50 protein-coding genes, 2 tRNA genes and 1 other annotated feature (2 of these 53 running past the window's edge) are annotated in these 57,671 nt (G+C 52.4%); of the genes, 37 read left to right on the top strand and 15 right to left on the bottom strand.

The window, feature by feature from the left end; genetic code table 11:
* The 12 genes from BLQ82_RS19150 to BLQ82_RS19095 all read left to right on the top strand — a co-directional run.
* Window positions 1-1,939, top strand: partial view of a glycosyl hydrolase family 18 protein gene (locus tag BLQ82_RS19150; RefSeq protein ID WP_074648411.1) — the 3' portion only. Its footprint begins 479 nt before the window's first position; only the last 1,939 of its 2,418 coding nucleotides appear in the window; the start codon falls outside the window, past its left edge; the stop codon is at window positions 1,937-1,939.
* Window positions 1,940-2,212: 273 nt separating this feature from the next.
* Entirely contained in the window at window positions 2,213-3,544 is a 1,332-nt protein-coding gene (locus tag BLQ82_RS19145) for an ABC transporter substrate-binding protein (RefSeq protein WP_244280868.1), read from the top strand.
* Entirely contained in the window at window positions 3,541-4,422 is an 882-nt protein-coding gene (locus BLQ82_RS19140) for a carbohydrate ABC transporter permease (RefSeq protein WP_062523363.1), read from the top strand. Before BLQ82_RS19145 ends, BLQ82_RS19140 begins: the two co-directional genes overlap by 4 nt.
* Entirely contained in the window at window positions 4,419-5,267 is an 849-nt protein-coding gene (locus BLQ82_RS19135) for a carbohydrate ABC transporter permease (protein ID WP_244280866.1), read from the top strand. Before BLQ82_RS19140 ends, BLQ82_RS19135 begins: the two co-directional genes overlap by 4 nt.
* Before the next feature lie 36 nt (window positions 5,268-5,303).
* Window positions 5,304-6,839 (top strand): DUF4127 family protein, encoded by a 1,536-nt coding sequence (locus BLQ82_RS19130; protein ID WP_062523361.1) that lies wholly within the window; start codon window positions 5,304-5,306, stop codon window positions 6,837-6,839.
* Window positions 6,840-6,875: 36 nt separating this feature from the next.
* Window positions 6,876-7,586, top strand: a complete 711-nt coding sequence (locus BLQ82_RS19125; protein ID WP_425281117.1) for an N-acetylmannosamine-6-phosphate 2-epimerase — start codon at window positions 6,876-6,878, stop codon at window positions 7,584-7,586.
* The gene (locus tag BLQ82_RS19120; protein ID WP_062523359.1) at window positions 7,564-8,391 is read left to right on the top strand and encodes a MurR/RpiR family transcriptional regulator; all 828 of its coding nucleotides are present in this window, start codon (window positions 7,564-7,566) and stop codon (window positions 8,389-8,391) included. Before BLQ82_RS19125 ends, BLQ82_RS19120 begins: the two co-directional genes overlap by 23 nt.
* Before the next feature lie 30 nt (window positions 8,392-8,421).
* Window positions 8,422-9,354 carry an ROK family protein gene (locus tag BLQ82_RS19115; RefSeq protein WP_062523358.1) on the top strand — a complete coding sequence of 311 codons (933 nt, stop codon included), beginning with the start codon at window positions 8,422-8,424 and terminating at the stop codon, window positions 9,352-9,354.
* The gene (locus BLQ82_RS31570) at window positions 9,351-9,500 is read left to right on the top strand and encodes an FAD-binding protein (RefSeq protein ID WP_143013496.1); all 150 of its coding nucleotides are present in this window, start codon (window positions 9,351-9,353) and stop codon (window positions 9,498-9,500) included. The genes BLQ82_RS19115 and BLQ82_RS31570 overlap by 4 nt, the downstream gene beginning before the upstream one ends.
* Window positions 9,501-9,647: 147 nt before the next feature.
* On the top strand, window positions 9,648-10,082 hold the full coding sequence (locus tag BLQ82_RS19105) for an NfeD family protein (protein ID WP_062523357.1): 435 nt from the start codon (window positions 9,648-9,650) through the stop codon (window positions 10,080-10,082).
* Window positions 10,082-11,017 carry an SPFH domain-containing protein gene (locus BLQ82_RS19100; RefSeq protein ID WP_062523356.1) on the top strand — a complete coding sequence of 312 codons (936 nt, stop codon included), beginning with the start codon at window positions 10,082-10,084 and terminating at the stop codon, window positions 11,015-11,017. Before BLQ82_RS19105 ends, BLQ82_RS19100 begins: the two co-directional genes overlap by 1 nt.
* Before the next feature lie 105 nt (window positions 11,018-11,122).
* Window positions 11,123-11,578, top strand: a complete 456-nt coding sequence (locus BLQ82_RS19095) for a cupin domain-containing protein (protein WP_062523355.1) — start codon at window positions 11,123-11,125, stop codon at window positions 11,576-11,578.
* A gap of 176 nt (window positions 11,579-11,754) precedes the next feature.
* On the opposite strand, the gene BLQ82_RS19090 is transcribed toward BLQ82_RS19095, so the two are convergent.
* From BLQ82_RS19090 to BLQ82_RS19070, 5 genes are read right to left on the bottom strand one after another with little or no spacing between them, the layout of a single operon-like run.
* Window positions 11,755-12,396 carry a hypothetical protein gene (locus BLQ82_RS19090; RefSeq protein ID WP_062523354.1) on the bottom strand — a complete coding sequence of 214 codons (642 nt, stop codon included), beginning with the start codon at window positions 12,394-12,396 and terminating at the stop codon, window positions 11,755-11,757.
* Window positions 12,326-13,582, bottom strand: coding sequence for an ABC transporter permease (locus tag BLQ82_RS19085; RefSeq protein WP_062523353.1), 1,257 nt, complete (start codon window positions 13,580-13,582; stop codon window positions 12,326-12,328). Before BLQ82_RS19085 ends, BLQ82_RS19090 begins: the two co-directional genes overlap by 71 nt.
* The gene (locus BLQ82_RS19080; RefSeq protein WP_143013495.1) at window positions 13,579-14,298 is read right to left on the bottom strand and encodes an ABC transporter ATP-binding protein; all 720 of its coding nucleotides are present in this window, start codon (window positions 14,296-14,298) and stop codon (window positions 13,579-13,581) included. The genes BLQ82_RS19085 and BLQ82_RS19080 overlap by 4 nt, the downstream gene beginning before the upstream one ends.
* A 13-nt stretch (window positions 14,299-14,311) precedes the next feature.
* The gene (locus BLQ82_RS19075; protein WP_062523352.1) at window positions 14,312-14,578 is read right to left on the bottom strand and encodes a hypothetical protein; all 267 of its coding nucleotides are present in this window, start codon (window positions 14,576-14,578) and stop codon (window positions 14,312-14,314) included.
* A gap of 6 nt (window positions 14,579-14,584) precedes the next feature.
* Window positions 14,585-15,118, bottom strand: a complete 534-nt coding sequence (locus BLQ82_RS19070) for an RNA polymerase sigma factor (RefSeq protein ID WP_062523351.1) — start codon at window positions 15,116-15,118, stop codon at window positions 14,585-14,587.
* Window positions 15,119-15,352: 234 nt separating this feature from the next.
* Here BLQ82_RS19070 and BLQ82_RS19065 point away from each other — a divergent pair, with 234 nt between their 5' ends.
* Window positions 15,353-16,189 (top strand): aldo/keto reductase, encoded by an 837-nt coding sequence (locus BLQ82_RS19065; protein ID WP_062523350.1) that lies wholly within the window; start codon window positions 15,353-15,355, stop codon window positions 16,187-16,189.
* Between the two features lie 127 nt (window positions 16,190-16,316).
* Here BLQ82_RS19065 and asnB read toward each other — a convergent pair whose 3' ends face one another.
* Window positions 16,317-18,161: an asparagine synthase (glutamine-hydrolyzing) gene (asnB, locus tag BLQ82_RS19060; RefSeq protein ID WP_062523349.1), complete on the bottom strand. Its 1,845-nt coding sequence runs from the start codon at window positions 18,159-18,161 to the stop codon at window positions 16,317-16,319.
* Between the two features lie 240 nt (window positions 18,162-18,401).
* On the opposite strand from asnB, the gene BLQ82_RS19055 reads away from it, so the two are divergent.
* The 3 genes from BLQ82_RS19055 to BLQ82_RS33230 all read left to right on the top strand — a co-directional run bounded on the left by BLQ82_RS19055 (window position 18,402) and on the right by BLQ82_RS33230 (window position 19,376).
* Window positions 18,402-18,758, top strand: a complete 357-nt coding sequence (locus BLQ82_RS19055; protein WP_062523348.1) for a hypothetical protein — start codon at window positions 18,402-18,404, stop codon at window positions 18,756-18,758.
* A gap of 225 nt (window positions 18,759-18,983) precedes the next feature.
* Window positions 18,984-19,057, top strand: a tRNA-Arg gene (locus tag BLQ82_RS19050).
* Window positions 19,058-19,286: 229 nt separating this feature from the next.
* Window positions 19,287-19,376: a putative holin-like toxin gene (locus BLQ82_RS33230; protein ID WP_222850467.1), complete on the top strand. Its 90-nt coding sequence runs from the start codon at window positions 19,287-19,289 to the stop codon at window positions 19,374-19,376.
* Window positions 19,377-19,658: 282 nt separating this feature from the next.
* Here the strand turns inward: BLQ82_RS33230 and BLQ82_RS19045 are convergent, their stop codons facing one another.
* Window positions 19,659-21,521, bottom strand: coding sequence for an arginine--tRNA ligase (locus tag BLQ82_RS19045; protein ID WP_062523347.1), 1,863 nt, complete (start codon window positions 21,519-21,521; stop codon window positions 19,659-19,661).
* A gap of 75 nt (window positions 21,522-21,596) precedes the next feature.
* Window positions 21,597-21,817 (bottom strand) — a binding site (T-box leader).
* A gap of 255 nt (window positions 21,818-22,072) precedes the next feature.
* Window positions 22,073-22,381, bottom strand: a complete 309-nt coding sequence (locus tag BLQ82_RS19040) for a hypothetical protein (protein WP_062523346.1) — start codon at window positions 22,379-22,381, stop codon at window positions 22,073-22,075.
* A gap of 200 nt (window positions 22,382-22,581) precedes the next feature.
* Here BLQ82_RS19040 and BLQ82_RS19035 point away from each other — a divergent pair, with 200 nt between their 5' ends.
* The 3 genes from BLQ82_RS19035 to BLQ82_RS32095 all read left to right on the top strand — a co-directional run bounded on the left by BLQ82_RS19035 (window position 22,582) and on the right by BLQ82_RS32095 (window position 24,927).
* On the top strand, window positions 22,582-22,941 hold the full coding sequence (locus tag BLQ82_RS19035; protein WP_062523345.1) for a hypothetical protein: 360 nt from the start codon (window positions 22,582-22,584) through the stop codon (window positions 22,939-22,941).
* 65 nt (window positions 22,942-23,006) lie between these two features.
* The gene (locus tag BLQ82_RS19030) at window positions 23,007-24,473 is read left to right on the top strand and encodes an exosporium glycoprotein BclB-related protein (protein WP_062523344.1); all 1,467 of its coding nucleotides are present in this window, start codon (window positions 23,007-23,009) and stop codon (window positions 24,471-24,473) included.
* 298 nt (window positions 24,474-24,771) lie between these two features.
* A complete protein-coding gene (locus BLQ82_RS32095; protein ID WP_157243799.1) occupies window positions 24,772-24,927 on the top strand; it encodes a hypothetical protein in 156 nt (51 codons plus the stop codon).
* Window positions 24,928-25,012: 85 nt separating this feature from the next.
* Here the strand turns inward: BLQ82_RS32095 and BLQ82_RS19025 are convergent, their stop codons facing one another.
* The 5 genes from BLQ82_RS19025 to BLQ82_RS18985 all read right to left on the bottom strand — a co-directional run bounded on the left by BLQ82_RS19025 (window position 25,013) and on the right by BLQ82_RS18985 (window position 35,263).
* Window positions 25,013-28,366, bottom strand: a complete 3,354-nt coding sequence (locus BLQ82_RS19025; protein WP_074648409.1) for a DEAD/DEAH box helicase — start codon at window positions 28,364-28,366, stop codon at window positions 25,013-25,015.
* A gap of 161 nt (window positions 28,367-28,527) precedes the next feature.
* On the bottom strand, window positions 28,528-32,553 hold the full coding sequence (locus BLQ82_RS31115; protein ID WP_062523342.1) for a cadherin-like beta sandwich domain-containing protein: 4,026 nt from the start codon (window positions 32,551-32,553) through the stop codon (window positions 28,528-28,530).
* 190 nt (window positions 32,554-32,743) lie between these two features.
* Window positions 32,744-33,442: a TetR/AcrR family transcriptional regulator gene (locus BLQ82_RS18995; RefSeq protein WP_062523341.1), complete on the bottom strand. Its 699-nt coding sequence runs from the start codon at window positions 33,440-33,442 to the stop codon at window positions 32,744-32,746.
* 58 nt (window positions 33,443-33,500) lie between these two features.
* The gene (locus BLQ82_RS18990; RefSeq protein WP_062523340.1) at window positions 33,501-34,535 is read right to left on the bottom strand and encodes an ABC transporter permease; all 1,035 of its coding nucleotides are present in this window, start codon (window positions 34,533-34,535) and stop codon (window positions 33,501-33,503) included.
* Entirely contained in the window at window positions 34,532-35,263 is a 732-nt protein-coding gene (locus BLQ82_RS18985) for an ABC transporter ATP-binding protein (protein WP_082722654.1), read from the bottom strand. Before BLQ82_RS18985 ends, BLQ82_RS18990 begins: the two co-directional genes overlap by 4 nt.
* A 215-nt stretch (window positions 35,264-35,478) precedes the next feature.
* Between BLQ82_RS18985 and BLQ82_RS18980 the strand changes: the two genes are divergently transcribed.
* From BLQ82_RS18980 to pstA, 5 genes are all read left to right on the top strand, one after another.
* The gene (locus BLQ82_RS18980) at window positions 35,479-35,922 is read left to right on the top strand and encodes a hypothetical protein (protein WP_062523338.1); all 444 of its coding nucleotides are present in this window, start codon (window positions 35,479-35,481) and stop codon (window positions 35,920-35,922) included.
* Between the two features lie 188 nt (window positions 35,923-36,110).
* A complete protein-coding gene (locus BLQ82_RS18975; protein WP_062523337.1) occupies window positions 36,111-37,538 on the top strand; it encodes a TolB family protein in 1,428 nt (475 codons plus the stop codon).
* 51 nt (window positions 37,539-37,589) lie between these two features.
* On the top strand, window positions 37,590-38,453 hold the full coding sequence (locus BLQ82_RS18970) for a phosphate ABC transporter substrate-binding protein (protein WP_062523336.1): 864 nt from the start codon (window positions 37,590-37,592) through the stop codon (window positions 38,451-38,453).
* Between the two features lie 91 nt (window positions 38,454-38,544).
* A complete protein-coding gene (gene pstC, locus BLQ82_RS18965; protein WP_062523335.1) occupies window positions 38,545-39,495 on the top strand; it encodes a phosphate ABC transporter permease subunit PstC in 951 nt (316 codons plus the stop codon).
* Window positions 39,492-40,367, top strand: coding sequence for a phosphate ABC transporter permease PstA (gene pstA, locus BLQ82_RS18960; protein WP_062523334.1), 876 nt, complete (start codon window positions 39,492-39,494; stop codon window positions 40,365-40,367). The genes pstC and pstA overlap by 4 nt, the downstream gene beginning before the upstream one ends.
* A gap of 920 nt (window positions 40,368-41,287) precedes the next feature.
* Here the strand turns inward: pstA and BLQ82_RS32090 are convergent.
* Both BLQ82_RS32090 and BLQ82_RS18955 read right to left on the bottom strand, forming a co-directional pair.
* Window positions 41,288-41,440, bottom strand: coding sequence for a hypothetical protein (locus BLQ82_RS32090; RefSeq protein ID WP_157243798.1), 153 nt, complete (start codon window positions 41,438-41,440; stop codon window positions 41,288-41,290).
* Window positions 41,441-41,473: 33 nt separating this feature from the next.
* Window positions 41,474-41,547, bottom strand: a tRNA-Arg gene (locus BLQ82_RS18955).
* Window positions 41,548-41,656: 109 nt separating this feature from the next.
* Between BLQ82_RS18955 and BLQ82_RS18950 the strand changes: the two genes are divergently transcribed.
* The 13 genes from BLQ82_RS18950 to BLQ82_RS18890 all read left to right on the top strand — a co-directional run.
* A complete protein-coding gene (locus BLQ82_RS18950; RefSeq protein ID WP_208810704.1) occupies window positions 41,657-42,613 on the top strand; it encodes a hypothetical protein in 957 nt (318 codons plus the stop codon).
* 99 nt (window positions 42,614-42,712) lie between these two features.
* A complete protein-coding gene (tig, locus tag BLQ82_RS18945) occupies window positions 42,713-44,038 on the top strand; it encodes a trigger factor (RefSeq protein ID WP_062523333.1) in 1,326 nt (441 codons plus the stop codon).
* 290 nt (window positions 44,039-44,328) lie between these two features.
* Window positions 44,329-44,919: an ATP-dependent Clp endopeptidase proteolytic subunit ClpP gene (clpP, locus tag BLQ82_RS18940; RefSeq protein ID WP_039838062.1), complete on the top strand. Its 591-nt coding sequence runs from the start codon at window positions 44,329-44,331 to the stop codon at window positions 44,917-44,919.
* Window positions 44,920-44,931: 12 nt separating this feature from the next.
* Window positions 44,932-46,188: an ATP-dependent protease ATP-binding subunit ClpX gene (clpX, locus tag BLQ82_RS18935; protein ID WP_020430248.1), complete on the top strand. Its 1,257-nt coding sequence runs from the start codon at window positions 44,932-44,934 to the stop codon at window positions 46,186-46,188.
* A 112-nt stretch (window positions 46,189-46,300) separates the two neighbouring features.
* Window positions 46,301-47,440: a flavodoxin-dependent (E)-4-hydroxy-3-methylbut-2-enyl-diphosphate synthase gene (gene ispG / locus BLQ82_RS18930; protein WP_062523431.1), complete on the top strand. Its 1,140-nt coding sequence runs from the start codon at window positions 46,301-46,303 to the stop codon at window positions 47,438-47,440.
* A gap of 303 nt (window positions 47,441-47,743) precedes the next feature.
* Window positions 47,744-49,453: an ATP-dependent protease LonB gene (lonB, locus tag BLQ82_RS18925; RefSeq protein WP_062523332.1), complete on the top strand. Its 1,710-nt coding sequence runs from the start codon at window positions 47,744-47,746 to the stop codon at window positions 49,451-49,453.
* A 296-nt stretch (window positions 49,454-49,749) separates the two neighbouring features.
* Entirely contained in the window at window positions 49,750-52,113 is a 2,364-nt protein-coding gene (lon, locus tag BLQ82_RS18920) for an endopeptidase La (protein ID WP_062523331.1), read from the top strand.
* Between the two features lie 12 nt (window positions 52,114-52,125).
* Window positions 52,126-52,791 (top strand): ribosome biogenesis GTP-binding protein YihA/YsxC, encoded by a 666-nt coding sequence (gene yihA / locus BLQ82_RS18915; RefSeq protein ID WP_062523330.1) that lies wholly within the window; start codon window positions 52,126-52,128, stop codon window positions 52,789-52,791.
* Between the two features lie 208 nt (window positions 52,792-52,999).
* Window positions 53,000-53,587: a hypothetical protein gene (locus BLQ82_RS18910; RefSeq protein WP_062523329.1), complete on the top strand. Its 588-nt coding sequence runs from the start codon at window positions 53,000-53,002 to the stop codon at window positions 53,585-53,587.
* A 104-nt stretch (window positions 53,588-53,691) separates the two neighbouring features.
* Window positions 53,692-54,474, top strand: coding sequence for a tyrosine-protein phosphatase (locus BLQ82_RS18905; RefSeq protein WP_074648407.1), 783 nt, complete (start codon window positions 53,692-53,694; stop codon window positions 54,472-54,474).
* A gap of 186 nt (window positions 54,475-54,660) precedes the next feature.
* Window positions 54,661-56,625: an S-layer homology domain-containing protein gene (locus tag BLQ82_RS18900; RefSeq protein ID WP_143013493.1), complete on the top strand. Its 1,965-nt coding sequence runs from the start codon at window positions 54,661-54,663 to the stop codon at window positions 56,623-56,625.
* 159 nt (window positions 56,626-56,784) lie between these two features.
* Complete coding sequence (locus BLQ82_RS18895) at window positions 56,785-57,561, top strand: YveK family protein (RefSeq protein WP_082722653.1); 777 nt, start codon at window positions 56,785-56,787, stop codon at window positions 57,559-57,561.
* Window positions 57,542-57,671 carry the start of a CpsD/CapB family tyrosine-protein kinase gene (locus BLQ82_RS18890; RefSeq protein ID WP_020430232.1) on the top strand. Its footprint extends 557 nt past the window's final position, so 130 of the gene's 687 nt are visible here — the first part of the coding sequence; it begins with the start codon at window positions 57,542-57,544; the stop codon falls past the right edge of the window. The genes BLQ82_RS18895 and BLQ82_RS18890 overlap by 20 nt, the downstream gene beginning before the upstream one ends.

Here is a 57,671-nt window from a genome sequence, read left to right as displayed (position 1 = left end):
TTCGGCGGCGGGACGGGAGACCTTTGCCAACAGCGTGGTGGATTTTCTGCGCACGTATCAGTTCAACGGGGTAGATATTGACTGGGAATACCCGTCCGGTACCGCACTTTCCGGCAACCCGAATGACTCCTCCGTGGCCGAGCCTTTGCGTGCGGTCAATTATGACAACTATGTGCTTCTGATGAAAAAGCTGCGTGAAAAGCTGGATCTGGCGGGTGCACAGGACAATCAGAAATATGACCTGACTATCGCTGCGACTGCATCTTCGTGGGTTCTCGGCGGGATGAAGCTGGGTGAAGCGAATGCCTATTTGGATTGGGCGAATCTCATGACCTATGATTTTCACGGTGCCTGGAACGGCTACGTGGGGCTGCATTCCGCCCTCTACCCGGATTCCCGCGACACCGAAACGGCTGCACTGGGGACGCCGGTGCTGAACACGGACTGGGCAGTCCGGTACTATCTCGGTACCCTTCCGCCTGAAAAAATCGTCATCGGGGTTCCCTACTACTCGCGGGGCTGGAAAAATGTCAGCGGCGGGATCAATAACACGGGCCTCTATGGCACTGCCGCGGCTACGGGCGGGGGAGCAGACGGGATTTATGGCATCTGGAATGATCCTGCTCCGGAGAAGCCTTCCGGGGCTAACCCCATCTGGCATATCCTGAATCTGCTGAAAGATCCGGCCAATCAGCGGATTTTCGACCCTGTAACCAAAACACCGTATCTGTACAACGCGGACAAAAAGGTGTTCCTGACTTATGAGGACAAGGAATCGCTGGGCTATAAGCTGAACTACATTAAGGAAAAAGGCCTCGGCGGGATGATGTTCTGGGAGCTGACCGGAGACTATTCCCAGCAGGCGGACGGCACATACACATACGGCAGCTCGCTGACCGACTATGCCTATGAACAGTTGAAAACGGCTGCGCCGCCGGGCGGCCCCGTCAAGCCGGTATTGCCTGCACCCAAAAATTTCAGCATTTCCTTTGGCGGCACCTACGATCATCCGAACTACACCTATTCGCTGAAAATAACCAACAACACTGGAGCGGAGATTCCCGGAGGCTGGAAGCTTGAATTTGATCTGCCGACCACAACTGCGCTGACCTCAGCCTGGGGAGCGGGAGCTGTGGAGCAAATCTCGGCCGCCTGGGATTTCAATCGCTACCGGCTGACCGGAACTGCATCGCAAGCTATAGCAAATGGTGCGACACTTGAGCTGCAGGGCATGATGAAGCTGAATTTCTCCGGCGGTCCGCAGCGTTTTATCCTGAACGGCAGCTCGTCGCAGAAGGAATACGACAAGCTGTATGGAGGCGTGACCCCAACCCCAACACCGTCAGCCACTGCAACGGCTACCGCGAAGCCAACACTGACGCCGACACCAACGGCTACACCTACACCAACGCCAACCGCTACGGTGAAACCTACGGCAACACCGACAGCCACAGTAAAACCAACAGTTACACCGACACCATCGCCAACAGCTACAGTCCAACCAACCCCGACGCCGACGGCCACACCGGGGCAATGTACGGCGGCGGCCTGGAACGCCGCAACCGTCTACACCAAAGGCCAGCAGGCCTCCTATGGAGGTGTGCTGTATGAAGCCCAGTGGTGGACGCAGGGGGAACGCCCTGATCTAAGCGGCGCCTTCGGGGTCTGGAAAGTGGTCGGCACCTGCGGCAACACCACGCCGGCGCCAACGGCTACGGTGAAACCAACATCAACGCCTGTACAGACGGCAACCCCCGTGCCAACCGCTACAGTCAGCCCGTCGGTCACGCCCGGCGTATCCGCCTGGGCCGCAGGAGTGGCCTATACAACAGGCGATAAAGTAAGCTACAGCGGCAAAACGTACATCTGCCTGCAGTCGCATACTTCGCTGGAGGGTTGGGAACCGGCCACGACGGCCGCCCTTTGGCAGCTGAACTAAAGGCGGGTACTGATCAACCGCATTTATTGTAATCATGGGTTGCCGTACAGATTCAGATTGTTCGGCACAAGCTTGCAGGGAAGGCATCGCCTTTACTCTGCAAGCTTTTTTTGTTGACTAAAAAGGAGAAAAATTTCTTTTTTTATTTTATGTTAGGGGAAAATCTTCATTTTTATGTCAAAGCTTGCATACTCCTAAGAAAGAGAGGGTTAAGTTAGGAAATCTGACATTGGCGTAACTCTCGTCTTACACCATTATTAAGGGGGATTTTGTGTGAGGACAAACAGATCGTTCTTTATGCTGTCGCTGCTAGTCGTAATGGCGTCGTCTATGCTGCTTGCCGGGTGTGGAGGAAATGGAACTCCGGCTGCTCCGGCCAACAGTGCAAATGCCACCGGTGCGCCTGCTGAACAGAAGGATAGTCCCCAAACAGAACCGGTCACGTTGGAATTTTGGACGATTGCCCTGCAGCCTACCTTTAATGATTATTTCAATGATCTGATCGCGAAGTATGAAGAAAGCCACCCTGGTGTAACTGTTGAATGGAGGGACTATCCCTACGATGCCATCTCACAAAGGCTGCTGACAAGCACAGCCAGCGGCAAAAGCCCCGATGTAGTAAATCTCAACACAGAATTCGCCAGCCAATTGGGAAGCAAAGGTGCTCTACTGAATCTGACGGAATATCTAACGGAGGATGAAAGGAATTCATACTTTGAAGGTATTTATAACTCTACCGTTTTGGACGGCAAAGCTTACGCTCTTCCATGGTATACAGGCACAGAAGTTTTGTTCATGAATAAAAAGCTTGTGGAGAAGGCTGGTCTAGATACGGCCAACCCGCCGAAAACCCGTGAAGAGCTGGTCGAGTGGGCCCGTCAGATTCAAGAGAAGACGGGTGCGGCCGGTTATGCGCAGCAGCTCGTATCCAAGCTGTTTCCGATAGATGGAATCTCCATTTTGAATGAGGACAAAACGGCAGCGGCCTTCAATACACCGGAAGCTGAGGCAATGATCTCCCAAATGCGCGATTTGATGAAAGAGGGTGTGGTTCTGAAGGAGGATGCGGATTTCAAAAAGCAGATCCAGTATTTTTCCGGCCAGCAGGTAGCTTTCCAGCTGTCAGGACCAACCTTTATCAATTTCATAAAGACCTCGGCGCCGGATGTGTATGCAAATACGATTGCGGTTCAGCTTCCGACAGGCAAAGCCAACCTGCGCCTCTCCAATTCCATGGACCTCGTCGTGCCGCAAAAGTCGAAGAATCCGGAGCAGGCGGTGGAGTTCGCAGCGTTCGTGACCAATGCGGACAATCAGACTGCCTTCTCCAAGGTTGCCAACACGCTGCCGTCCTCTAAAGCATCGATCAAAGATCCTTTCTTCACGGAATCCGACGGCAGTCTTGAAGCTGAGGCGAAGGTTGTATCTTCGCAAAGCCTGGATAAAGCTACCGATTATATGGTCGGAGTTCCAAGCGCATCCGATATCAACTCCGCCATTGCCCGCGGATTTCAGGAAATATTACTAAACGGGGCAGACATTAAGCAGACACTGGATGCCGTGGAGAAGGAAGTGAACAGAATCATAAGCCAGGGTATTAAATGAAGAGCTGGTTTCGTTCCGAGTCCTTCAGCGCTTGGGCGTTTATGACGCCGGGTCTTTTGTTTCTCGCCACTTTTACATTCTGGCCGATCATTTACGGAATTCCGCTTTCATTAACCGATTACTCGGTCATTACAGAAACGCGCTATGTGGGCTTTGAGAATTTCACCAGAGCCTTTCAGGATCACAATTTTATTATTTCGTTATGGAATTCGCTGGTTTATGTCTTTATTGTTCCGGTTATCCAGGTGGTTTCCATCCTCATGGCTATACTCGTAAACAGCCGGATTCCGGGCGTGAAGATGTTCCGGACCGCTTATTACATTCCGGTCGTGACTTCGATGGTGGCGGTGGCCTTGATTTGGAGCTGGCTGCTGGGCAATAACGGGGTGGTTAATTATCTTCTTATGCAGGCGGGAATAATCAGCGGGCAGGTATCATGGCTGTCAACCAGCAGCACCGCCCTGTATGTTCTGATGTTCATCACCATGTGGAAAGGTCTAGGTTATTATATGATGCTCTATCTGGCAGGGCTTCAGGGTATTCCCTCAGATCTGTATGAAGCGGCCAGAGTGGATGGTGCGAACTTTCTGAAGCTGATTATTCATGTGACTATTCCCCTGCTGAGACCCCATATCCTGTTCTGTACACTGATCTCGATTATGGGGGCAATCCGGGTGTTTGATGAGGTGTACATTCTGACAAAGGGCGGACCGGGAACCTCAACCCTGACTTCAAGCGTGTATATTTTTCAAAAGGGGCTGGAGCAGTTCAACTTCGGATATGCGTCGGCGCTTGGCCTGATAGTCAGTGTTATTGTAGGAGCGCTTAGTGTTCTGGTATTCCGGCTCAATCGGAAAGGCGGGGTGAACTCATATTGAACCCAACCAGCAGATCAACCAAACAGCTGATCACAGGAATCCGTTATACCATCATCTACTTTCTGTTAATTCTGTTAGCCCTGTTCATGATGGGACCTTTTCTCTGGCTGCTGAGCGTATCGCTGATGCCCGGCAGGAATGTGTTCTCAAGCCCCCCGGCCATCCTGCCGACGTTCATCGACTTTGACAACTATGTGCAGGTCTGGCAGTTCATGTCCTTTCCGCGGTATATCTCGAACACAGTTATTATTACAGCGCTTGGGGTAGTATTTAATATTTTACTGTCCAGTCTGACGGCATATCCGCTGGCTGTTTTTCATTTCAAAGGCCGGAATATCGTCTTCTCACTGCTGATAGCGACAATGATTATTCCGTCCTCGACAGCGATGATCGTGCATTATCTGACCATCCAGACCTTTCATCTGGGGAATTCATTCCTGGGTGTGGTGCTTCCGGCTGCCGTTTCGGTATTCAATATCTTTCTGATGCGTCAGACCTTTCTGGGGGTTCCGTCCGATATCCGTGATTCGGGGAAAATGGATGGAGCTTCAGAGCTGCGCATCTTCTGGCAGCTCGTCCTGCCGCTTGTCAAGCCGGGGATTGCCGTGATTGGGCTGCTTGAGGTTATGGCGTTCTGGAATAACTTCCTGTGGCCGATTGTTGTACTTGAAGACCCCGGGAAATATCCGCTGGCTGCAGCGCTCACATATCTGAACGGCCAGTTCTCCTATAACTTTGGCTGGATTGCCGCGGGAACTATGATCTCGGTTACGCCTATTATTATCGTTTTTCTGTTCACACAGAGGTATTACATGGAAGGAATCGCAGGTGCTATCAAAGGCTAGATGGAGAGTTAATGACAGAAAGGATGGCGGGTATTCATGCTGAAGTCATACACAATCGCTTTTGTGCCGCTGGATGAGCGGCCCTGCAATTACGGGTTCCCCCCTCTTTTGGCCAGGGGAACGGAATTTGAGGTGCTGCGCCCCCCGATGCAGCTGATGGGGCTGAAAAAGCGTCCCGGAGATGTAGACGGGTTGTGGACGTGGTTCGAGGAAGCCTGCTGTCAGGCGGATGGAGCCGTTGTCGCTTTGGATACACTGCTATATGGAGGGATTATTCCTTCCAGATTACACAGCTTGAAGCTGGAGGAGCTTGCTGCAAGGCTGGATAAGCTGCGTGCCCTCAAACGCAGGCATCCGAAGCTGGTCATTTACGCCTTTCAGCTCATTATGCGCTGCCCGCAGTACTCGCTTTCGGACGAGGAACCGGATTACTATGCCGATTGGGGACGGGAAATTTTTCGCAAAGGCTTCATCAGCCACCGCAAGGAGTTGGGAGCGGCCTCGGACGAGGAATTGCAGGAGCTTGCAGAAATTGAAGAGCGCCTGCCCCAGGAAATACTGGATGATTATCTGGGCCGGCGGAGCATCAATATCGAAGCGAACAAGCTGGTGCTGGAGCTGGTGAAGGAAGGCATTATCGGGTTCATGATCTTTCCGCAGGATGACTCGGCCGCCTTTGGACATACGGCCAAAGACCAGCAGAAGGTACGTTCACGGATTACTGAGCTTGACTTGGAGCTTAGAGCTTATATGTATCCCGGTGCCGACGAGGCGGGCTGCACCCTGCTGGCACGGATGATCAATAAGGTCACAGGAACGGTGCCGCTTATTTATCCGCGGCTGTCATCGGTACAGGGGGCGTTTGTCACCCCGCTGTTCGAGGACCGTTTTTTCTATGAGACGCTGAAGTACCAGATTACAGCCGCGGGCGGCCTGATTGCCTCAAGTGCCGGGGAGGCCGATCTCGTACTTCTGGTTAATACGCCAGGTGAGACAATGGTCGAAGCGGTCTCCCAGCAGGGTTCTTTTTTCAGCTATGATGTGTACCGGAACCTGATGGAGATTGTAGAATACGGGGATTATATCTTGAACCATAAGGGAAAGCCGGTCGCCGTAGCCGATGTCGGATACGCCAATGGAGGGGACCGGAAGCTGGTGAAGATGCTGCGGGAGAGAAATATTTTGTTCAAGCTGGCCGGATATGCGGCCTGGAATACAAGCTCGAACACGCTCGGTACAGTCCTTTCTCAGGCAATGATATACCTGCATTACGGACGTACACAGGAGCATTTGGATTTTCTCGGCCTCCGTTATGCAGAAGATGTCTGCTACTGTTCGATTGTCCGGGGTGAGCTCTGCGATGGTCCGGTCCAGGACATGGGTTTCGGCAAATATCTGCTCGACGGACAGCGCGGGAGCGTAGCTGTCATGGTCGAACAACGGCTGCGTCAGGAGTTGGCTGTTAGAATTGATGGCCCGGAGGGGAAGGTAGAGATTACAGACTGCTACATGCCGTGGAACCGGATGTTTGAGGTGGGATTGTCCGTCCATTTTGAGCCTTCTGGAGAATAGAAGGAAAAGTAGACTACAAGAGAGAGGGTGGGGACCCTGAATACGATAATACAGAAGCTGCATCACGGACTGATCGTATCCTGTCAGGCACTTCCGGGAGAACCGCTGTATGGTGCCGAAATGATGGCACGTATGGCAGCCGCTGCTGAGGAGGGGGGCGCGGTTGGCATCCGGGCTAACGGTGCTGCGGATGTCCGCGCTATCAAGAGTGCTGTTTCACTGCCTGTTATCGGCATTATAAAGAGGGATTATCCGGGTTCGGCGGTGTACATCACCCCGACGCTAAGAGAAATCGAAGAACTGCTTGAGGCCGGAGCAGATATGATTGCATTTGATGCGACTGGGCAAAAGAGACCGGAGGGATGCACGCTGGAGCAAATCGTATCCTTTCTGAGCCGGAACGGCACAGCTTCAATGGCCGATATTTCGATTCTGGAGGAGGCCATCCATGCGGAAGCCCTGGGGGTCAGCTGTGTCTCAACAACACTCTCGGGCTATACACCGTACTCCCTCCAACAGGAGGGTCCTAACTTTGAACTGCTGCAAAAAGCGGTGGAGCGCTTATCGGTCCCTGTTATCGCTGAAGGCAGGATGATTGAGCCGGACCAGGTCCGGAAGGCCATGGATTTGGGGGCGTACGCAGCAGTGGTGGGTTCAGCCATAACAAGGCCCCAACTGATTACAGGGCGGTTTGCGGCGGCAATAAGAAGGGTGGAAATGAACAATGGAAATGACAGACCGGATTAATACGTATTATCCCTCTATGACCAAATCGGAGCAGAAGGTGGCCCAATGTGTTCTTGAGCACCCGGATAACCTGATCTACCTTTCTGTAACAGAGCTCGCGGATTTTGCCGGTATAGGAGAGACGACAGTTATGCGGTTTTGCCGCAAAATCGGGTTCAAGGGATACCAGGATTTTAAGCTGATGCTTGCCCAAGGGCTGCCGAAGCAGCAAGCCCTTTCCGGGCGGGATGGCGGGGACGCGGATTATGCGACGCTCCTTTACGAGTCGATGGTCAACATTCTCCAGTCAAGTCTCGGTATGCTGGACCGCGAACAGCTGGAGGAGTCCATTAATCTAATTGACGCGGCGCGCCATGTGCAGTTTTTTGGGGTAGGCTCATCGGCCATTACCGCATTGAATGCTAAAAACCGCTTTCTGCGAATTGGAAGACGGGTTGAGGCGATTGCGGACAGCCATATCCAATCGATGATGGCTGTAACGATGGGCGAAGGGGATGCCGCCTTCGGCATTAGCGTCTCCGGAAGCACACTGGATACCAATGATATGCTGATGAAAGCGAAGCAGAACGGGGCAAAGGTTATTGCCATGACCAATTATGCCAAGTCTCCCATAGCGTCCATTGCAGATATCGTTCTCCTGACAGCCGGGAAGGAATCGCCTCTTGAAGGGGGATCCATGGGCGCGAAAATATCCCAGCTGTTCATTATTGACCTGATCTGTAAAGGACTGGAGCAGAGGCATGCGGATGAGACGAAGAGCATGAAGGAACTGACAGCAAGGGCCGTCATTGACCGAATCTATTAAGGGAAGCGATAGAGGTAAGGAGGGAGATGGATGGGGCGAGTTATCGGAGTGGATATCGGGGGTACGGCCGTCAAAGGACTGGTCATTGACGAAGCTGGAGCTGTATGGGCAGAAGCAAAGCGCGATACGGATGCCCGGCAGGGCAGGGAAGCAATATTGGGCAAGCTGGAAGCGCTGGTCCGCGAGCTGCTGGAAGCCTGCCCCTTGGTTCAGGCCATCGGCATAGCTTCAGCGGGGAGAGTGAACACCGACACTGGACAGGTGGTGTACGCCACTGATAATCTGCTGGGCTGGCAGGGGCTTCAGCTTGCCCAGTGGGCAGCTGATACCTTCAGGCTCCAGGCTGCCGCCGACAATGATGCGAACGCGGCGCTGCTGGGTGAAGCGTGGCTGGGTGCAGGACGAGGATATCAGGATCTGGTTATGCTCACGCTGGGCACCGGAGTAGGCGGGGCTTATATGGTACACGGCGCTCTTGGCCGTGGTATCCACTGGAGCGGAGGGGAATTCGGACACAGCGTTCTGGTTCCCGGCGGCCTCCCCTGCAATTGCGGCAAGCAAGGTTGTGTGGAGCAATACGTCTCGGGTTCGGCCCTGCTGCGGCTCGGACAGGAGCTGACAGGCCGGACCTATGGGCATGGAGCGGAGCTTATGGCCGATGCGCGGGCGGGGGATTCGGGCGCATTGCAGGTGCTGGAACGCTTCGCAGCAGATTTGGCGGTTGTGCTCAGCAACATCAGCGTCACATTTGATCCGGCACGTATTATCATTGGCGGAGGGGTTATCCATGAACGGGAAATATGGTGGCCGCTGCTGAAGAACAAGCTGAAGAGTGAAGTACTGCCGGATCTCCTTGCTGCGGCTGAACTCGGGAACCGGGCCGGTTGCTTTGGGGCGGCCAAGCTCGCGCTGGAACGCTTCGGGCAGCTGCCGGCCGGGTCCAAAAAGGAGGAAACAGCATGACCTTTGCACGCATAAAACAAAGTGATGTGATCATCATCGGCAGCGGACTTGGCGGAACGGCGGCGGCTCTCGCCGCAGCCAAAGCGGGACTGCGTGTACCCGCTATTCAAGCCTGTATAATGTGGAAATTATGTGGATTTTTATGAAGAAGGCTGATTGTGCCGCTCATAACCTTCCATCCGCTGAAATATAATGGCTATGCTTGCCTGTGTCCAAGACTCCAAAAAACTTATGCAACGTCATGCCGTTTTTTTCGTTATAGTAGTATATAGCGGAAGGTGGTGGGTTCACCGATGGTGGTCTGGGTGTTTTGGTTAATTGCAGCCGGTGTCCTGTTTGTCGTTGAAATGATGACGCTTACGTTTTATCTGCTCTGGTTAAGCATTGGGGCTCTGGCGGCTTGTCTGGTTTCGCTTTTGCTGCCGGATGCGGTACTGCTGCAGGTCTTGGCCGGCTCGCTGGTTGCCCTGGGGTTGACGATTTTCTCAAAGCCGCTGGTGGCCAGATTCCGCAGCTCGCGGGGGTTCCAGGATACAGGAACGGATATTGTCGGCAGGCAGGGTTTGGTCGTAGAACCGATTGAGCCTGGGCGGTACGGCCAGGTTAAGGTAGGCGGCGATACCTGGAGCGCAACCTCAATAGAGTCGCTGGGCAAGGATGAAGTGGTCAAAGTGGTCGGAAGAAGCTCCACAATTATTGAAGTAGTGCGATGGGGGGATATGTACTGATGCAATGGGCTATTATTGGGATTATTGTTTTTGTTGTTGTCGTATTTGTAGCGTTAACCGTCAAAATCGTACCGCAGCAGCGGGTAGGGGTTGTAGAGCGTCTCGGTAAATTCCACCGGCTGCTCACACCCGGTCTGAATGTTCTTATTCCGATCATCGACCAGGTGCGCACCTACCATGATTTGCGGATACAGCAGGCTAATGTGCCGCCGCAGACCGTGATTACCAAGGATAATGTGCAGGTGCAGATTGATACGATTATTTTCTATCAGGTAGTGGGACCGGAAGAAGCAACCTACGGCATTTCCGATTATGTATACGGGGTACGCAACATCTCCACAGCCACCATGCGGCAGATTATCGGTAAGCTGGAGCTGGATGAAACCTTGTCCGGCCGGGAAAAGATTTCCTCGGATATCCGCCTGGCGCTGGATGAGGCGACGGAGAAGTGGGGCGTGCGGATCGAGCGCGTTGAGGTTATCGATATCAAGCCGCCGCTTGATATCCAGGAAGCGATGGATAAGCAGATGAAGGCCGAGCGCAGCAAGCGTGCGATTGTGCTGGAGGCGGAAGCCGCCAAGCAGGATATGATCCTGCGTGCCGAAGGTGACAAGCAGAGCAAGATCCTGAAGGCCGAAGGGGATAAGGAAGCGCGTATCCGGCAGGCAGAAGGCTTGCGGCAGGCACAGGAGCTGGAAGCGCTTGGGCAGGCCAAAGCGATCCAGGCGGTTGCGGAAGCCGAGAAATCACGGATCGAACTGATCAGCAGTGCAGGGCTGGATGAACGGGTGCTGGCCTATCAATCCTTTGACGCGCTGACCGAAATCTCCAAAGGTGCGGCCAACAAGGTGTTCCTGCCTACCAGCGCTGTTGAAACACTGGGCACGCTGGGTGCCATGGCCGAGGTGTTCAAGGCCAGTAAGGAAAGCAAATAGGCCGGAGATTTTACAATTGCGGCACATTCCGTTAAAGTAAAAGCAAAACGAAGCGTAATGCTTACGAAGCAGTTTTGCTGCGCAAAACTTTAAGGAGAGAAGATAGTGACGCAAAAAGAAATTTCGCCGCTGGTTGAAGCGCTGGGGCTGCAGCCTCACGTGGAAGGCGGCTGGTACAAACGGCTGTGGAACGCTCCCTTTGAAATCCCGCAGGAAACGCTGGGTGAGAACTATTCCGGGCCAAGAGCCTCGGCCTCTTCCATTTATTTTTTGCTGCATGCGGATGAAGCCTCGGAGTGGCACACGGTGCTCTCCTCCGAAATCTGGCTGTGGCATTCCGGCAGCCCGATTGTCCTGAGCCTTGGGGGCACCGGCGACAAGCCGGAGAATGTGACCGAGGTGGTTCTCGGCCTGGATGTTGCTGCCGGACAACAGCCGCAGGTTGTGATTCCGCCAGGGGTATGGCAGGCCGCCCGGCCGCTGGGTGAAGAACCAGTGCTGGTCTCCTGCATTGTATCCCCGGAGTTTCATTTCGATGATTTCAAGCTGATCGAGAAATAAGCTGCCACTGCACTCAGAAGAAGTTCCCAGAAGCAGATTTATCTATGCAGAGCAGCGCTACTCACGTTTAGTGAGCAGCGCTGCTCTGTGTTTTTTAGGTCATGGGCTGTCCGGTTACGGCAGACGGCAAGCATTAAGCTTAAGCGAAGGGTTTCCCATTCGATGTTCCTCTTACGCTATCTTAGCTGTCTCACCATGGCCCTGTAGGCTGTGCCGACGGCAAACAAGACCAGCGCCCCGCCCAGAAGCCAATATTTCTCATTCATACTCTCCATGGACAGCGAAAATAAGTAGAAATTCCCCAGCTTCTGACCCGAAAACATATTCAGGATATAATACACTGTCGGCAGCATGTACCCCGCGACCAGGTTGTCTGACAACGAGTAGGCTAGGAACCCGAGGGAGCCCAGAAACAGGGCAGTGGCAAAGGTCCCAAGGATAAACGGCCCGGCTGCGAACTGGCAATGGTTCAACAGCATTACTCCAATAAAGCTGCTTACGAGGCATAGCAGGACAGTCAGAGCTAACATAAGCCTAATCAGGAGTACCGATGTAAACGAGGTGTATTTAGACTCGATTAATTCTTTTACAGCATTGTCTTGCTCCGGTAAAAACAAGGGAGTACATAAAATAATTCCTGTGAACGTGAGAAAACGTTCCAATACGAAGCTGGAGGCCCTGCTGTCAAGATACTGTATGCCAAACAGGACGGGGGTTCCCAGGGCAAGCGCCAAAGCCAGCAAAAAATTAACCCATAGTGTCAGCTTTAATTGGGCTTTTGCGATTTCTGAGTATTTGGTGAAAATAGCCGTAGACATCCAGCTTCCCCCTTCTCTTAAGCTCATACAGCACAATAGTTACACCCACCAGAAGCAGCGAAAATAGCACATAAAGGCTCCTGTTCAATATGAGGGCGGGTAATCCGTCCAGCATGGCCTGCAAATTGCCCAAAGTATTGTGGCGGATAGCTAACTGGGTACCGTAGTGTCCACCATAGATATAGGAACTGCCTGAGAGTATATCCGTATAGCTCCAAAATAGCTGCACCGCTATGGCAATGGGGGTGTCGGTCAGCGTTGTCAATACAAATGCAACCGCTGTAGTTGTCATTAGCGTAGGGAGCAGCCAGGCCAGAATGTATTTGGCAAAAGCCCATAAATCGACTGTAATATGGTGTTTGCTCCCATACAGAGCCAGCTGAGTCAGCGGGAGGAGCGACAATAACAGAACGGGAAGCAGCAGCATCGTTACCAGTGCAAAATACCTCGCCAGAATAAAGCCTGCTGAACTGTATTTGCGGGAATATAGCAGCTCCTTGACCCCGGCTTTCCGGTCTCTGATTAAGAATGCCACGGGTACAAAAACAGAAAATAAAGAGATTACGATGCCCATATAATCACAAAAATATCGGGCGTAGGCACCGGTTACCTGGTCAACTTGAATGAAATTATGGTATTCCGCCAGTTTTTCTTCGTAAGTAACAGGGGTGTTTCCATACTCTTGAAGTCTGCTTTCTTCGTAGTTTGATCCTCCTCCCAGCATGGTATCTAGCTCGGCCATTTTGACTTTAAACGATTCGTAAGTGATCAGAATGGGAAGCTTGTCCTGCTTATTCATCAGATCTTCCGGACGTTGTCCAGTGATGTCTTTTACGATCGCAGCCACTTTCTCCTGTTGCTTCTGACTTAACTTCACATTCTTATAGAAGCCGACAGGATAGGTGGTGTATTCATTGTTTGCATACTCGCTTAGCAATTGATTTAGAGCAGCAGGCATAACCTGTTCCGGAATTTCCGCTTCTACAGACCCGTAATTGTCAGCATCCGGCGGAGGTTTCATCAGAGGATTTTGGCTGTTGTACCCGGACGGGTTCTGCACTTCAGCGATATCGGTCCCTGCAAAATCACTCAGCTGGGTGAAGTAGAACAGGAGCATGACGCCAATAAACACAAAGTAGATCATGCTTTTGGAGGTTTGCCGGCATTCTGTGAGAAATAGCTTCATCGTTGATGCCCTCCCATCTGTTTCATATAAGCTTCTTCCAGACCACGTTCATTTCCGATGAAATGCTGCAGTGCTCCCTGATAAATGATTTGGCCCTTGTCCAGAACAGCAATGTTCTGACAGGTCTTTTCAATGTCCTCTACAATATGGGTAGACAGGATAACGATTCTATTCTCTGCTATTTCACAGAGTAAATCGCGGAACCTTATTCGCTCTTCGGGGTCAAGCCCGGCGGTAGGTTCATCCACAATCAAGATTTGGGGATCATGCAGAATGGCCTGTGCAATGCCCAGCCTGCGTTTCATTCCTCCCGATAATGCCTTTACCTTGAGGTTCAGGCAATCTTCGAGGTTGACCCGTTTTAAGAGAGCGGTTATCCGCTCTTTTCTTGCCGCTTTGGGCAGCTCTGATAATATTCCCAGATAATTCATGGCCGCGTACACAGTCATACCGGGATAGATGGAGAAATCCTGAGGCAAATATCCGATGAGCTTCCTGACTTCCTTGGATTGTTCAATGGGAATGCCGCATACCGTAACCGATCCGCCTGATTTATGAAGCAGGGTCGCGAGTACCCTCATCAAGGTCGTTTTTCCGGCGCCGTTTCTGCCAAGGAGTCCGAACATACCGGGCTGAATATGTAGTGAAACATTCCGTAGGGCTTCTCTTTTTCCAAAATTCTTAGATAGATGATCTATGATAATTTCAGGTTTCAAGGTTGTTCCTCCCTTATTTGATGAAGATTTTATATGAGAAGTCGTCCAATATGTAACCAAGCAGCAGGTAAGCTCCGCAAATGCACGTTATAAATCCAGGGTTTGAGGGAACCCAGAGGATTAGCAGCACAAACGTTACAAGCAAAGCAGTGTACATGGCGATATTTTTTTTCAGCAATCTCCGATTGCGTTCTCTTGCTTGTTTTTTTTGCAATTGTTCTGCTTCCGCGAGTTCAACTTTTCTCCACATACCGGCTAAAAAATCCTTTTCACTCCTCATTCACCATCAGCTCCTTATACTGAAGTTTGAACTTTTTGCGTGCTCTGTAGAGCAGAGAATTTTGATTTGGGGTACTGACCTTTTCATAATGCTGGCAATATCCTTATAACTGAAATCAGCCACAGCATACAGATACAAAGCTGTTTTATAATCGATCTGCAAATCGCCCAGCACCTCATAAATAAGTTTGGTGTTCTCGCGGCTGGCCAGGATTTCCTCGGGTGTAGTGTGGTCGCTGAGCTCAGGGACTGCATCTGAACTGAAGAACCGCGAGGCTTGTCTTGATCTTAAGTAATCAATGCAGTTGTTGCGGATAATGGTGAATAAATACGTATTAAAAGCATGGCTGGGCCGATAGGTTTCTCTATGGATATACACTTTTACGAAGCATTCCTGCACAATATCCTCGGCGGTATATAAATCACACACAAAGCTGTTTGCAAATGCGATAGCCTTAAGTCTGTGCTTCAGGACAAGCTCTTCGTACGCCCCTTTATCTCCAGCTTGTACCCGAGCCATAAGTTCATTGTCTTCATACAATCCTCTCCACCTCCTTCAGGCCCTTCTTACACGAAAAATAAAGATACAAGTTACACCTTAAAGCAAAAAAGGCCGGTGCACTGTGATTAACAGACCAGCTGATACCTGCTTTTATAGAATTTTGGTAAGTTGTCAACGTTTTGCTATACTAAAAGCAATGGGTATGTGCTTCTTATGCAAATTTTTCGGTTAAGGAAGAGTGATGAATTTAACTTATAGCTTGGAGGCGAAACGATGAGTCAATTGAACGGACCATTCTCAGGCGGACCTACGTTAAATGACGGGGCAACCATGCCTTGGCTGGGGCTTGGCGTGTGGCAGGCCAAGGACGGAGACGAAGTAATTCATGCCGTGAAGACGGCACTAGAGACAGGCTACCGCAGTATTGATACGGCTGCCGGATACAAGAATGAAGAGGGTGTCGGACAAGCTATCCGTGAATCCGGTGTGCCCCGGGAAGAACTGTTCATTACGACCAAGCTGTGGAATGGGGATCAAGGTTATGAGTCGGCACTGAAGGCTTTTGAGGTCAGCCGGAAGAAGCTTGGACTGGATGTTCTTGACCTGTATCTGATCCATTGGCCGGTGGCCGGCAAGTACCGCGATTCCTGGAAGGCACTGGTGCATCTGCAAAAGGAGGGGCTCGTCAAATCCATTGGCGTGAGCAACTTTCAGCCGCATCATCTGCAGGATATCATCGAGGATACCGGTGTGGTGCCAGCCGTGGATCAGGTCGAGTTCCACCCGCTGCTGACCCAGCGCGAGCTGCTGAAGTATGCGAAGGCCCATGACATTCAGGTAGAAGCCTGGAGCCCGCTGATGCAGGGCAATCTGGATCTGCCGGTGCTGCAGGAGCTGGCTGGTAAATACGGCAAAACCCCGGCGCAAATCGTGCTCCGTTGGGACCTGCAGCAGGGCGTCATCACGATTCCGAAATCCGTGCATGCCGAACGCATTGTAGAGAATGCCGGATTCTTCGACTTCACGCTCAGCGATGAGGACGTCAAGGTGCTTGAGGATCTGAATCAGAATCACCGCTTCGGCCCGGACCCGGATAATTTCAATTTTTAAGCTGCTGGATGGCATAGTCAGCATACAGAAAGCCAAAGAACAAGTCTCCCCGCGGGGCTTGCTCTTTGGCTTGAGCTTTTATTGAGTAAAAAAGCAGGTGCCGGCAGGAAGCGGACCAGCCGCTATTTTACCCGATCGAAACGTTATATTTGCGCAGCCATAGATTAACCTGGGCCAGATAAGCAAACAGCTGCGGGCCGGACATCAGCTGGCCGAACCAGGGCAGATTGCTGGAGGATTCCGGGGATGCGGCGATCTCACGGATTTTGGCGGCGTCTATTAATGGCAGGATGGGCGACGATGAGTCATCCAGGATGTCAAGCATCTGTGTCCGTACTGCGTTTAGGTAGGCCGGATTATGTGTTTTGGGATACGGGCTTTTTTTGCGGTAGAGCACATCGTCCGGGAGAATGCCTTCCAGCGCTTTGCGGAGGATGCCCTTTTCCCGGTTGCCTACGGTTTTAATTTCCCAGGGAATGTTGAAGACGTATTGCACCAGCCGGTGGTCGCAGTAAGGCACGCGGACCTCCAGGCCAACCCCCATGCTCATCCGGTCCTTGCGGTCCAGCAGGGTAGGCATGAACCGGGTAATGTTCAGATAGGACATCACGCGCATTTGCGCCTGTTTGCCGGTCTCGCCGTCAAGCTTCGGCACCTCTGCCACCGCGTCGCTGTACCGGTCCCCCAAATACTCCAGCGGACGAATCCATTCCCGGATTTCCGGGGACAGCAGCTCTGTGCGCATTTTGGGTGCCACTGACCAGGGGAAGGTGCCGGAAGACAGCATTTCCTCACGGTGGAACCAGGGATATCCGCCAAAAATCTCATCAGCCGCTTCACCGGAAATGGCAACAGTGGCGTTCTTTTTGATCTCCCGGCAAAATAAATACAACGAGGAATCCACATCGGTCATCCCCGGCAGGTCGCGGGAGTAGAGGGCGTTATCCAGCGCCGTTACCAGCTCGGGAGTATCGAACGCCACATAATGGTGATTTGTCTTCAGCTCGTCGACCATCCGCTTAATCCAGGGGCCGTCTGCGCCGGGCTGGAAGGAGTGGCTTTTGAAATGCTTGTCGTTATCGACATAATCGACGGAATAGGTGTCGACCTGGCCTTGGCCGGTACGGTTGTAATAATCCACAGCGAGCGCGGTCAGCGCACTGGAATCGAGGCCCCCGGAGAGCAGCGAGCAGACCGGAACATCCGACACCAGCTGGCGCTCCACGGTATCCTGCAGCAGATCCCGGACCTTGGCCGCCGTTTCATCCACGTTGTCGGTATGATTGTAGCTCTCTAGCTCCCAATAAGCATACTTGCGGATTCCATTCCGGCTATAAATCATGGCATGACCTGGACGAAGCTCGAATATATCTTTGTATACCCCATGTCCCGGTGTACGGGCCGGACCGATGATAAAAACTTCCGCCAGGCCTTCCGGTCCGACATTCGGCTTCACCTTGGGATGCTGCAGCAGCGCTTTGGGTTCAGAGCCAAAGACAAATACGTCGTCCACCTGGCTGTAGAACAGCGGCTTCACGCCAAGACGGTCCCGAGCCAAAAACACCTGATCGCGCAAGCTATCCCAGACGGCAAATGCAAAAATGCCATTCAGTTTTTCCGTACAATCCGGTCCCCATTCGATATAGGCATGGAGCAGAACCTCCGTATCGCATTCTGTGAGAAAATGATGCCCGCGCTGCTGGAGTTCAATTTTGAGCTCAGGGGCATTATATAATTCACCGTTATACACAATTGCGTACACCTTGTCGTCATGGCGGGCGATCATCGGCTGTGCCCCGTTCTCAGGATCGATGACGCTAAGTCTCCGGTGTCCGAGGGCGCAGGGGCCGGAGATCCAGGTTCCAGCCGCATCCGGTCCGCGGTGCCCCAGTGTTTCAGTCATTTTTACGAGCAGTTGCGAGTGCTGTGTGAGGTCGCCGCGCCACTGGATAAATCCGGTTATTCCGCACATGATGCTTCATCCTCTCTTTTGTGCGATTGTTGTCCAAATATAAAGATTTATATGCTGCACGCAAAAAATTATCCTTATATTTCTTGCTGAAGCGGATACCGTCCTTTAGGGACGGCCAGCCGTTTCCATTTGTTTCTTTTTTGCCAAGTAATACAGATATATGATGAAGGAAGGCATAAAATGTATGTCCTTATCCGAACACTAAGGGAGAGGGAAATTTGCCAGGAGGGATGATGACCAGTGTATTACATTAAAGACGCCAAAATCCGCAGAATGACCGAATATGACGGGGCACCATGCGCAGAAGTTGGCGTATTGCCGGGGGCTGTTGGGGATTCCGCGCTTTTGGTGTATATTGTTGAGGACCAGCGCGAGGAAGGTTATGAAATCGTGCGTATTCTGACGAATGATGCCGACACTGCAACCGACTGGTTTGACAACAATTTGCATGATGCGTTTCAGGATGTGACGGTCAGCGCGTTTACGGGAAGCGCCATTATGACTCCGGAGGATGAACGTTCGAAGTTCCAGCAGGAGCTGCTCATTTTTGGAGATTTGAAAAAACAGCTGGAGGCGCATTTTCATCAGCTGCCCTAACGAGTAGGCTAATAAGCGGCAGGAATACCGCTGGATCTGCCCTGGCGGTGGTATGTGGAGGAGAGGGGCGGCTGGCTTCCACTATTGCCACCCCGGGGGCAGAAATGCCGGAATGAGGCAGACAGGCAAATTTTTGAGCAGCCCCTTGAAAAATTTGCCGAATACGTTATAATAAATAACGTTGCATTAATACATATGCTTTAAAAGCCTACCATTTTCACATGTGTCCCGGTAGCTCAGCTGGATAGAGCATGCGCCTTCTAAGCGCACGGTCAGGGGTTCGAATCCCTTCCGGGACGTCACAAAACAGCCTTCCTTCGGGAAGGCTGTTTGTGCGTACGGAGGATGAGAAGCCCAGGAAGGGGGACGTTGGAGCATCTGCATCGGGAGGAATACTTCGCAATGCGAGTTGATTGGAAGCGGAATTTACATATGGTACATCTATCCATGCGGCTTAAAGCCATGATATAATAACTGGACAATAGAAGGCTTGCAAGGGCGGCTGGCTAATCTCCCGGAAGGGAGGTGATGCCTGTGGAAGTATACCAAGCATTGACGCTAATGATTTCATTTGCGACTCTGGTTGTATTAATCCTGTCCTTCCACAAAAAGAAATAGGCCGCCCTCTGTCCAGGATTGCGGCCTATTTCTGTGGGTAGTACCTGTCTGAGCCTCCGCCCTTAAAAGCGGCTATTGCAGGGGAGTCGTGTTAGCCGCACGACTCTTTTTGCATTGTACGACTTTTCTGACTCAAATATACCACATTTTATTTAATAAAGTAAAAATAAAAGTATTTATGCAAGCATTAATATAAGTACTTATGCAAGCATTAATAGTTCTACACTCAAGAGACAGGTTGTGCATCTGCTTCTGTATCGCTTTACAAGTGATAAGAACAAGCTACATCCGCTCCGGCTTCGGCAGTCCGAGTACCTCCAAGACCTCGCCGAGAGTGCTCTGGAAGCGCAAGGTGAGCCAGAGGCGGAAGCGGATGGAACTCTCCTCTCCCTTGAGAATCGGACAGGAGGAATAAAAATTATTGAACAGGGATGCCAGGGAATGAGCGTAGCTGCAAATGATATTTGGCGTCAGCTCGCGGCTCGCCGTATATAGGGTATCCTCCCACGTGCTCAGCTGTCTCATTAGAGCCAGCTCGGCGGTGTCCAGCTGTGCCGGGAACCGGGGGACTGCTGTTTGCTCCACAGGACCCTCCGCTTTGCTGAGCACACGGCCTGCACGCGCGTAGGTATACATCAGATAGACCCCGGTATTCCCGGAAATCTCTGTGGCCTGCTTGAAGTCGAACACGATCTCCGTGCCCAGATTGAAGCGCAGCAGGTAGTAACGGATTGCGGCGGTGGCGATGAGCCGGCTGGAGAGGCCGGTTGCGTCGGAGCGGGCGGCTTCGATGCTGCTTTCCATAAGCTGGACGAGATCCGCCACCTTGACGCCGATCCCCTGACGGCCGGACATGGCGTAGGAGCTTTTGCCATCCGAGGTATCAATGCCAAGCCCGGCGGCGGAAGCCGGACTGAGTGAAACTACACCATAACTGACATGATGCAGCTTCTCTGCCTGCGCAGTGAAACCAAGGACCTCCAAGGCCTGCTTCACCATGGCCTGCGGATACTCCTGCCGGTAATCGATGACATTGACCACTCTGTCGGCCTTGCCGAAGGACAGCGGTTCTCCGGTCAAGCCGGTGGTCCACAGGCCTGTATTGAATTCGTTATAGCTGAAATCCTTGTCCAGCAGCCCGAATTTCCAGAGATGATAGGCGATATCCTTGGCAGTGTAGGTCAAAATCCCGTTCGAACGCACCAGCACCTTGTCCTTCTGATGATCCTCAGAGCCGCTCTCCATCTCTTCAGCCGCGGGTTGTTTTAGAATCCAGCATCCTGCCAGCTTGCCCTTTGTCTCCTCGACAAACATGTCCGTTTCTTTAAGCAGACCGGAAGCAGACGCCCAGAATCCCTCTTTTACAATACTGCTCTCCCAGACCAGCAGATTGTACTCTATGCCGAAGCTTTTCATTTCCGCGACATGCTCTCTAACGATCCGTTCAGCAGCCAGTTGGCCGAGCCAGGCTGTATTGCCGTGCCCCTCCTCCAGCTCATGGAGAATTTCTGTCCGCTGATGGATCATCTCAGGCTGCTCGGCATATCTCTTGTTAACCGCGGCATAAATGTCCCAGCAGTAATCGCCGAAGCGGACATGCTCCCCAGCCAGCGGTACACGAAGCAGACCGACTACCGTATCCGCCAGCTGATTGCCGAGATCATCCACGTAATTGTGGACTTCAACGTTGTACCCTGTTTTCCGCAAAATCCGCACAAGCGCATCCCCGATGCAGGAGTTTCTCAGATGCCCGATATGGAGCGATTTGTTTGGATTCACACTTGTATGCTCGATGATGACTTTTTCCCCGCTGCCCGGAGGCGGTACAAAGGTCTGTCCGGCCCATTCCTGCCAATTGATGTACAGATTGATGAACCCCGGAGTGGCAATTTCAATCCGCTGCACAATCCCGCCTACAGCTCCTATCCGCTCAAACTCTGCGGTAATCAGCCCGGCGATGGCCATGGGGGCTTTACGCAGTTTTTTGGCTAATTGCATCGCGATATTACTGGAGTAATCACCGAAATCGGCATTCGGGGGCTGCTCCAATAAAACCGTTGCAGGTTCTGCAGAGGCCGCGCCGAGGCTGTTGACTACATTAACTACACATTGTTCCAGCTGGTTTCTGATCCATTGGCTTAACATGATATACTCCTCCTTAAAAAATCCAGCCCAGCCGCCAATCCAAGCGTCCCGGTAAACACAAAAAACCCCGTCTCTAAAAGAGACGAGGACATATGCGCTCGCGGTACCACTCTCGTTGCCGAACACAAGGTTCAGCCACCTCACAGGTTAACGGCCTTCAGCCGGGGCTTCCTACTGCCAGTTCAGAAGTCCATCTCCCGGGTGCGCTTCATGACTGGATATGTACCGGCTTACACTCTCCCGGCTCGCTGGGGACTAGGGTCCAAGGTCACTACTTTCCCGTTCATCGAATGTAGATTGATTTTTATCAGTATAGCGAATTTTTGGAAGAAAGCAACAGGGTAGTTGTTGTATGTCCGGCTCAGGCTTAAAAAAAGTGCAGCATAACCGGTCAATCCGCACTTGGCGCACCCGTCAGATTCTTAATCTCCGTCGAACCGTAAATCAGCAGGGCAATCACGATTACGAGCAGAATTCCCCCGGCAAAATCCTCTCCGTCAAAGCTGTCCATCTGTCAACGCTCCCCCCTTTTCATTTGTTCTCTCGGGCTTTTAGGAACTGTCGGCTTTTTTCTTCAGGGCGGTCATGATTTCGTTCAAGGTCAGGCTGCTGTTATCGTCGAGAAAGCTGACCAGTTTATCCACGTTGCTGCTGGAACTGAAATCGCTCAAAGATTTATATTTACCAACCAAACTGATGAATAGGGAGGCGTCTCTGTACATTTGGACAGAATCTACCCGGAGCTTGCCGGTTAACAGCAGTGCAGCTACTGTATACTCCAGACCTTTTGGAATCTGCGTTTTGGAATTGGCTGTTTTTTTTCTTGCGCCGGTTTTCTTTCCTTTACCAGGAGGGGGCATGGAACTCCCTTCTTCCGTAAAACGATCTATGAATACACTTTATGCGCTCCTGCTGATATTGGTGATTGCTGCCTGTCTTCTGTCCACACCGTTAACGGCGCGTTCGAATATCAGTATAGTGTGTGACCAAAGATCCACAAGCTAGAGTCTGAGCTTAATAGATTGGAAATGCCGGTGAAAGAAAGGAGGAATAGGACAAGATGGCTGTATTATCAACTGGACCGATAGAAAACAATGCGGTGCTCGGGGTCAGACCCACACAACTGTTGACGGTAAAAGCGGTATGCCGGAACACAGTGGAAGCTGTCTCCATGACTATTCAGGGATATGTGCTTGGCACAACAAGAACGCTGTATGTCAATGAAGTGCTTAATATCGCCCCTAATGAAGTAGTGACCCGGAATTATTTTGCTGATTTGGACGGCTTTGAATTTATATTTACAACCGGTTCTGCAGACGCGGAAGCTGTAGGAATCTCAGTGTGGGGCAAACAATCATCCGGTCAGCTGGTGGATGCGCATCGGGTAGTAGAGCGCGAGAACACTAACCGGGATGCATAACTATAAGAACAGCGGATTTTAGTTTTATGGTGTTATTTATTCAAATTTGAAAAGGAGCTGAAGCAATGAGTTTTTTATCTACAGGACCGATAGAGAACAGCCTGGTAGGCGGCGTTAGACCGACACAGACGGTCACAGTCAAAATTGATAACCGCAGTGATGTTTCGGCTTCAACCGTGCAGCTGCAAGGGTATTACATGAGCGGCGGATTGAGAACACTGTATGTCAGTGAATCTCTTAATGTCGCTCCAAATCAAGTGTTAACTAATAGCTATTTTGCTGATTTGGATGCCTTTGAATTTACTTTTACGACAGCTGACATGGCAGATGATCCTATCCAGATTTCGTTTTGGGGCAAAAATAGCACGGGGGCGCTTGTGACAGCCCACCGTCTGGTTTCTTCAGAGCTGCTCGGCGAAATCTCCGGTAACGGTGCCACTGGCGCAACCGGGGCTACTGGTGCGACGGGTGCTCCAGGCGCGACCGGGGTGACGGGTGCGACGGGCGGTACAGGCGCGACCGGGGCTACGGGTGCGACAGGAGAAACAGGTGCGACTGGGGCTACGGGAGCGACGGGCGGTACGGGCGTGACCGGGGCTTCGGGTGCGACTGGGGCTACGGGAGCGACGGGCGGTACAGGCGCGACTGGGGTGACGGGTGCGACGGGTGGTACAGGAGCGACTGGGGTTACAGGAGCGACGGGAGAAACAGGCGCGACTGGGGTTACAGGTGCTACGGGTGGTACAGGAGCGACTGGGGTTACGGGTGCGACAGGAGAAACAGGCGCGACTGGGGTTACAGGTGCGACGGGCGGTACAGGCGCGACTGGGGTGACGGGTGCGACAGGAGAAACAGGCGCGACCGGGGTTACAGGTGCGACGGGTGGTACAGGCGCGACTGGGGTTACGGGTGCGACGGGAGAAACAGGTGCGACTGGGGCTACGGGTGCGACTGGTGATCCAGGCGCGACCGGGGTTACGGGTGCAACCGGCGCAACCGGCGAAACTGGCGCGGGAGCGATTATACCGTATGCATCGGGGCTTCCGGTTTCTTTGACTACGGTTCTTGGCGGACTTTTGAATACCTCCAGTTTGATTGGTTTTGGCAACAGTACTACAGGCGTCAGCATGGCTGGAGGAGTTATCGATCTTACGGGGGCTCCAGGAACTCTGATCAACTTCGCCTTCTCAGCTCCCCGTGCCGGGACGATCACTTCATTAGCCGCTTATTTCAGCACAACAGCTGCACTTAGCCTGATTGGCTCGACTGTAACTATCACAGCTCAATTATTCCATTCAACTACTCCCGATAATACCTTCACTGCTGTACCAGGTGCCTCTGTAACGTTGGCTCCGGCACTTACAGGAGTATTGGCATTGGGTTCAATCAGCAGCGGCTTAACTACTGGGCTGAATATTCCGATAGCTGCAGGGGACCGTCTGCTCATGGTCTTCTCGGCGGCGGTAACGGCTGGGCTTGATGTGGCTGCAACCATAGCGGGGTATGCCAGCGGAGGTCTTACCATTACCTGATCGGCTTTTCACTTCACAAAATCAAACAGTAACAGGGATCTCTTTGGTCTAAGGCTAAAGAGATCCCTGTTCTTTTTGCTGTTCTGGGACCCATTGATTTAAAAAAGAAGGGGAGTACAGGAGCGCGGGAGCGGCATGGAAGCGAAGTGGAATTAGTATACTTAATTTCATAAGAAATCTTCCGTAGGGAGGGAATAGTGGGAAAAAGTAGAGTTAATTTGAGTGGATTAGCAGGCATGAGAGCAAATCAGTCCAATTAGCTGTCCTTTTTCCACCTAGCACCTGCGGGGAGTGCGGTATGGGAAATTTAAGTTCACTTTTTCCATTTGAGCTTGTTGCCGAGCTGAGCAGGGAGGGATTAGCGGAAAATCATTTCACCTGCGAGAGCGGACACGGGGCCTCAGGAATCTGCACCACAAACAAAGCGGCTGCACTGTCCGGTGAAGGCCAGTGAAAGCCGCTTGGTCTGTATGGGTATCTTTTGAATTGGCTAAAGATCGAGGTTAAGGTTTTGCTGCCCCTTGTGTATCGTCACAGGGTCAAATCATCAGAATCTCGCGGATATCCTGTTCGCTCAAGGATGACAAGGCTTCCTGGCCCGGCTCTATGACTTCATCAATCAGGTTCATTTTCTTCTGCTGCAGTTCGTACATCTTATCTTCTACCGTACCTTGGGCAATCAGCCGGATCACCTGAACCACCTTTTTTTGCCCAATCCGGTGTGCCCGGTCGGCGGCTTGCTGTTCAACGGCTGGGTTCCACCACAGGTCATAGAGGATAACGGTATCTGCTCCGGTCAGGTTCAGTCCTGTCCCCCCGGCTTTGAGCGAGATCAGGAACAGATCCCGCTCCCCTTCATTGAAACGTCCACAGAGCTCCACCCGTTTGGAGGACGGAGTCTGTCCATCCAGATAGAAATGCGGAACCGCCTGCAGGCCCAGCTCGCGGCTGATCATGCCAAGCATCTCGGTAAATTGCGAGAAAATCAGCATCCGTTTGCCGGAGCTGCGGCATTCCTCGATGATTTCCAGTAATTGCTCGAATTTGCCGGAGCCTCCGGCATAGCCGTCAACAAAAAGCGCAGGATGGCAGCACAACTGCCGCAGACGGGTAAGCCCGGCGAGCACCTTAATCCGTCCGTTGCCGAATCCGTCGCTGTCCAGATGCTTCAGCGCTTCCTTCCGCAGTCTGGCTAGATAGGCAACGTACAGCTTCTTCTGTTCCGGCAGCAGCTCAGAGGCCTGAAGAGTCTCGATCTTATCCGGCAGCTCTTTAAGCACATCGCTTTTCAGGCGGCGCAGCAGAAACGGCCGGACCCGCTTGGCTACGGTCTCCCGGGGCAGATCGTGAAAAGCTTTTTTGCCCGGGAACAGTCCGGGGAACACGATGCCGTAGATCGACCAAAGATCCTCCAGCGCATTTTCCACCGGCGTGCCGGTAAGGGCGAAGCGGTAGCGCGCCTGGAGTGCTTTTACCGCCTGAGCGGTCTGGGTAGCATGGTTCTTGATCATCTGCGCTTCGTCCAGAATGAGGGTATGGAAAGAACGCTTGACATACAGCTCCACATCCCGGCGCAGCAGCGGATAAGAGGTAATAAGGACATCACAGCCTGCGGCATTCCGCACGGTTTTGCTGCGCACAGCCAGGTTTCCGTCTGCGATAGCCGCCCTGATCTGCGGCGCGAAGCGCTTCAGTTCATTCTGCCAGTTGTAGAGCAGGGAGGCAGGCGCAACAATTAGCGCAGGGAGCCCGGTCTGGCGGATATTCTCCAGCTCCGAGAGCAGGAAGGCGATGCTTTGCAGCGTTTTGCCCAGCCCCATGTCATCGGCCAGGATGCCCCCGAAGCGGTAATGTGCCAGAGTTTTCATCCACTGGAAGCCATACTGCTGGTAATCCCGCAGCACGGGGGCGAGTGTCTCCGGCACGGGAAAGTCCAGATTCTCCGGACTATGCATATTGGCCAGCAGCCGCCGGAAGGAACGGCCAATGCTGACAGCATCGGTCCCTCCTTTTGCAGCGTCAGCGTTCATATGCAGTCCCCGGGCCAAAGGCAGGGAGAATTCCGGGCTTTTGATATCTACAGCATGGACTCCCAGGTCATTCATCAAAGCGATGATTTCCTGGAGCTCGGCGGTTTCCAGCGGCAGCAGCGCTCCATCCGGCAGGCGGTAGTATTTGCGCTTTTCCTGCAGGGACTTCAGCACCAATACAATGTCGGACTCCGGGATGCCGTCCATGGCAAATTTGAAATCAAGCCAGTCGGTTTTTTCATTCCAGGTCAAGCTGGCTTTGGGGGTGTACATGCCGGTAGCCAGCCTCTCCTTGACGGCCGTGGTTGCATAGACCTGCAACAAAGGCTCCAGCAATGGAATCGTATGATACAGGAAGTCGTACTCCCCTTCTTCGCCCGTCATGATATAGCCGCTTTCCGTTCTGGCAAAAGATTCATGCGCCATCAGCTCCAGAATCCGCCGCTCGGCTTCCCCGTCCCGCATGAGAATGACTTCGTGGCCGCGTTCACGCGCCTGCTCGTCCAGCGGATTGATCACAATGGTCCCATACTGGAATTCCAGTCCGGCCAGCAGCCGGTCCCTTACCCGGTCCAGATAGAGCCGGGCTTGCAGCTGCGTCTGCACAATCCGGTCAGCGATCGAGTCAGCGATATGGACCTGTCCCAGCTTTTTGAGGCCGGGAATTACCTTGTCCATAAAAGGCTCCATCTGCCCCGGCACGATATCAATCCCGCTCGTTCTGGACTCGGCCAGCATCTTCTTCAGCTCAGAGAGACGCCTGCATTCCTGTGCCGGCAGCTTCAGCAGCTTGCCTTCAGACAGCACAAGCCCGTAATCCTCCAGGACCGTAAGCTGCGCCAGCCCCTGAATGTCCAGGCGGTAACCGTCATTTTCAGCCTGTTCGAACTGAAAATTCAGCGGCAGCAGCTCGTCAGAAACCTGAATGCCTGGGGTGAGCGTTTCGCCGATCTGTAAATAGACGGAAGAGGAGGCTGCGAGAAGAGGCAGAAGAGATTCCCAGAAAAAAGGCGGAATGGCCAGCAGCCGTTCCCCGCCCAGGCTTCCCGCATACGACGAATAGGGGCCGATATTGTCACGGTACACCCGTTCGTTCAGAAGGATCTCAATCAGCTTCAGCAGCACCGCATCGTCTTCCTTGCTGAAGCTGTGGAGGGCTGGATCATAGACGAAATGCTTGGAGAATTCAAAAGGCCCGCCATGGTGAACACGTTCCAGGAACGCTCTTATTTTCTGGACGATATAGAGGCGTTTCGGGCCAACCTTCAGTTCAATACCCAGCATCCGGCTGCCAAAGTTACAGGAAAAGGGTTTGCAGATAAATTCCACCTGCAGCGGCGTTCTTATGTCTACGTAGGCTCCCGCACCGCTTGGGCGTTGGCGCTGGTTCTCGAACAACTCCAGCATGCTGCTCACCAGATGACGGCCGCTTGTGACGGCAGTTGAGCCAGATCTGTTCCTGTCCGGTAAATCGCGGGGGAAGAGTACGCCCGTCTTTCCGGTAAGGACTTCAGGCTTGTTCCGGCCAGCGGTTGTCTCTTGTGCCGCTAATGGCCCGTCTCCGTCTTCTTCGTAAAGAATAGCCACCAGAACGGCGGCAATATGCTTGCAGAACGGTCCCCCGTGATGGTACGCCGGGCAGGAGCATTTTCCGTTAACATCCCCGTCACTGTCTATGGTAAGCGTGACATCGTAAGGTTCCAGCCCGTAGACCGTAGCCTGATATTTGGAATATTCCAATCCTTCATAATTTTCTACCGCAGACAGCAGTACCTTTCCCGCTTCGTAATCCTCCGAGCCCCGTTCAAAAGCAGTTTTGCCGCACAGCAGCCGGATTACCCGTTCCGGCACATAAAAACTCACCGCTGATCACTTCCTTATACATTTCCTTAAGTCCTGAGTTCGTATAGTTCCCATATTAGCAGAACATGCGTACGCCTACAAAGCAGGAATAAAAAAAAGCCATCTCCAAACCGCATAGCTGCGGGTAGAGCATGGCTGTAGGTGAGTGAAAGGATGATGCCTTATTGGATGAGCCCGGATTTCTGCAGCAGTCTTTGCAGCATGACGGCTGCTTCGGCTCTTGTCACATGAGACTGGGGAGCAAGCTCAGTTCCGCTGCGGCCGGATATCAGCCCTGCCTGCAGGCTGGCCGCAATGCTGTCCAGCGCCCAGGCGGAAGCTTCGTCCCCATCCGTGAACCCTCCCGGGAGTTCAGCGGCGCTGCTGCCTGTGTTCCCCGCCGGCAGTCCGGTAAGCTGCATCGCCTGTGCAAGCATAGTCATCGCCTGCTCCCGGGTGATGGAATCTCCGGGCCGGAAGCTGCCGTCTTCGAAGCCGGTGATCAGCTGGTGGCGGGAGGCGGTTTGGACTGCGCTGCTGTACCAGTCAGAGCTGCTCACATCCGTGAATGGGGAAGTGCCGTCTACAGCTGGCAGGCCAAGTCCACGCACCAGAACCGCCGCAAATTCGGCACGGGTGATCTCGCGGCCGGGCAAGAAAAGTCCGTTCCCGCCTCCGCCTGCAATCATCCTGGCCCCCAGGTCATTTACGGCAGCTTTTGCCCAATGTCCAGCCATATCCTTGAATTCCACAGGATGGGAGACAATAGCATAGGTGCTATTGGTAAGACTGCTGATGACCGCAGCATATCCACCATTCTGCATTACAATTCTGGTGGGAACATGGCGCACGGTTCCGTCCGGCTCAATCGCAATCCCGGTAGCGCGGCTTGTATCGGTTCCGGCTGGGAGAGCGAAGCTCCGTTGTACATAAGCGCTGAAGCCGGACAGCCCGGAGGTGTGGCTGCCGTTAATGATGTTGACAGAGAAATCGAGCGGTCCGGCAAGGTAAGTGAAGCTGCCTTCCGCCGCAGCGGTGCGGGCGGTGCCGGCCAGGCTTGCATGCGGAGCTGCAATTTCAATCTGAATGCGCACATCCGCTGCGGATGTGTTTGTTCCGGGCTGTCCGGCTACTGTATCCCAACTGATTAGCTGTAAGGGAATGCGATACGCGGCTTTGGCGGTATGAACGGATATAGCCACCTGCTTTTGCTGTAAATGCCGGAGCAGCAGTCCGTTAAGCTCTACCGCCTGCACTTCCGAACGGTTATTGAATTCAACCGAGATCTCGGCACCGGGTGGATGTTCCGCCAATATCCGGTCGAGTTTGCCCTGGTCCAGTGTGACGATGGAGTGCTGTCTGTTATCGGTCAGTACCGTTGATAAGGCGCTCAAATCTTCGATTTTGCCGTTCACATATGTCAATACCTCCGGGGCAGGGGCCTCTTTTGCTGGAGCCACCGGGACCCTTGATGTCACTGGCGGTGCGGGTTCTGCAGGATCTCTTTCTCCACTGGCCGGTGCCATAGGAATTACCGCGTTGGAAGGACCAGATGCGGGACCGATACCCGCTCCGTTTATAGCTTTTACAGTAAAAGTGTAGGCTGTTCCGTTCACCAACCCGGTTACTGTAACCGGGCTGGCTGAGCCCGTGGTAATACTGCCTCCGGGTGATGCTGTAATCTCATAGGAGGTAACAGAACTTCCGCCGTTGTCGGCAGGAGCCGCAAAGGCAATGGTCACTTGACCGTCTCCCGCAGTGGTGCTGAGAATAGCCGGTGCGGCGGGAATCGTCCTTGGCGTGGCGCTGGCTTCATTGGATAGAGCGCTGCCGCCGCCAGGATTAGCTGCCTTGACGGTAAAATAATACTTGGTTCCATTAGTCAGGCCTGTTGCGTTATAGCTGTATACCGATCCGGCAACTGTGCCGGCTGGTTGATCGTAATTTCCCGGCACTGTACTTTGGTAGATGGTATATCCCGAGGCACCGGCTGCCGGCTCCCAGTACAGGCTCACCGTTCCATTGCCGGGAACGGCGGTCTGCAGCACCGGTGCACCCGGCACAGGGACCTGCGGGGTGGCGCTGACTTCGGCGGAGGCCGCGCTGCTGCCGCCTCCGTTCACGGCCTTGACGACAAAATAATAGGTCGTCCCGTTGGTCAGGCCTACAGCATCGTAGCTGTAGACCGCAGCGGCAACCGTTCCGGCAGCGGCTCCGTACTCGCCGGAGGTTGTGCTTGTGTAGACGTTATATCCGGTGGCTCCGCTCACCGGCTCCCATACCAGGTGCACCTGACCGTCGCCTGCGGTCACGGCTTGGACAACCGGCCCACCCGGCGCAGGAACCTGCGGGGTGGCGCTGACTTCGGCGGAGGCCGCGCTGTCGCCGCCTCCGTTCACGGCCTTGACGACGAAGTAATACGTCGTCCCGTTGGTGAGCCCGGCTGCCGAATAGCTGTCGGCACCCGCGCCCAAGGCCGCCAGCACGGTTCCGTAGGTCCCCGGAACCGTACTGGCGAACACCTTGTACCCGGTCGCGCCGCTGACCGGGGCCCACTTCAGCGTGACCGCCGCATCTCCGGCGGTTGGCGCGGCCATTACAGGCGGTGTCGTGTCCTTCACCGCCACCGTGAACAGCGGATGGCTGCCCGCATCCATGACCAGCTCAAATACATGCTCTCCTGCCGCCAGAGTGGACAGGTATTCTTTGTGAAGAGTCAAGGTGCTGCCGGACAGAGTATAGGCGGCATGGTCCAGAACTGCCGTCCCCAGCTTCAGGCCGGTCAGCAGGTTGCCGTTCAGGCTAAGCACGGTTTCAGCATCATGGTAATGGCCTGCTGCTGTATTCAAGGCATATTTGTCAAAAGTGCCGGAGACAGGAGAGAGAGTGCTATCCTGTACTCTTTTAACCGTAAGTTGGTATACGTTGGTATAGCTGGTGTCTTCGGCAGACACTTTTACATGAATGGTGTGGGTTCCGGCGGCCAGCGGCACAGTGGCGCCCTGCCCATTAGATACAGGTGTATAACTCCCGTTATTAACGCTGATCTGCACCAGACCCTTCGTATCCGCCAGTGTTGGCGTTACCGTCAGACTGTCTGTGGTAAGATCACCCAGTGTATAAGTGAACACATGGCTGGTGAAGCTCTCTTTCAGACCGCCCGGCAAAGCAGTGAGCTGGGACAGAAGCGCATTGTTGCTTTTCCGGTGCACATTCAGGCTGTAGAGCTTCTCGGTGAGTCCGTCCTGGGCGGTTACCTTAATCACAATAGTATTGTCTCCCGGACTTAACGCCAGGGGAGCGCTAAGAGAGCCGCTGGGTATAGGATCGTAGCCGCCTTGGCTGTTTTGAATGCTTATCGCTGCTGTTGAGTCGGAAGCGGTAGGGGTTACGGCAATCGTCCCGGTGTCATAACCGAGATCCTGTAAGGCGTAAGCCGTTACTCCGGACTGGAAAGCAGGGATCAGGCTATGACCCTGGACAGACAAGGCGCTTAAATCGGCATTGGTTGAGGGCAAAGCACGGGTGACGGTGAGGTAATAGGTTTTGGTGATAGAAGTGTCCTGTGACTTGACCTCGACATACACCATGTTGCTTCCAACGTTAAGCGGCACTGAAGAAGAAACACCGCTCAGGACAGGGTTTCCGTTAATTTTGATTGAAGCTGCAGGATCATCCGCTAATGCGTTTACACCCAGGCTGTTTGTTGCATAAGGAACGTTTAGGGTGTATGCGGTAGTTGATGGGTTAAAGGCAGGACTGATGCTGCCCGGGCTTACGCTCAAATTCCAAAGGTTTGCATCATTCGTATTTGGATAAAAGACCTGTGCGGTATAGATTTTGCTTGTGGAATTATCGGATGAGGTAACTTTGAACTGGAAGGTATTGTTACCGCGCTGGGTTGGAAGATAGCCGGTTGAGACGTAGTTGCCAATGGGAGTCCAAGGACTTCCATTCATGGAATAGGCCAGAGAAGCGTCTTCATTGGACAGAGTGGCTGCCGTATAATAGCCCGGTTCCGAACTGCGCATATGTACCGTGTATTCCGTGATTTCCGGAGAAAAAGCAGGTGAAAGCGTCCCCGCTCCCTCATAAAAGATTTTTAGCGTAGCATCCGAATCCGATACATCCGCCCTGGCAATCCAAGGCAGAATAACTACCAGCAGGGACGTGGCAAAAAAAGCCGCCGCCAGTCTCATAATTCTCATTAAAAACCCTCCGTATGTATAATATTGAAATCCGCTATGATTTTTATCATTATAACATATGGAATTTTGATAGGATCGGGTTTTTTACAGAATTTTCTGTGCAGGTACGATACTTATTCCTTCCATATATAAAAGCAGCGGCAGCCTCACATTCTCCCTTAGGAAAATGCAAAACTCCCGCTCCCGCTTCCTATTGCTCCTCCCGCCGCAGTGCCGGACCTGCGATTCCATGCAGCATAAAGTCTAAAGTCAGGCTGATTTCGGTTTCATCATCCCAGTCTTTGTCCGGAAGCAGCAGCAGCCGCGCCAGCAGATAACCGATTATTGAGGAGATGGTGAAGCGTATAATTGAAGGGGTAGGCGCATCGATAACCTCGCCCTTTGCTTTGAAATGTTCAGTAATCGCTGTTACCCGCTCCAGCACCTTGCCAATAACATTTTCAATGAATTGTTCCCGGAGCGCTGGCTGGAAGGGAATTTCCTGCACAAAGATCCTCAGAATTTTGAAGTTCTTACGGGCGAATTCCAGACGGTTAACCATAAAGGCCCGCATGAATGCTTCATAGCTGTCAAAAGGAACATCCAGTACCCCGTCAAAATTGCGCAGCACGAAAGGCGCGATCATCTTGGTCATTGCCGGGCTGACGATCGACAGCAGCAGATCCTTTTTGGTCTTGTAGTAGCGGAATATCGTACCTTCTGCCACTCCCGCCCTCTGGGCAATTTCACTGGTAGCGGCAGCAGCGTAACCCTTTTCGGAAAAAACTTCAATTCCCGCCTGGAGAATGGCCAGCTGCTTGGGCGTCATTTTTTCTTCTTCACTGATGGCCAGCAGTTCTGAAATCCATTCCTCTTGCCCCTGCTGCTCATCCGCTTTCTTCTTCTCCATCTAATTTGTCCTCCCAAATGTTATCCTTCCTCGTAGTTTACCATAGGGAACCTGATGTTTACATTTTACGGTGCTTGCGCAGGGCCAGCACATTCAGCAGCATGAACAGCAGGGAGAAGCCGATTAACGCATAGACATCCAGCGCGATGGCGCTCCAGCCTTTGCCGCGGATCATAATATTCATCAGCGCTTCGGAGCCATAGTAGATCGGTGTTGCCAGACCGACACGCTGCAGCCACAAGGGAAGGGTATCCATCGGGAACAGCCCGCTCAAAAAAATCTGCGGCACGATAATCAGCGGAATGAACTGGATCATCTGCAGCTCATTGGCGGCATACGCCGAGAGCAGCGTGCCCAGAGTCAGCGCCGACATGGAGAGCAGGAGGGTCAGCAGCAGCACATACCCGAAGCTTCCGGCCATCATAATACCGAGCACCTGGATGGAGAACCAGGAGATCAGCAGCGCCTGGAACACGGTGAATATCCCGAAGCCGCAGACATAGCCGAGCACAATCTCCCAGCGCTTCAGCGGGGTGGAGAGCAGGCGCTCCAGGGTTCCGGTGGTCCGCTCCCGCAAGAAGGAAACACCGGCAATCAGGAAAACAAAGAAAAAGACAAACACCCCGATCATAATCGGCCCAAAGCGGTCAATAGTCTTCATATCCTCTGCGCCGTACAGATAGCTGATCTGCGGCTGGACCTGGCCTTCTCCGCCAGCAGATTGCAGGTTCCGGGTTGCGGCAGTCAAGGCCAGCATCACCGCGCGGTTTGCGGTGGGATTGCTGCCCTCAAGCATCACTTCGGGAGTCGTTCCGTTAAGCGTAATCAGCGCATCCAGCTCACTCTCCTGAAGGGCTGCTGTGCCCAGGTCCGCTGACTTGTAAGCAATAACAGTGGCGTTCTGTGCTTCAAGCGCACGGGTGAAGGGGACGGCTCCGCCGGAGACGCCGATTTTCGGCTCATAGGCATCTCCATTGAACACCAGACTCATCAGGCTGAGTACGAGAAGCGGAGCAATGAACATCAGCGCCATTGTTCTTTTATCATGAATGAATTGCTGCAGGATCCGCAGGGTAATCGCGCGTACTCTCATCGCCGGGCACCTCCATAATATAGAAAAGCTTCCTCCATCGAAGCTGCACCGGTGTTCCGCAGCAGATCGGCCGGGGTGTCCACCGCCAGCAGTTGTCCGTCCCGGATCATGGCCAGCCGGTCGCACTTCTCCGCTTCGTCCATCACGTGGGTAGTCAGGACAATGGTGGTGCCATTGCCGTTCAATGTCCGCAGCTCTTTCCAGATCGACTTGCGCAGCACCGGATCGATGCCAACAGTAGGTTCGTCGAGAATGAGCAGCGGAGGTTCATGCAAAAGAGCGATGGCGAGCGACAGTCGCCGCTTCATTCCGCCGGAATATTGGTCCACGCGCTTACGCAAATGCTCCTGCAGGTTTACTACCTCCATCACATCAGCGATCCGGCGGGTGCGGTTTCCGCCTCTAAGTCCATACAGGGACGCGAAGAACTCCAGATTTTCTTTGGCGCTAAGCTCAGTGTATAGAGCATCCGACTGTGCCATATAACCGATTTGCTGCAGCATGGAGAGCTTGGGCATTTGAGCACCCAGCACCTCCACCTGGCCCGAGGTTACTTCATCAATGCCGGTAAGCAGCTTTACAAGTGTAGTTTTCCCCGAGCCGGAAGGGCCAAGAATGCCGAAAGTCTCTGCCTGCTCCACCTGGAGCGAAATATCCTTCAGCACCTCCTTAGTGCCAAATGCGCGGCGGACATGGGTTACAGCAATCACAGGATGTCCCTGATTCATGTCAATCTCCTCGATTCCAAAATTATGAGTGAGTACTCACTCATTATATTAAATCAATTCCTTGCAGATGTAAATCTCTTTTTCGGGAATGACGGCTAAGTAAAGATTTTTTTAAAATTTTAGAAAACTGGGTTTTAATCTGTGGAAGTGCAGGGTAATTATGGGTATGAGTAATTGTTCTGATGTAATGCAGACCATGGAGGAGGAGTTAGTAAATGGCCGACAAGAAGATTGCGCTCTCCCTGCTGGCGCTTGTGGCAGCCGTTGGGCTAAGTGCATGCGGCAATCCCGGAGATGAAGCTGGCGGTGGTCATTTCCGCACTTTGGCAGAAGAGAATGTGGACAAGCCGCAATATCTTCCCGGGGATTTGCCGATTCCAGCCGGTGCGGGGATTACGTTAACAGAAGGTAAGGCGGTGGACGGAAAGAAAGCCTCCATGCTGGTCTATGAAACGAAGGAGAGCATGGATGAACTCGGGAGCACCTATCAGAAGTATGTAAACGACAAGGCTCTTAAGCGCGGGACACAGATTGTAGACAGGAATAACATGATTATTAACGGCAAAGTCCCAAACGCCTACTCCTACTCCATTATCGGCACCCGTTCGGATTCGAATCCGGGCAGTGCCGAAATTATCGTTACATGGATTGAGAATTAACATCATCTACATTTTACCTTGAGGCCGACTCTGATATTTCAGGGGCGGTCTTTTTTAATTATATGGATTTACAGGCCCCACGCCATTCATCATCAGTTAATATTTCCATAACATTCCTCTTGAACAGAATTGACACTCGTAGATGAAAATAGCATTAGCAGTTACCTATAGGAAAAGGGTGAGTCTAATTGAGAAATAGTAAATGGTTCAGCGCGGCTTTGGCCTCAGCAATTCTCGTTGCAGGAGGAGCGGGAAGTATTGCGGCAACAAGCAGCAGCGCTAATGCAGCCGCCGTAAATACTGCAGCAGCCAAGGAAAGCAGCACTACCTGGTCTGTGAACGGAACGCCGGTTGCACTCAGTACCATTAACAGCGGCGGGTACAAGCTGTATTCGCTAAATCAGGTGGCCGGTGAGCTTGGGGCCAAGCTGATCATAAGCAGCAGCGGTTTTGAACTGAACGACAGCAAAGGATTACATAATGTACTCATTAAAACAGGTGCAAAAGGCTATCAAGTGGATGGTGCGGCTCAGCAATTTACCGTTGCTCCTGTAATTTATAACGGCAAGGCCTACGTAGAGCTGACTAAGCTGGTTACTGCCCTTGGCGGAGAACTCCAGGCTGAAGACCAGACCATTCTGAGCTTTGCCCGTCCGGAAGGCCAGTTCGATACCCTTCATTGGAATGCAGACGGAAGCATCATTGCGAACAAAAGCGATTCCGAAACGGCCCAGCTCATCAAATTCAACGCTTACCCTGGCGATTATGAAATTTTCTCCTCCAATAGCAGCGCATCGGATTTCGCGGTTTCTGCCGATCAGAAGTGGGGCGCGTTCACCGATGAGACAGGCCAGCTGAAGCTGATCAATCTCGCCAGTGGAGCCATCTCTTCCCTTGGGACCGACACCAGTGTGAAAACAGATCTGGTCTGGTCGGCGGACGGCAAGACGATCTACTTCATCCAGGGGGACAAGCAGGAGAAGATTGCTCAAATCTCCGTGGAGACCGGTGTCGTCAAAGCTGTGCTTGAAGACAAGGTAGAGAACAAATCAGAGCTGCGTCTGTCTCCCGATGCCAAAAGTGTCGTGTACATTGTGAACGTAACGGGCGTGGCTAAAAATGATGCCGACAGCACCGAAGATTCACTTACCGTAGACTTCAGCAAAGCCGGAGAACAGCTCTATAAGCTGGACCTTGTCACCAAAGATGCGAAGCCTGCAGCCCTGACCACAGCCCTGGACAACAAGCTGTATCCGGAAATTCTGGCGAATGGCAGCGTGGTGTACCTGAGTGCTGATCCGGACGGCAATGCAGCCAATACGCTGAAATCCATCGGGACCGACGGCACTATCAGCAACATTGCCCTTGATGTTGAAGCTACATGGGTTACCAGCGTAGCCTCAGGCCTGGTCGTTTCCGGCCTCGCGGCCGACGGAAGCACATCTGTCTATTCCATTGACGGCAGCGGCGGCAAAACCGTGCTGTTCCACACCACTGAAGATGTTTCGGAAGTAGCGGTATCGAAAGACGGCAGCAAGCTCGCTGTTGTCAGTGACGGCAAGGTGCTTGCAATCCAGAATGGCAAAGCGCTCCAGCTCTCCAAATCAACCGACTAAGGCAACACCCACATAATATAACGGCGCAACCGCCGAGAGGAGAAATTATTCATGAAGGTTTTCAAAAAATTAACAGTTACAGCATTGACCGCTGTCATCGCGGTAACCGCATCTTTTGCCGGAATCGCGGCCGCAGCCGACTCTCTTAAAGGTAAAATTACCGTCAACGGATCGACTGCACTGCTTCCGCTGACCCTGCAGGCCGCTAAGGAGTTCCAGAAGCTTCACCCGAAAGTCAAAATTGCCGCTTCCGGTAAAGGTTCTGTAACTGGACCGCAAGCAGTGAAGAAGGGCATTGCCGACATCGGCGCATGCGACTGGGATGCCAGCATCGACGTTCCCGGCTTCAAAGCTTTTGACGGACAAGTGGCCAACAAGGTAGCCGTCATTCCTTTTGCCACCATCGTCAACAAAAATGTAGGTGTAGACAACCTGACCACGGAACAGCTGCAAGGTATTTACTCCGGTAAAATCACCAACTGGAAAGAAGTCGGCGGATCGGATGCCAGCATTGTAGTGGTTACCCGCGCCTTCGGTTCCGGCACACGTGTCAACTACCAGGCCAAGGCTCTGGCTGGAGGAGATATCGTGAAGAAAGAGAAGAATTACAAGGAAACCGGCTCAAGCGGTGACATGAAAACAGCCGTTGCTACAACCCCTAACGCCATCGGCTACATTGACCTTGTCTATGTAAGCGGCAGCGAAATCAAGGCTGTAAAATTCAATGGTGTGGCAGCAACTACAGATAACGTCATCAACGGTTCGTACAAGATTTGGGCTTACGGCTACTACATGACCAAAGGCCAGCCTACCGGCGCAACCAAGGAATTCATTGATTATGTGCAGAGCAAAAAGTTCCAGAATGGTTCCTTGAAGAAGCTTAAATTCATTCCGATTGCTGCAATGAAGGGCTAAGTGTAAGACTCTGGGAATTATAAACATATTGAACGGTAACAGCGGCCAGCTCCGATATCATACGGGGGTGGCCGCTTACAGGAGGGAAAGTATGGGGGCACCGGTCCAGAACCTGGCATCGAGGGCACAGAAGAGCAGCCTTGCAGAAGGCGGCATAAGCGCCAAACGCCACAACAGGCACTTGTTCAGCAACACCATGTTTCGTTATTATTTTTTGTTCAGCATCCTTGCACTATGTCTGGTGCTTGGACTTGTCATTGTATTCATCGGCAAAACGGCGCTGCTTCTATTCGACAACATCTCGCCGCTGGATTTCTTCTTCTCATTCAATTGGAGCCCGGAAGAGGAAGCCTTTGGCGCCGCTGCCTTTATCGTAAATACATTATCGCTTACAGCCCTGACGCTGCTCATCGCGGTGCCTGTCTCGGTGGGGATGGCTGTGCTCTGTGCGGAGATCGCTCCGAAATGGCTCAAAAGCTTTATCCGGCCGGTGCTAGATTTGCTGGTCGGCATTCCTTCCATTGTATATGGCTATCTGGGGCTGACCGTGTTATTGCCTTTTCTGCGCAGAGTCAGCGGTGAGGGGCTCGGGGACGGCCTGCTTGCTGCTGCGCTTGTGCTTGCCTTGATGGTGCTCCCGACCATTTGCCGGATCAGCGATGATGCCATCGTTGCCGTTCCGCGCAAATACCGCGATGCAGCCTATGCCCTCGGCTCCACCCGCCTACAGGTTATTATGCGCGTTGTTCTGCCTGCGGCCAGCAGAGGCATTATCTCCGCAGTTATTCTGGGCATGACCCGTGCCGTCGGCGAGACGATGGCCGTAGTCATGGTGATCGGCAACACGCCGCAGCTGGCCAAGACATTGTTCACACCGTCTTCGGTGTTGACCAGTAACATCGTGATGCAAATCTCCAATGTGGAATTTGACTCCACCTGGAACTATGCGCTGCATATGATGGCATTTCTGCTGCTGTTAATTTCGTTTGTGCTGATCCTCATCATCCGCATATTAGGCCGGAACAGGAGGGATGCAGCATGAATTTCACCCGTACCCGCCATACGGCCCGTTCACAGCGCAACAACAAAATGGCGACTATCGCCTTCTACACCCTGGGCGCTCTGGTGATGCTGCTGATTTTCTGGCTGCTCTTTACCATTCTGAGCAAAGGCCTGCCTTCGCTGAGACCGGACTTCCTGATCAAGCAGCCGGAGGAGATCGATCCCGGAGGCGGCATTGGCCCGGTGCTGTTCAACTCCTTCTATATTCTGTTTATCTCGCTGCTGATTTCGATTCCAATCGGTATCGGAGCCGGGATTTATATGGCGGAATATGCGCCGGACAACCGTTTTACCGGCGCGCTGCGCATCTGCGTAGAGTCGTTGTCCTCGGTTCCCTCCATTGTATTCGGGCTGCTCGGCCTCGCCATCTTCGCCGAATACTTCAATGTGGGCCTGACCATTCTCGGCGGGGGAGTCAGCCTGGCGCTGCTCAATCTCCCGATGCTGGCCCGGGTCACGGAAGAAGCGGTGCGCGCCGTTCCAGGTGAAATCCGTGAAGCCGGCTATGCTCTCGGGATGACCAAGTTCCATGTCATCCGCAAGGTGGTGCTGCCGGTAGCCATGCCGGCTATCGTGACGGGGGTTTGTCTTGTAGCCGGACGCGCCTTCGGCGAGTCGGCTGTTATTATTCTGACAGCGGGCCTCAGCACCTCGGGAGAGATGTGGGATTTCAATCTGTTCTCGCCGGGCGAGACGCTGGCTGTACATCTGTGGTATGTGCAGTCTGAGGCCATCGTTGAGGATGCGCGGCAGATTGCCGACAAGTCTGCGGCCGTGCTGGTGTTCGTGGTGCTGCTGATCAATTTCATGTTCCGCTTCCCGCTGTGGCTCGGACGCCGCCGGGGACGCTGAGAGGCCATTCTATCATTCCTCTGTTTTCGCTCAAACGGGTGCCATCCTGCATAAGGAAGGTGCCCGTTTCTACTATGTAAGCCGGCTCAATAAGCTGGTTCAGTTTATATAGCGAAAAATTCATAGTTGCTTAAATATGTATTAATACTAAAATGAACGCAATTCCATGCTTGCAACAACTTTCTACAGTTCTCTAGCTTATCTATTGTATAGGAGCAATTGGCATTCAACCGCTTATGGCGTATCTATTACGCATGGGAGGGCACATGCACTCGGCGTAGCCTCGTAGCCGCTCAGCTTGGCGTGTCTTTTGCGCATGGGGGGGGTATGCACTCGGTGTAGCCTCGTAGCCGCCCGGAAGGCGAATCTATTGTATTTTCTGCAATTGTTTGAGCTAAAAATCCGGCTTGTTTCATTTCTACTGTATTATCTGCAATAGAAAAATACGTTTAGTCCATTTTGAAGCCGAATCGGCAATTTCTACTGTATGAAATGCAACAGAATGCGCACCGAGCGTCAAATTGAGCAATTCTATTGCAGAGAATGCAATTAAACAGTAAGTGTTGATGCAACTTCAATATGCTCTCGGGATGGATAGGTCACCGGTACAATGATACGCCTTGTGTTTATCCGTCTATTACACTCTATATCGTTGAACTTGTGGCAGGCAGGTTGGCGAAACCCTTTTGTGCAAATGTTCACCATGATCATCAAGTTAGATTCTTAAGTTCACTCCACCTCTATGCAGCAGCTAATTCAGCAATCGCCCGCGTTCCGGACACAGAATACATTATTTACTGGAATACCCCTGTTCGGAGGTTCTTTCGGACTGAGAGTGAATTAGACTAAAAGCCGCTATTTGAGTAAAATACACCCGATTCTCCCGAAGCGAATGCCCCAACGCCCCCGTCTCCGGGTTCTCATCCCCCGGACGCACGAACAGCCTCCCCGAAGGGAGGCTGTTTGATGACGTCCCGGAAGGGATACAGCCCTGCGGGCTGATTGCGAAGCGGATGCTCCCGAAGCGAATGCTTCAACGAACCCGGCTCCGGGTTCTCATCCCCCAAACGCACAAACAGCCTCCCCGAAGGGAGGCTGTTCGATGACGTCCCGGAAGGGATTCGAACCCCCGACCGTGCGCTTAGAAGGCGCATGCTCTATCCAGCTGAGCTACCGGGACATGAATACATACTGAAAAGCAAGCAAAAATTATGTTATCATATGTAGATAACTTTTTCAACCTGTTTTTTTGAAACCGCTGTGGGATATGCTATAATCTACAATTGATCATGGATCGGAGAAAAGGAGGTGCCCTCATTAATCATTCGAATTCCCCCGCCAAAGAGAATATCGTGCTGTTTCCGAAGACGCTGGATTATTACCAGATCCAGTTAACGGTAATGCTGGAGAGTGAACGTTACGGGGAAGCGATGGAACTGCTGCGGTTTTTGCTGCAATGCCAGGGCCAGGACGAGCGGCACTATCAGGAATGGCAGTCGCTGCTGGAATGGCTGGAGGCTGCTTTCCCCTATGCATCCCGTGACGGGGAGGGAGACAGGGAGCCCTCCGGGAGTGAGCAGGATCTGAAGGAAGAAGACATGGCCCGGATTTTGGCCAGGTCGAAGCTTGAGGAGGATGCGGATTATCCTGACAAGCTGCTGAAGAAGGTCATGAACGAGCCTTTATCCGAGGCGACAATACTCGCGCTTGAGCAGCTGTCCTATCTGGAAGGCGGACAAGTGGACGAGGCGCTTGCAGGCTGGCTGGAGCAGGCAGCGGTTCATCCGCTTTTGCAGTTCCGCACGCTGCAGACACTCCGCCGCCGGGGAGCGCAGGGCACCATCGGGCTGATGCGCGGAGGGGAAGTCGCATACGTTGATATTGAAACGGTGCCGCTGACGAATGAAGAGTTTCCGCCGCAGGTGGGGCAGGTGCTGGAACGGGTGGCCGAGCAGGCGGAAGTGCATGAGCCGACGCTGTATTATTTTGCCCAGGAGCTGTGGGGACAGTTCATGATGTCGGTCTATGGCTCAGCGGAGTACCGCAAGCTTCTGGAGGGAGAGGACGCGCAGCTGGATATTTGGGCCGGAGCGCTGCACCAGATGGTGTCCGAGAGCCTGAACGGAACGCGGCAGGAAGAGGAAACGCGCGCCATGTACGGAATCACGGGCAGCATGCGCTTTCAATTTGAGGGGGCTTACCGCTCTCTCAAAGGATTTGTAAAGAGTTCTCTACTTGATAAATGAAGTAATGTTGTATATAATATAATGGTTATTCTGTGCGTGAATTGCGTGAATTTTTTCAAAAGAAAACATGTAACCTATTTTTGGAGGGAAAAGTATAATATGAAAGCAACCTGGGAAAAAATAGAGAAGAACCTTGGAGTTCTTGAAGTCGAAGTAGAAGCAGAACGCGTAGCTGCAGCGCTCGACAAAGCTTTTAATAAAGTAGTGAAGAAAGCCAACGTGCCTGGTTTCCGCAAAGGTAAAGTGCCGCGGCCGATTTTTGAATCCCGTTTTGGCGTAGAGAGCCTGTACCAGGATGCCATCGACATTCTTCTTCCGGAAGCTTATGGTGAAGCGGTTGAAGAAACCGATATCTTCCCTGTAGACCGTCCTGAAGTAGATATCGAGCAGTTTGCCAAAGGCCAGCCGTTCATCTTCAAAGCTAAGGTTACCGTTAAGCCTGAAGTGGTACTGGGCCAGTACAAAGGCCTTGAAGTTCCAGTTCAGAAGGCTGAAGTTACGGAAGATGAGCTGAACGCTGAATTGAAGCGTCTGCAGGAGCGTCATGCTGAGCTTGTTGTGGTTGAAGATGAGCCCGCAGCTAACGGCGACATCGCTGTGATTGACTTTGACGGATCTGTGGATGGCGTGCAATTCGAAGGCGGCCAGGCAGAACGCCACTCCCTGGAGCTGGGAAGCAATTCCTTTATTCCAGGCTTTGAAGAACAAGTAGTTGGCATGTCTACTGGAGACTTCAAGGATGTCGAAGTGACTTTCCCAGAGGCTTACCATGCTGAGAACCTTGCCGGCAAAGCGGCAGTATTCAAAGTAAAAGTACACGAAATCAAACGCAAACAGCTTCCTGAGCTGGACGACGAATTCGCGAAAGATGTAAGTGAGTTCGATACACTTGAAGAATACAAAGCAGATCTGAAAGCACAGCTCGAATCCCGCAAGCAGGAAGAACTCAAAGGTTCACGTGAAACTGCGGTAGTTGACGCGGCGGCAGCTAATGCCGAAGTTGAAATTCCTGATGCTATGATCGCAAGTGAAGTTGCCAACATGGTTCGCGATTTCGACAACCGTCTGCGCCAGCAGGGTATGAACATGGATATGTTCCTGAGCTTCTCCGGCCAGACCCGTGAAGACCTGGAACTTCAGATGAAGGGCGATGCTGAAAAACGCGTCCGCAACAATCTGGTTCTGGAAGTTATCGCGAAGGCAGAGAACATTGAGGTTTCTGAAGAAGAAGTGAATGCAGAACTCGCTTCTATGGCTGAATCCTTCAAACGTACGCCTGAAGAAATCCGCAGCATTCTGGCAGCCAACGGTTCCCTGAGCAGCTTGAACGATGAAATCTCGCTGCGCAAGACCATTGATTTCCTCGTAGAGAACAGTGTAGAAGTTGAAGCACCGGCTGCAACGGAAGAAGCAAGCGCTGAATAATCCTTTTTGGAGGCTGGACTCCATCTAGAACGGCCAGATAAGGCGGCCACCATAAACATAGATAAGGCACGTAATTTCTTTACGTGTCTTATTTTTTATCAACGGAGAAATATTCTGATACATAGTCACAGTCCGAGTGATTGGCATTATCATGGGATTTGCGCTATAATGGCAGGCACATGTACAATGCGATATGTTGCAGTAGTGAAAAAATGACATCGCGCCTTGAACGTGTTAAAATATTTCTGAAACGGATAGACTAATCTGTACAGAGAAAAGAGGTTGGTGGCATGAGTCTGGTACCAATGGTTGTAGAATCTACAAGTCGGGGAGAACGGTCATACGATATCTATTCCAGATTGCTCAAGGATCGCATCATCTTCCTAAGCAGTGCGATTGACGATGATGTCGCCAATCTGGTCATTGCCCAATTGCTGTTCCTGGCAGCAGATGACCCCGAAAAAGACATTCACCTGTACCTCAACTCGCCCGGTGGTTCTGTGACAGCCGGCATGGGTATATATGATACGATGCAATACATCAAACCGGATGTCTCGACGATCTGCGTAGGCATGGCAGCAAGCATGGGATCGCTGCTGCTTACGGCAGGGGCTCCAGGCAAAAGATACGCGCTCGCTAACAGCGAAGTGATGATTCACCAACCGCTCGGCGGTGTTCAGGGGCAGGCATCCGATATCTGGATTCATACCGACTGGATTCTGAAGACGAGACAGAAGCTGAATCAAATATATGTAGATCGCACAGGTCAGCCCCTTGAAAAAATCGAACGGGACACAGACCGCGATAACTTCATGAGCGCGGAAGAAGCGAAGGAATACGGGCTGATTGACCAGGTGCTCTCTTCACCGATCAAATCTTAAAGGGGTGGTAAGATGTTTAAATTTAATGATGAAAAAGGGCAATTGAAATGTTCTTTTTGCGGCAAATCCCAAGAGCAGGTCCGCAAGCTTGTAGCAGGACCTGGCGTTTATATATGTGACGAATGCATCGAGCTGTGCACGGAAATCGTGGAAGAGGAGCTCGGCCATGAGGAAGAGCTGGATCTGAAGGATATTCCAAAGCCCAAAGAAATCCGTGACATCCTTGATCAATACGTTATCGGCCAGGAGCAAGCGAAGAAATCGCTTTCCGTAGCCGTATACAATCACTACAAACGTGTCAACAGCCAGAGTAAGATCGAAGACGTTGAGCTGACGAAGAGCAACATCCTGCTTCTCGGTCCAACCGGCTCCGGTAAAACACTCTTGGCGCAGACCATGGCGAAGATTATTAACGTTCCTTTTGCCATCGCAGATGCCACTTCCCTTACGGAAGCGGGTTATGTCGGTGAGGATGTCGAGAACATCCTGCTGAAGCTGATTCAGGCTGCCGATTATGATGTGGAAAAAGCAGAACGCGGCATTATCTATATTGATGAAATTGACAAAGTGGCCCGCAAATCCGAGAATCCGTCCATTACACGCGACGTTTCCGGTGAAGGCGTGCAGCAGGCGCTGCTGAAGATTCTTGAAGGCACTGTAGCTTCTGTACCTCCGCAAGGCGGACGCAAGCATCCGCATCAGGAATTCATTCAGATCGACACCACGAACATTCTGTTCATCGTCGGCGGGGCTTTTGACGGCCTGGAACAAATGATCAAACGCCGTATCGGCAAAAAAGTCATCGGTTTCAACGCAGCGGTAGAAGGACAGAAGGATCTGAAGACTGGCGAATATCTGTCCATGGTATTGCCGGAAGATCTGCTCAAGTTCGGTCTGATTCCTGAGTTTGTCGGCCGTTTGCCGGTCATCTCGACACTGGAGCCGCTTGATGAGAATACGCTGGTCCGGATTCTGTCCGAACCGAAGAATGCACTCACCAAGCAGTATATCAAGCTGCTGGAAATGGACAATGTAGCGCTGAAGTTCGAGCCGCTCGCTCTTGAAGCCATTGCCAAGGAAGCCATCAAGCGCAACACGGGTGCCCGTGGCTTGCGTGCCATTATTGAGAGCATTATGCTCGATGTAATGTATGAGGTGCCTTCACGCGATGACATCAAAGACTGTGTCATTACGGAACAGGTGGTGCAGGAGAAGTCACTGCCTGAACTTAGCCTGAAGAAAGACAAGAAAAAAGAGGAAAGCGCCTAAAAGCCTTTCCTTAACCATACAGTCATTAACAATACAAGTCATTGTCTCCACCTTACAACCGCCTGTACGGCGCGGGGAGGGTGGAGCTTTGATCGTTATGGGGGAGAAAACCATGTTCTTGAGACACCAGACCCGTCCCGTCAATGTTGGCGGGGTTATTATTGGGGGAAACAACGAGGTTGCTATTCAAAGCATGTGTACAACCAAAACAGCTGATGTCGAAGCAACAGTAGCCGAAATCCTGCGGTTGGAAGAAGCGGGCTGTCAGCTTGTGCGCGTGACGGTCAACAATGAAGAAGCGGCAGCAGCCATTAAGGAGATTAAGGCGCGGATTCATATTCCGCTGGTGGCGGATATTCATTTTAATTATAAGCTGGCTTTGCTGGCGATAGAGAACGGCATCGACAAAGTGCGCATCAATCCGGGCAACATTGGGCGCCGGGACAAAGTGGAAGCAGTTGTCAAAGCCTGTAAGGAAAAAGGCATTCCGATCCGTATCGGCGTCAATGCCGGTTCCCTGGAGAGCCATCTCCTGGAGAAATACGGCTATCCGACCCCGGAAGCCATGGTAGAGAGCGCTCTGTACCATATCGGAATTCTGGAAGAACTCGATTTCCATGATATTATCGTCTCGCTCAAAGCCTCCGATGTCCCTATGGCCATCGAAGCCTACCGCAAGGCCGCGGAAGTGATTCCCTACCCGCTGCACCTGGGGATTACCGAATCCGGCACGCTGTTTGCCGGTACGGTGAAGAGCTCGGCCGGGATCGGTGCGCTGCTCTCGATGGGTATCGGCAGCACCGTACGGATCTCGCTCAGCGCTGATCCGGTGGAAGAGGTGAAGGTGGCCCGTGAGCTGCTGAAGACCTTTGGTCTGATCTCTAACGCTCCTACGCTAATTTCCTGCCCGACCTGTGGGCGGCTGGATATTGACCTTTTCTCCATCGCCAACGAAGTGGAAGAGTACATCTCCAAACTGAAGGTGCCGATCAAGGTATCCGTGCTGGGTTGTGCGGTTAACGGTCCGGGTGAGGCTCGCGAGGCCGACATTGGGATTGCCGGTGCGCGCGGGGAAGGTCTGCTGTTCCGTTACGGCCAGATGATCCGCAAGGTTCCTGAAGCGGACCTCGTTTCCGAACTGAAGAAGGAGATCGACGCGATCGTAGTGCATTTTGAAGCAACCGGGGAAATTCCGGGCCGCAAGCATGCGGGACTGGCACCGGCCGTGCAAACAGGCAACATGGAGCAATAATTCCTGAGGGTGAAGCAACTGGACTTCTATAAGCTATTATAAGATCATAAATGCAACGTCCCGTCCCTACCGGATAACCGGCAGGGTATCGGGGCGTTTTATTTTATTATTCGGCGGACAGCCCCCTAGAATAGAGGTGTATCCGCCTGATTCAGCTCACTCGTATCTATGACCTTCTGTCTGCTAAGTATTTCCGCGTGCATAATTCTGTATGCAGGCGTTTATGAATGACCGAAAAGGCTATACTACCTAGTAGTAGCCAAATACAGGACAGGTAGACTGAAGCGAACAGGAGGATGACCTATGGAATTAAGTATATTGCTGATGATCGTGCAGCTCTTTTTCGCCCTGGTCATCGGCGTTTATTTTTGGAATCTGCTGCGGGGACAGAAGACCAATAAAACGGCGGTGGACCGGGAGTCGCGCAAGGAGCTGGACAAGCTGCGCAAAATGCGGATGATCTCCCTGACCAAGCCGCTGTCTGAGAAGACGCGTCCGGCCTCCATTGGAGATATCGTGGGGCAAAAGGACGGGCTGCGCGCCCTGAAGGCGGCACTGTGCAGTGCCAACCCGCAGCATGTCATTATTTATGGGCCGCCTGGCGTCGGCAAGACGGCGGCGGCGCGCGTGGTAATGGAGGAGGCCAAAAAAAATGCGCTATCTCCCTTTAAAAGCGATGCCAAATTTACGGAGATTGATGCCACCACCGCACGTTTTGACGAACGCGGCATTGCCGATCCGCTGATTGGCTCGGTGCATGACCCGATCTATCAGGGAGCAGGGGCTATGGGCGTGGCTGGTGTGCCGCAGCCGAAGCCGGGGGCCGTTACCAAGGCGCATGGCGGCATCCTTTTCCTGGACGAGATTGGGGAGCTCCACCCGATTCAGATGAACAAGCTGCTGAAGGTGCTGGAGGACCGAAAGGTGCTGCTGGAGAGTGCGTATTACAACTCCGAGGACAGCAATACGCCTGCGTATATCCATGATATTTTTCAAAATGGCCTGCCGGCCGATTTCCGGCTGGTGGGTGCCACCACGCGTTCACCGGAAGAAATTTCACCGGCACTGCGTTCCCGCTGTATGGAAATCTATTTCCGGCCGCTGCTGCCGGAGGAGATTGCCGTCATCGGACGCGATGCGGTCCAGAAGATCGGGCTGAAGCCCAGTCCCGAAGCCATTGAAGTGGTACAGCAATACGCCACCAATGGCCGCGAGGCGGTCAACATGATCCAATTGGCGGCAGGGCTTGCATTAACTGAAGGACGGGATACCCTGAGTGCAGCCGAAGTCGAGTGGGTAGCCAGCAGCAGCCAGCTGCCCATGCGCACTGAACGCAAGATTCCGTCTTCACCGCAAATTGGCCTGGTCAATGGACTTGCCGTATATGGTCCGGGCATGGGTACGCTGCTTGAGATTGAGGTTTCAGCCGCACCCGCCAAAAGCGGGCAGGGAAGGCTTAATGTGACCGGTGTGGTGGACGAAGAAGAAACCCGCGGCGGCTCGCGGACGATCCGGCGCAAGAGCATGGCCAAAGGCTCGCTCGAAAATGTGCTGACAGTCCTCCGGACCATGAATCTGGAGCCGGACCGCTATGATCTGCATGTGAATTTTCCGGGGGGAACACCGATAGACGGCCCTTCCGCCGGGGTCGCAATGGCGGTGGCCATTGTCTCTGCCATCCGGCAGCTGCCGGTGGATAACACCGTAGCCATAACCGGAGAAATCGGCATCCACGGGCGGGTGAAGCCGGTAGGCGGCGTTATTGCCAAAGTTGAAGCTGCTTTTCAGGCCGGAGCCACCACCGTTCTGATTCCCAAAGAAAACTGGCAGTCGTTGTTCGCTGATCTGGGGCCGCTGCGGGTGATCCCGATGGAAACGGTAGAGGAAGTATTCCGTCATCTGTTCGGCGCTGAAACTGCGGATGTGCGTCTGCCGGCCGTTTCAGGCGAGACCTTCTCGGCAGCTCCTTCGCTGCTGAAGGCGGATGCCAGCGGCGACAGCGCAAAGGGATGACTCGAGCTTGAAAATACTAAGCAATCAGCTGTTCGAGGTTTCATTCTATGAACAGCAGCTGTAATATCCCGGCAGGCTTCCGCTACACAATCTGGTTGTGTAGCGGAGGCCTGTTTTTTGCATTGAGATCGTGCAGACATATTCCGGGAACAAGCAGCGAATAATAAAACAGGTCTGGCAGAGCGGATTATATGAACTGGAAGCTGCAGGAGGCTTGGCCTGTTGGTGTTTTGAAGCCGCTTTTGTTAGAATGAAGCATATGACACTACTTGAGAACCATGGGAGGTGCGAAAGCGATGATACAAAGCAAATCCAAAGGTCGTCGTTTTCCTTTATTGCCGCTTAGAGGTCTTCTTGTATATCCCAGCATGGTTCTTCACCTGGATGTGGGACGCGAGAAGTCAGTTCGGGCGCTGGAAAAAGCTATGGTTGAAGATAACCTGATTCTCCTCTGCTCCCAGTCGGAAGTGAATATCGAGGAGCCGGGACAAGAAGATATTTTCCGGGTCGGCACGGTCGCCAATGTGCGGCAGATGCTCAAGCTTCCCAACGGCACGATCCGTGTGCTTGTGGAGGGCGTGGAACGGGCCGAAATTATTAACTATACGGACAACGAGGAGTATTACGAGGTAATGGCGCGTGTGCTGCCTGAGGAGGAGGATGTGGACCAGCAGAGCGATGCCTTGATGCGCACCGTGCTGAACCAGTTTGAGCATTACATCACCCTCTCCAAAAAAGTCACTCCCGAGACGCTCGCCGCCGTATCCGATATCGAAGAGCCGGGCCGGCTGGCCGACGTCATTACGAGCCATTTGGCGCTGAAGATCAAGGATAAGCAGGAGATCCTGGAGACGATCGATGTCAGCAAACGTCTGGAGAAGCTGCTGGATATCCTCAACAATGAGCGTGAGGTGCTGGAACTCGAACGCAAGATCAACCAGCGGGTGAAGAAGCAGATGGAGAAGACGCAGAAAGAGTATTATCTCCGTGAGCAGATGAAAGCAATCCAGAAGGAGCTTGGCGACAAGGAAGGCCGGGCCGGCGAAGCCGATGAGCTGCGCAGCCTGATGGAAGAGAAAGACCTGCCTGAACGCGTAAAGGAAAAGATTGAGAAAGAGATCGACCGGCTCGAAAAAATGCCCGCAAGCTCGGCTGAGGGCGGTGTGATCCGCAATTATGTCGATATGCTGCTGAGTCTGCCGTGGACCGAGTCCACGGAGGATGACCTGGATATCCTGAAGGCAGAGCAGGTGCTGGATGCGGATCATTATGGTCTGGAGAAGCCCAAGGAGCGTGTGCTGGAGTATCTTGCGGTGCAGAAGCTGGTCAAGAAGCTGAAGGGGCCGATTCTCTGTCTGGTAGGCCCTCCGGGTGTCGGCAAAACCTCGCTCGCGCGCTCCATCGCCCGTTCGCTGAACCGCAAGTTCGTGCGCATTTCGCTGGGCGGCGTGCGTGACGAAGCCGAGATCCGCGGCCACCGCCGCACCTATGTCGGTGCGATGCCGGGCCGGATCATTCAGGGCATGAAGACTGCAGGCAGCATCAATCCGGTATTCCTGCTGGATGAGATCGACAAGATGGCTGCGGATTTCCGCGGCGACCCGTCGGCTGCGCTGCTGGAAGTGCTGGACCCTGAACAGAACAACACGTTCAGCGACCATTTTGTCGAGCTGCCGTTTGACCTCTCGAACGTCATGTTCGTGACGACGGCCAATACCGTGCATAACATTCCGCGTCCGCTGCTGGACCGGATGGAGATGCTGTTCATTCCCGGCTATACTGAGCTGGAGAAGCTGCAGATTGCCAGCCGCTACCTGCTGCCGAAGCAGCGTAAGAACCACGGTCTGGAGGACACGCAGCTGTCCATTGAAGACGATACTCTGCTGAAGATTGTCCGCGAGTATACCCGGGAATCCGGGGTGCGCAATCTGGAACAGCAGATCGCTGCGCTGTGCCGTAAGGCCGCTAAGATTATCGTATCTGGCGAGAAGGAGCAGGTAAGCATTCTTCCTTCTGAGGTCAAAGATTACCTGGGCGCTTCGAAGTACCGCTACGGAATGGCGGAGCTAGAGGATCAGATCGGCACGGTTACCGGACTGGCCTGGACGGAAGTGGGCGGCGATACGCTGCTCATCGAAGTGACGGTGGTCCAGGGAACCGGCAAGCTGACCCTGACGGGACAACTGGGCGATGTGATGAAGGAATCAGCGCAGGCTGCCTTCAGCTATACCCGTTCGAAGGCCGAGGAGCTGGGGCTGGCACCCGATTTTTATGAAAAGAACGATATTCACATCCACATCCCCGAAGGCGCCATTCCCAAGGACGGTCCGTCCGCAGGGATTACGATTGCTACCGCGCTAATCTCTGCGCTTACGAAACGTTATGTATCGAAGGATGTGGCGATGACCGGCGAGATTACGCTGCGCGGCCGGGTCCTGCCGATTGGCGGACTGAAGGAGAAGTCGCTTGCCGCCCACCGGGCCGGGTACAAAAAAATCCTGCTGCCAAAGGACAACGAGCGCGACTTGAAGGACATCCCGGAAAGCGTCCGCAGCGATGTGGAGTTCGTGCCGGTCTCCCATATGGATCAGGTGCTGAAGCATGCGCTGGTCGAACACCATAATGAAATCAGCAGTGAAGCGCCAAGTAGTGTGCATTAGAAAGGAAGTCCTATGAAAGTTAACAATGCCGAATTTATCATCAGTGCCGTAGGCCCTGATCAATACCCTGTTGACGCCTTGCCCGAGATTGCTCTGGCAGGGCGCTCCAACGTCGGGAAGTCTTCTCTGATCAACCGGATGATTAACCGTAAAAATCTGGCCCGCACCAGTTCTACACCGGGCAAGACGCAGCATATGAACTATTACCGGGTCAACGAAAGTATGTATTTTGTCGACTTCCCCGGCTATGGCTATGCAAAGGTATCCAAAACCCAGCGCGCCTCCTGGGGCAAAATGGTTGAGAAATATCTGGCCGAGCGCGACACTCTGAAGCTGGTCCTGCTCATTGTGGATCTCCGCCACCCGCCTACGGGCAATGACAAGATGATGTTTGACTGGCTGAAGCATTACGATCTGCCCCTGTGTGTTGTGGCTACCAAAGCAGACAAGATTCCCAAAACCCGCTGGCCGAAGCACATCAAGATTATGAAGCAGGAGCTGGGCGTGCTGCCGGGCGATAACTTCATTTCCTTTTCCTCTGAGATCGGTCTCGGCAGGGATGAACTATGGGAGCTGATTGAGCGTTATAATCAGGCATCCGAAGAGGAGCCGGCTATGGAGCCGGAGATTGAAGATGCTGGAAATGAAGCGCAGCCGGAAGATCCTTCCGAAGCTTGAATGGTAACCTTGTGATGCGTATTCCATAGGATCAGCGCGCATTACTCACAGAATAGTGAGGAATACATATGTATTCCGCGGCTCTTATCCTTTTCTCCCGTTATAAGATGAATTATCGGCCTATATCCTGTTCCCCCTGATGAGAAAACCTGCTGCTCTTCATTGTATAATCATGCTAAAGGCTGTTACAAAGAATTGAGGGATGGTCATGGCTCAGAGATTGGCAACAGAATATGTGAAGGCGACTTTGCAAATGACGGAATTTCAAATGAAACAGTTTCTGCTTACGGCCGATACCTGCTTCATCAGCCACCGGGTGAAGATTCTGGGCGGCGGGGAACAGGAAATCGTCCTGGAGGAAGCTGGGGGCGAGGAGGTTCATTTGTCCTTCCAGCAAAGAGGGAGCATCTATGTATGCGCCTTGTCCTGCCGAATTGTGAACCCGCATCTGAATAACGCAATCCGCAAGCTGTTCGTCACCTACAAGGGAACCGGAACGGTAAATCGAATATATCAAGGCTTCACCATGGTGTATGTATACGAGAACGGCTCGGTCCGCAGAGTCTCTGAGGTTACGCCGCTGGGCAGCAAGCTGGTCTATCAGCACAAGCATTCGCTTGCCGAAATGCTGCGTCTCTACAAGTCCGATGCGGTCGAGCAGGAGATTGTGAGCTTGCGTGTCACTATTGACCGTCTGCTTGATCAGCGTAACCGGGTATGCCGGAATGAGGAGATCCAAGAGATTGACAGGAACCTTGCCCGGATCACCCGGAAGCTGTTCGAACTGGAAGCCTAGCGGGAATACTATTTTAAAATTTAGCAATCATTTCCTAGCGAAATGGTTGTATTTTTTTTAGAAAATCTATAAATATACGTAAGAGAGGGACCGATAAAAAGCATATGATAGATATCCATAGCCACATTCTACCCTTCATGGACGACGGGGCTGCCGATTGGGATGCGGCTCTCGCCATGGCGCAGGCTGCCGGGAAGGATGGAATATCCACTGTTGTCGCCACGCCTCATCATGCCAACGGAGTATATGTGAACCCCGCTCCGAATATAGGACCAGCTGTGGAACAGCTGAATCAGAGGCTCCGGCAGGCCGGTGTTCTGCTGCAGGTGCTTCCCGGCCAGGAAATCCGCATCTATAGTGATCTGCTGAATGATCTGGAGCAGGGCCAGCTTCTGACGCTAGCAGGTTCACGCTATATTTTGCTGGAAATGCCTTCTTCGCGGGTACCGCGTTCGATGGAGGAGACCTGCCATGAACTGCTGATTCAAGGCTTCGTACCAGTAATTGCCCATCCGGAGCGCAATGCGGAGGTAGCTGCCGATCCTTCCAAGTTAACAAGATTAATAGAGCTTGGCGCACTGGGCCAGCTTACTGCCCAGAGCCTGGCCGGAACGTTCGGAAGCAAGCTGCAGAAGCTGTCGCTGGACCTGTGCCGGAGGAATGCTGTACATGTGATTGCCTCGGACGCCCATGACAATCAGCATCGTCCTTTTGGTCTGAGTGAGGCCTACGGGGTTTTGACCAAAGAATTAGGAGCGACAGTATCCGACTTTTTTCGTCAAAATGCGCTAAAAATCATTGGCAATGAGGAGATTATTCGAGCAGATTATCTACAATCCCACAGCAAACTTCATAGATTGTTCGGATTTTTTTCTCGTAAAGGGTGACCTCGCGTTCTATTGATGGTAGAATGGGTATTACTGGTTTAATGTTATTTTTTATCAGAGTAGTGTAGTCATAGGGTTTCGGCTCTATCTATGCTAGCAGTAGAACTAGAAATAAAATACATACAAAGAGGTGGATGAAAAGTGTCTTTGAAGAAAAAGTTGGCAGTATCAACACTAGCAGCAAGCATGACAGCAGCATCCTTTGCAGGTTTTCCGTTCAGCAGTACTGGTCTGGCTCAACATCTGGGACTGGTTGGAACCGCTGCAGCGGCTGAAGTTGGCCATCAGGCCGTTAAGGACAAGATTACCGCTATTTACAAAAACTTGACCGCAACAGAAGTAACCTATTTGAAGAACTATTCAGATGAAGTTGCTTTACTTAGTCAAACGAAGTTCGAGAAAATTTTCGAGCCGGTTCTTAAGGATATTAAACTGACTGATCCAGAAAAAGCTACTTCCTTGAAATTGTTCCAGAGCGTTTCCAGCGTAGTATACGATGTATACGCAAATGATATCAATGTGCTGAAAGACATTCGTTTTGATAAGGATAATGTTGCTTTGTTCAATACAATTGCAACCCAGGCCAACGTTCCAAACCTTAGCTTTGACGACATTCTGGATTTCTTCTTCGCTTCTAACGGCGTGGAAGCAGAGCTTCGCAATATGCTGGCTAGCAAATCCGGTGCGGACCTGGTCAACATTGTTTCTGATCCTGCTTCACAGAAAACTCTGGTGAAGGACGCTGTCTACAAGGTTCTCGACCATAGAATCGGTACTGGCGCGTTGACAGTAAGTCAAGCAGTTTACAATCTGGGTATTACTGCTGATGACCTCGTGCTTACCCTTGATAATGTAAATACAGAAATTAAATCTGCCAGAAAAGCAGCTCAATCACTTGCTTTGGCCTATCTTCGCGCTTATCCGTTGACTACTACTAACCCAGGTGGTGGCAGTGGCAGTGGCAGTGGCGGTGGTGGCGGAACAGCTGCAGTAGTCACTAATCCAACTGCTACTCCTGGATTCTACGATGTCTCCAAATTGGTTAGCATTGTCGGCGACAAAGCAACCCTGAAGCTGGTTGATGCTGATGTGATCAAGGCTTTTGATGCATTGCTGGCAGCGAACCCTGGAAAGACTGGCCTTACCCTTACCCTGAACTTGGGCACTGTAAACGCTAAGGTAGTAGAAGTTCCACTGTCCAAAGCGATCATTGAAGCCGCTAAGGCAAAAGGTATTGCTAATATCGCAGTAACCTTCAACGGCCTTACAGTTACTATTCCGGTATCCCAGTTCAGTGATGCAGTAACACTGACCGTTACGAATGAAGCTGACACAACAGTGACTTCCCTGACCAGCCTGAAGCTGGCTTCGAAAGTGTACTCTTTCGATCTGACAGTAGGCGGCGTGAAGACAGCAACCTTCAAACAGCCATTGACCATTAAGCTTCCTTTGGCCAATACAACTGGCCTTGACAAGGAATTGCTCTCCGTGTCCAAGGTGGTCTACAAAGCCCTCGAATTCCATGGCGGCGTAGTTGACGGTGATTATATCGTTGAGCCACGCGATACCTTCTCGACTTATGCAGTAGTTGAGAACAAAGTGAACTTCAACGACGTTGCAAGCGTACAAGCATGGGCTGGAAGACAAATTCAAGTTGTAGCCGCTAAAGGCGCAATTGAAGGTGTTGGCGCAAGCAAGTTCGCTCCGAAGAGCAATGTTACCCGCGCTGAATTCTCCAAGATGCTGATCCGTGCGCTGAACCTGGAGAACAGCACAGCTACTGAAAGCTTCGGCGATGTTGCCTCCACAGCCTGGTACGCTCCTTATGTAGCTGTTGCTGCTGAGAAGGGCATCGTGACTGGCCGCAGCGCTTCCCAGTTCGATCCGAACGCAACCATCACCCGTGCTGAAATGGCCACGATGATTGCCCGTGCGGTCAAGACTGTTAACCCGCAAGCTACTGCAGGAGATGCTTCGTCATTGACTAAATTCGCGGATGCTGCGAAGATCGCTGCTTCCCTGAAGGATGGCGTAGCCTTTGCAGCCAGCCATAACCTGGTTATCGGCAATGCCGGCAAGTTCAACCCGAACAACACGGCTACCCGTGCAGAAGCAGCTGTAATCATCTACCGTACCATCAACTTCAAGTAAAAGCTTTTATTATAAGCAAGTGGAGAGCCTCCTCTCGTTTCGGTGAGAGGAGGCACTTTTTTAGCTTATATACCTTGAACTTGCGAACTCATATTCTAGATTCACGAGTTCATTGTATATAGGATGAATATTACAGAAACAGCTTGGAGGGAAATTCACTTGTCAGCACAAGAATTGGATCTTCGCGATTATTTCCAGATCGTCAGGAAGAGACTGTGGATGATTGTAAGCATTGTGGTTGTGGTTTGTATTCTTGCCGGAGTATACAGCCTATATATTAAGAATCCGGTGTATGAAGCCTCTACCAAGATTATCGTTAATCAGACGCCTACTCAGTCTACTGTGGCACAGCTTGACCTTAATCAGATTAATACCAATATTCAGTTAATTAATACGTACAAGGAAATTATCAAGACACCCGCTATTCTAGATGTCGTAGCCAAAAACTATCCGCAATTCAATCTTACTGCGGAGGACCTGCTCAAGAAGGTTAATGTGAGTTCCGTAAATAATACGCAGGTGATGACACTTGTCGTTCGAGATAATTCGTACCAGAAAGCTGCAGAAATTGTGAATGCCATTTCACTTGTGTTCAAGCAGGAGATTCCTTCCCTGTTCAATGTGCAGAACGTATCCATCCTGAATGAGGCTAAGGTTGATCCGCCGGTTGCACCGGGACCTGTTGAGCCTAACGTTGTAATGAACCTGGCAATTGCTTTTATCGTTTCATTGATGATTGGCCTGGGCATCGCCTTCCTGTTGGAATATCTGGATGACACCTTGAAGACCGAAGAGGATATTGAGAAATATCTGGGTCTGCCTACGATCGCCATGATCACCAGACTGGGGCAAGAGGAAACGAAGTCCACAGAATTACAGGCCCAGAAGCTGACCAGAAAGGCAGGAGAACTCGAACATGTCACAGCAGCCAAGTAAACAACGCCATCTCATTACCGTGACCAATCCGCGTTCGCCTGTATCGGAAGCTTTTCGCGCTCTGCGGACGAACATTGATTTCTCTTCCGTAGACGAGCAGATCCAGATCA

Source organism: Paenibacillus jilunlii (genome assembly GCF_900102965.1).
In the GTDB taxonomy this organism is placed as follows: Bacteria; Bacillota; Bacilli; order Paenibacillales; family Paenibacillaceae; genus Paenibacillus_AQ; species Paenibacillus_AQ jilunlii.
The sequence above is the reverse complement of the archived record's forward strand: the minus strand, read 5'-3'. Positions and strand labels throughout refer to the sequence as shown.

Coding starts and splice junctions, on each gene's coding strand:
- BLQ82_RS33230 (WP_222850467.1), top strand. CDS start 19,287: ATGCCTGTGGAAGTATACCAAGCATTGACGCTAATGATTTCATTTGCG.
- BLQ82_RS19085 (WP_062523353.1), bottom strand. CDS start 13,582: ATGAAGCTATTTCTCACAGAATGCCGGCAAACCTCCAAAAGCATGATC.
- BLQ82_RS19120 (WP_062523359.1), top strand. CDS start 7,564: ATGGAAATGACAGACCGGATTAATACGTATTATCCCTCTATGACCAAA.
- BLQ82_RS19115 (WP_062523358.1), top strand. CDS start 8,422: ATGGGGCGAGTTATCGGAGTGGATATCGGGGGTACGGCCGTCAAAGGA.
- pstC (WP_062523335.1), top strand. CDS start 38,545: ATGGGGGCACCGGTCCAGAACCTGGCATCGAGGGCACAGAAGAGCAGC.
- yihA (WP_062523330.1), top strand. CDS start 52,126: ATGAAAGTTAACAATGCCGAATTTATCATCAGTGCCGTAGGCCCTGAT.
- BLQ82_RS19100 (WP_062523356.1), top strand. CDS start 10,082: ATGCAATGGGCTATTATTGGGATTATTGTTTTTGTTGTTGTCGTATTT.
- BLQ82_RS19105 (WP_062523357.1), top strand. CDS start 9,648: ATGGTGGTCTGGGTGTTTTGGTTAATTGCAGCCGGTGTCCTGTTTGTC.
- BLQ82_RS19040 (WP_062523346.1), bottom strand. CDS start 22,381: ATGCCCCCTCCTGGTAAAGGAAAGAAAACCGGCGCAAGAAAAAAAACA.
- BLQ82_RS19140 (WP_062523363.1), top strand. CDS start 3,541: ATGAAGAGCTGGTTTCGTTCCGAGTCCTTCAGCGCTTGGGCGTTTATG.
- BLQ82_RS19045 (WP_062523347.1), bottom strand. CDS start 21,521: ATGTTAAGCCAATGGATCAGAAACCAGCTGGAACAATGTGTAGTTAAT.
- BLQ82_RS19130 (WP_062523361.1), top strand. CDS start 5,304: ATGCTGAAGTCATACACAATCGCTTTTGTGCCGCTGGATGAGCGGCCC.
- clpP (WP_039838062.1), top strand. CDS start 44,329: ATGAGTCTGGTACCAATGGTTGTAGAATCTACAAGTCGGGGAGAACGG.
- BLQ82_RS18985 (WP_082722654.1), bottom strand. CDS start 35,263: ATGAATCAGGGACATCCTGTGATTGCTGTAACCCATGTCCGCCGCGCA.
- BLQ82_RS31115 (WP_062523342.1), bottom strand. CDS start 32,553: ATGAGAATTATGAGACTGGCGGCGGCTTTTTTTGCCACGTCCCTGCTG.
- BLQ82_RS19090 (WP_062523354.1), bottom strand. CDS start 12,396: ATGTCTACGGCTATTTTCACCAAATACTCAGAAATCGCAAAAGCCCAA.
- BLQ82_RS18970 (WP_062523336.1), top strand. CDS start 37,590: ATGAAGGTTTTCAAAAAATTAACAGTTACAGCATTGACCGCTGTCATC.
- BLQ82_RS18980 (WP_062523338.1), top strand. CDS start 35,479: ATGGCCGACAAGAAGATTGCGCTCTCCCTGCTGGCGCTTGTGGCAGCC.
- ispG (WP_062523431.1), top strand. CDS start 46,301: ATGTTCTTGAGACACCAGACCCGTCCCGTCAATGTTGGCGGGGTTATT.
- BLQ82_RS18995 (WP_062523341.1), bottom strand. CDS start 33,442: ATGGAGAAGAAGAAAGCGGATGAGCAGCAGGGGCAAGAGGAATGGATT.
- clpX (WP_020430248.1), top strand. CDS start 44,932: ATGTTTAAATTTAATGATGAAAAAGGGCAATTGAAATGTTCTTTTTGC.
- lonB (WP_062523332.1), top strand. CDS start 47,744: ATGGAATTAAGTATATTGCTGATGATCGTGCAGCTCTTTTTCGCCCTG.
- BLQ82_RS19030 (WP_062523344.1), top strand. CDS start 23,007: ATGAGTTTTTTATCTACAGGACCGATAGAGAACAGCCTGGTAGGCGGC.
- BLQ82_RS32095 (WP_157243799.1), top strand. CDS start 24,772: ATGGGAAATTTAAGTTCACTTTTTCCATTTGAGCTTGTTGCCGAGCTG.
- BLQ82_RS18905 (WP_074648407.1), top strand. CDS start 53,692: ATGATAGATATCCATAGCCACATTCTACCCTTCATGGACGACGGGGCT.
- asnB (WP_062523349.1), bottom strand. CDS start 18,161: ATGTGCGGAATAACCGGATTTATCCAGTGGCGCGGCGACCTCACACAG.
- BLQ82_RS18950 (WP_208810704.1), top strand. CDS start 41,657: ATGGATCGGAGAAAAGGAGGTGCCCTCATTAATCATTCGAATTCCCCC.
- BLQ82_RS18910 (WP_062523329.1), top strand. CDS start 53,000: ATGGCTCAGAGATTGGCAACAGAATATGTGAAGGCGACTTTGCAAATG.
- BLQ82_RS19075 (WP_062523352.1), bottom strand. CDS start 14,578: ATGAGGAGTGAAAAGGATTTTTTAGCCGGTATGTGGAGAAAAGTTGAA.
- BLQ82_RS19065 (WP_062523350.1), top strand. CDS start 15,353: ATGAGTCAATTGAACGGACCATTCTCAGGCGGACCTACGTTAAATGAC.
- lon (WP_062523331.1), top strand. CDS start 49,750: ATGATACAAAGCAAATCCAAAGGTCGTCGTTTTCCTTTATTGCCGCTT.
- BLQ82_RS31570 (WP_143013496.1), top strand. CDS start 9,351: ATGACCTTTGCACGCATAAAACAAAGTGATGTGATCATCATCGGCAGC.
- BLQ82_RS18990 (WP_062523340.1), bottom strand. CDS start 34,535: ATGAGAGTACGCGCGATTACCCTGCGGATCCTGCAGCAATTCATTCAT.
- BLQ82_RS19035 (WP_062523345.1), top strand. CDS start 22,582: ATGGCTGTATTATCAACTGGACCGATAGAAAACAATGCGGTGCTCGGG.
- BLQ82_RS18900 (WP_143013493.1), top strand. CDS start 54,661: ATGACAGCAGCATCCTTTGCAGGTTTTCCGTTCAGCAGTACTGGTCTG.
- pstA (WP_062523334.1), top strand. CDS start 39,492: ATGAATTTCACCCGTACCCGCCATACGGCCCGTTCACAGCGCAACAAC.
- tig (WP_062523333.1), top strand. CDS start 42,713: ATGAAAGCAACCTGGGAAAAAATAGAGAAGAACCTTGGAGTTCTTGAA.